This is a genomic window from Pseudomonas sp. MS19, assembly GCF_013277615.1.
Classification (GTDB): Bacteria; Pseudomonadota; Gammaproteobacteria; order Pseudomonadales; family Pseudomonadaceae; genus Aquipseudomonas; species Aquipseudomonas marincola.
Genome location: NZ_VBTO01000011.1, coordinates 1 through 56,960 on the forward strand (window position 1 = coordinate 1; position 56,960 = coordinate 56,960).

Consider the following 56,960-nt stretch of genomic DNA (forward strand, 5'->3'; position numbering starts at 1 on the left):
TCGCCGACGTATCGTCGATTGCGCCGAAAGATTGAGTGCGCTGGCTACCCATTCCACTGGGATGTTTTGAGTGAAGGTACTTAGGTCGGAGAAGTTGAAAAGATCGCCGAGGTCGAGCAATTGCTGCTGAATGGGCATAAAAAATCCGATACCAGAAAACTGGTATCGGATTTTCTTTAAACCCCGACCTAGATACAAATGCTTAAGTGAACAGCATTACGGCATTGGGCCGGGCTTTCGCGGTGTCGCTGACGGCGCAGGGGTGAGCTGCGCCGAATACAAAGCAGTGACTCAGGCTTACTGAACTTCTACCGCCAGGCTGTCGGCGATTTTCTTGTTCCAGATGGCCGGGCCGGTGATGTGCACCGACTCACCCGAAGTATCGACCGCCACAGTAACCGGCATGTCTTTAACTTCGAACTCGTAGATGGCTTCCATACCCATTTCTTCAAATGCCAGGACTTTCGACTTCTTGATGGCCTGAGCCACCAGATACGCCGCGCCGCCGACTGCCATGAGGTAAACCGCTTTGTGGTCCTTGATCGCTTCGATAGCAATCGGGCCGCGCTCGGATTTACCAATCATGCCCAGCAGGCCGGTTTGCTCAAGGATCTGACGGGTGAACTTGTCCATCCGCGTTGCGGTAGTCGGGCCAGCCGGGCCAACCACTTCGTCGCCTACCGGATCAACCGGGCCGACGTAGTAAATGAAGCGACCTTTAAGGTCGACCGGCAGTTGCTCGCCTTTGTTGAGCATTTCGACCATGCGCTTGTGCGCCGCATCGCGGCCAGTGAGCATCTTGCCGTTGAGCAGAATGGTCTCGCCCGGCTTCCAGCTCTGTACGTCTTCCGGGGTCAGGGTGTCGAGGTCAACACGGCGTGCGCTTGGGCCCGCTTCCCAGACGATTTCCGGGTAGGCGTCCAGCGACGGCGCTTCCAGTTCGGCCGGGCCGCTGCCGTCGAGCACGAAGTGAGCGTGACGGGTGGCTGCGCAGTTGGGGATCATGCACACCGGCAAGGACGCTGCGTGCGTCGGGTAATCCATGATTTTGACGTCGAGAACGGTGGTGAGACCGCCCAGACCTTGAGCGCCGATGCCCAGTTGGTTGACCTTCTCGAACAGCTCAAGACGCAGCTCTTCGATGCGGTTCTGCGGGCCGCGAGCCTTGAGTTCGTGGATGTCGATGGACTCCATCAACACTTCCTTGGCCATGACGGCGGCTTTCTCGGCCGTACCGCCGATACCAATGCCGAGCATGCCCGGCGGACACCAGCCTGCGCCCATGGTCGGAACTGTTTTCAGCACCCAGTCGACGATCGAGTCGGACGGGTTGAGCATGGCCATCTTCGACTTGTTCTCAGAGCCGCCGCCTTTGGCTGCGACATCAACTTCAACTTTGTCGCCAGGGACGATCGAGAAGTGGATCACTGCCGGGGTGTTGTCGCGGGTGTTTTTACGTGCGCCAGCCGGGTCGGCGAGGATCGATGCACGCAGCACGTTCTCTGGCAGGTTGTAGGCGCGGCGAACACCTTCGTTGATCATGTCTTCAACGCCCATAGTGGCGTCGTCCCAACGAACATTCATGCCCACGCGGACAAACACGGTGACGATCCCGGTGTCCTGACAGATCGGGCGGTGCCCTGTGGCACACATGCGCGAGTTGATCAGAATCTGCGCCATCGAATCACGGGCCGCCGGGGATTCTTCGCGCAGGTATGCTTCATGCATAGCCTGAATGAAGTCTGTCGGATGGTAATAGGAGATGAACTGCAGTGCGTCGGCAACGCTCTGAATCAGGTCGTCTTGCTTGATCACGGTCATGCTTGGCGCTCCTTTGATTGGGCAGGAACTTATGGACGCGCCGGAAGAAGTCGACGCATTAGGCGTAAAAAAAGGGGAGGCATTATAGCGCGTGCGATTGATGGCTAACAGCTAACTAATTATTTGACTACGCTTGGCTGACAACATAGTCAAGATCAGGCTACAGTAGCGGCGATTTGCCACTAGTGCATGGAATTCTAATAATGAGTGACTTGGAAGCACCGTCAAAGTCATTGCAGAGGCTGTTGCTGCGGCGATTCAGCATGGCGGCTGCAACCTATTGTCTGGTAGCTTTCTTGTGCACTGTGGCGCACCTCTCCGATCTGGTGACCGCCTCTCTTCCGGCCTTATTGATTCTGTTAGGTTGCGTGCTGGCCGGGCAGCTTGTGTTTTTCTGGCTGTTTATCAGCGAGCGCAATCAGTATTTTGATGACCCCAGTCTGACCGAAGCGCAGGTTCTTTTCGGGATCACCTGCCAGCATGCACTGCTGGCAATTTCTGCTGAAGAGCGTGGCACTTTCTTGGTGTTCTACGCACTGATTTTGCTCTTCGGTGTGTTCCAGTTGCGCTCAGCGGTGTTCTGGCGTTGCACGCTCTATGCGCTGTTCGGTTTTATTGCTCTGAATCTGTATCAGGCCTACAACTTCACCCTTGGCAGTGTCAGTCAGGCCATCCTGCAAGTTGCCACACTGGCTGTGGTCTTGCTCTGGCTGGGTTTGTTTGCCAGCTACCTGCAGTCCATGCGTCAGCGTATGCGCCAGCGCCGGGTTGCGTTGCAGGCGCATCAGGACACATTGCGCGGCATGATGCGCCAGCTTGAAGATCTGGTTGCAACCGATGAACTCACCGGGTTGTGTAACCGGCGCAACTTTATCCGGCTGGCGACGCGTGAATTGAAGTTCCTGCGTCACGGCCGCCAGCATGGCCTGGCGTTGATTGACCTCGATTACTTCAAACGCATCAACGACGCCCATGGGCACGCCGCTGGCGACCGGGTTCTGCAAACATTTGCCGGCGTCGCGCAGTCGTGTTTGCGTGAAGGCGACATCATTGCCCGTTACGGTGGCGAGGAATTTGTTTTACTGTTGCCTAATACCGACGCAGATCAGTTCACCGCTTGTTGTGAGCGCCTGCGTGAAGCCTTCAGTAACGCCGAACCCGTAGGTGTGAAAATCAATAATCTGAGCCTTTCGGTTGGCATGACGTTGCTAACCGCACACGACGATCTGGATGACGCCCTGCATCGCGCTGATCAGGCGCTGTACCAAGCCAAGCGCGATGGCCGCAATCGCTGCTCGGCGGCTTGGGAAGATGCAGATGCCTGACCTTCGGGTGGGCGACCAACTGCTGACTGTGGCGCCCGCAACCAATCTGCTTGATGCCTTGCTCAGTGCCGATATTCGCGTGCCTTACAGTTGCCGGGCCGGCAGTTGTCATACCTGTATGGTGCACTGCGTGAGCGGCGAGTTGGCCGATGCCAAGCCTGATGCACTGGATGCCCAGCGCCGACAGCAAGGCTGGCGTCTGGCTTGCCAATGCCAGGTGCAGGGCGATGTGCAGATTGAATTGTTCAACCCGCTCAACGATGCGCGCCCGGCCACGGTGCACAGCTGCGACTGGTTGAGCAGTCGCGTCTTGCGCTTGCGCTTAACTCCTGCGCGACCTTTCAGTTATGAGCCCGGCCAGCATCTGCTGCTGTGGATAAATCAGCAAATTGCCCGGCCGTATTCGCTGGCCAGTTTGCCGGATGAAGATCCGTGGCTGGAGTTTCACATCGATTGTCCGGAGCAGGGCGCTTTCACCTCGCGTGCCCGTCAATTACAGCCGGGCGACAGTGTGGCTTTGGGTGAGCTGCGCGGTGGAGCCTTGCATTACGACCCGGACTGGCAAGCCAAGCCGCTGTGGTTGTTGGCATCCGGCACCGGCTTGGCGCCGCTTTTTGGCGTGTTGCGCGAAGCCTTGCGGCAAAACCATCAGGCAGAAATACGCGTGTTGCATCTCGCCTCAGCCGGGCAGCACTACTTGGCCGAGTCGTTAAAAACATTGGCCAACGCCCATCCGCAGTTGCACGTGAGCTGCGTGACGGCGGCCGAGTTGCCAGCGGCTTTGGCCGGTCTACGGCTTGTTTCCCGGCAAACTCAGGCTTTACTCTGCGGTCATCCTGAGCAGGTTGAGAGCTTCGCCCGGCGCTTGTATCTGGCCGGCGTACCCCGCAACCAGGTGTTCACCGATTTATTTGTGCCTCACGCGCGCTGAAAGCCATTTTCGGGGCGAGGCATGCATCGCCCTTGAACAATAACAGCGAGATGTGAGTGATGAATGATCATGTGCAGGTGGAGCGTAACGCCGGGTTGGTTACCTTGCGCCTCAACCGCCCCGAAAAGAAAAACTCCCTGACCAACGCCATGTATGGCCAGCTCGCCGAAGCCCTGCGCAGCGCCGATGCCGACAGTTCAGTGCGCGCGGTATTGATTACCGGCGGCGATGACTGTTTCACCAGCGGCAATGACGTTGCCGACTTCCTGCAAAACCCGCCGCGGGACATGAGCAGTAACGTGTTCCATTTCATGCTCGCACTCTTTGAGTTCAGCAAGCCGGTTGTCGCCGCTGTATGCGGGCCTGCTGTGGGCATTGGCACAACCCTGCTGTTGCATTGCGATCTGGTGTATACCCAGCGCAACGCGCTGCTGCGCATGCCCTTCGTCAATCTCGGCCTGTGCCCCGAGTTCGGCTCGAGCCTGATCCTGCCGCAGATGTTGGGCCATGCAAAAGCTGCAGAGTTGCTGTTGCTGGGTGAAAGCTTCAGTGGCGAGCAGGCCGCGCAGTGGGGCATTGCCAATCAGGCGTTGGAAGACAGTCAGGCGACTCATGCCAAGGCGTTGGAAATGGCCATGCGCTTTGTCCAGCTACCGCCATCGGCACTGGCGGACAGCAAGCGATTGATGCGTTCACCGGATCGGCAGAAATTGCGCGAGGTGATCGAAGAAGAAGGGGCGTTGTTCTGCAAGCGCCTGCACTCGCCGGAAGCGCGTGAGGCAATGACAGCATTCATGCAGCGCAGACAGCCTGATTTCTCTCAATTCAGCTAATCAGGCGTTTTTCGGGTAAAGCCTGCTCACTTGCAGGGCCGGGTGGCGCCTGCAAGTGAACACGGTCTGGCTTACACCAGTGGATCACCGACATGCAAAATTTTCATGCCGTTGGTGCCGCCAATCGTGTGGTAGCTGTCGCCCTTGGTCAGGATGACCCAGTCGCCAGCTTGCACCACGCCGCGTTGCAGCAACTCGTCCACTGCCGCCTGGCTAACCAGCTCCGGCGACAAAGCGGCTGCATCAAACGGTACGGTGTAGACACCACGGAACAAGGCCGCACGAGCCTGAGTTTCGCGATGCGGCGAGAAGGCGAAAATCGGCACCGATGAGCGAATGCGCGACATGATCAGCGGCGTGTAGCCACTTTCAGTCAGGGCAATAATCGCTTTGACGCCCGGGAAATGATTCGCGGTGTACATGGCCGCCAGCGCAATGCTCTCGTCACAGCGAGTGAACGTCTCGCCCATGCGGTGGCTCGACTTCTTGCTGGTCGGGTGCTTCTCGGCACCGATGCAAATCCGCGCCATCGCCTGAACCGCTTCGAGCGGGTAGGCGCCGGCCGCACTTTCGGCCGAAAGCATCACAGCGTCGGTGTAGTCGAGTACCGCGTTGGCAACGTCCGACACTTCGGCGCGGGTTGGCATCGGGTTTTGGATCATCGACTCCATCATCTGCGTTGCAGTGATGACCGCCTTGTTGTGCGTGCGGGCGTGCTGGATGATCTTCTTCTGAATGCCCACCAGTTCGGCGTCGCCGATTTCAACACCGAGGTCGCCACGGGCAACCATCACCGCGTCACTGGCGCGAATCAGGCCGTCCAGTGTGGCGTCGTCGGCGACCGCTTCGGCGCGTTCGATTTTCGCCACCAGCCAGGCAGTACCGCCGGACTCGTCACGCAGTTGGCGGGCGTATTCCATATCTGCTGCATCACGCGGGAACGACACCGCGAGATAGTCCAGTTCCATCTCGGCCGCCAGCTTGATATCGGCTTTGTCTTTGTCGGTCAGTGCTGGCGCTGTCAGGCCACCGCCACGGCGGTTGATGCCTTTGTGGTCGGAGAGCGGGCCGCCGACAGTCACTTCGCAGTTGAGCGCATCGGCTGTGGCGCTGATCACGCGCATGACGACGCGGCCGTCATCGAGCAGCAACTCGTCGCCGACGCCGCAATCCTTGACCAGATCCGGGTAATCGATGCCCACGATCTGCTGGTTGCCATCAGTCAGCGGATGGCTGGTTGAGAAGGTGAAGTGATCACCGATTGCCAGTTCGATGCGCTTGTTGCTGAACTTGGCGATACGAATTTTCGGGCCCTGCAAGTCACCCAGCAGCGCAACGTGACGGCCGTGTTTGGCGGCAATTTCACGTACCAGCTTGGCGCGAGCCTTGTGCTCGTCCGGGGTGCCGTGGGAGAAGTTCAAGCGGGCAACATCGAGGCCGGCCATGATCAGTTGTTCGAGCATCTCCGGTGAGTTACTCGCTGGGCCAAGGGTGGCGACGATTTTGGTGCGACGTACGGTCATGCTCAGGCTCCTGATATACAACTGGTGGCGAGGCTACTACGGCAAAACGCTGTAGTCATTGTTCATCTGCACTACCTTAGCGCTGTCGGCTTGTATTTGTGCAAGTGGCCGCCGTGCGGCGCGTGCCAAAGCATGAATGACGCTTTTGCTCTAGCGTAAAAGCAATGCGTGATGCGCGTATTGACGGTGAAGAATTTTAACTGGCGGCCGATAGCATCAGCATGTGCACTCAACGGTTCAGGCTTGCCTGAGTATTGAGGCGGAATTATCGAGGAGAGTTGTAATGCGTGCATTGATCATCATGCTGGTGCTGGCGGGTGTATCCGGCTGCACCCGCTGGTCATTGGACCATCATATAGACAGCGCTTACCGCGCCTATGATCGCGGCAATTGCGAGACTGCCTTGCTGGAGTTGTCCAAGGCCGAGCGCACCAGCCGATCGCGGCGCTATCTGCAGCCGGAAATATCGCTGTTGCGCGGCCAGTGCCTCGAGCGCCAGCGATTATTTGTGGATGCGGCGCAAACCTATCATTTCATCATCAGCACCTATCCAACCAGCGAATACGCCTTTCGTGCGCGTGCGCGTCTGGAAACCTTGCGCCAGCTTGGCCATGTGCCCACCGAGAAGCCACTTCTGGGTTCGCGCTAGGCCGCAGCCTGGGCTTACTGCTTAACCGCTGAGCAACTGGCGTCTTGGCCATTCAGGGGTATGCTTGTGTGCTTATCCATGGAGAAGTTTGATGCGGCTATTGCTGTGTGTACTGCTGTTGCCAGGACTGGCCAGCGCCGAGATCTACCGCTGGACCGACGCGTCCGGGCAGGTGCATTTCGAGCAGCGGCCAAATGGTGCTGGCGCGCAGCGAGTCGAGGTTAAGCCGCAAGTGGTCGAGCGTGATCAAGCCACACGTGAGCGTCAGGCCCGCACCGAGCGATTTTACGATGCCCGCCGCGATGAGCAGGCCCAAGCCGCTGCTGCCACTGCAGAGCGCCGGGCCAAGACCGAGCAGACCTGCACTAAACTCCGCAAGCAGTTGGAGCAGATGCCCGAAGGTTATCGTTACTATCGGCCAGACGCTGATGGCGAGCGCAGTTATTATTCAGATCAGGAAATGGATGCGGCGCGGCAGCAATTGCGCAGTGAAATCGGCAAAAATTGCAGCTAGGTCTGCAAATGCCGGCGCAGGCAGTTATACTCAGATTTCAATATAGCGATGTGCCACTATGCCTAATCAACGTCATATCAGTCGGCTGCAGCTACCTTCCTATCTCAAGGTCTACAACCGCAATACCGATAAGCCGATGGGCTTCATTGGCAATGTGTCGCTCGATGGCATGATGCTGATCAGCGAGCTGCCGCTGCTGGTGGGGGCGCGTTTCGAAATGCGTTTGAAAATTCCCGGCCAGCCTGCGCAGCGCTTTATCGACATCACCGCCACCTGCCAATGGTGCCGTGAAGATGTCACGCCCGGCAGCTTCGACTCGGGCTTCGCTCTGGTGGCGCCGCCCGCCGAATATGTCGAGATGATCTGCGCATTGCGTCGCTACTTCAGCTTCCGGCACACCGCCACCTCGGTCTGAGGTCGTAGCGCGGGCATAAAAAAAAACCGCCCGTAGGCGGTTTTTCTAATCACAACAGCCTCAGGCCATTGCGGGCTCGCTGAGTTGCAGCAGCGCGTCGGAGCGCTCCTGTACCTGACGATAGACTTCAGCGTCCTTGGCCAGCACGTCGCCCATAGCCGGGAAGATCTCGGCCAGCTTGCTCGTCCACTCGGCAGACTGAGCGCGCTCAGGGAAGCAGCGACGGATCAGGTCGAGCATGATCGAAACAGTCACCGAAGCACCAGGCGATGCGCCCAGCAGTGCAGCAATAGAGCCGTCGTGCGCTGCAACCAGCTCAGTACCGAACTGCAGAATGCCGCCACGCTTCGGATCTTTCTTGATGATCTGCACACGCTGACCGGCCATTTCCAGGCGCCAGTCTTTCGGGTCCAGTTCCGGGTAGAAGCCACGCAGGGTTTGCAGGCGCTTCTCTTCGGACTGCATCACTTCCTTGATCAGGTAGCGGGTCAGGTCGAAGTTATCGCGCGCAACGGCCAGCATCGGGCCGATGTTGTTCGGACGAACCGACAACGGCAGGTCCATCAAGGAGCCGTGACGCAGGAACTTGGTGGAGAAACCGGCGTACGGTCCGAACAGCAAGGATTTCTTGCCATCGACGACGCGTGTGTCCAGGTGCGGAACCGACATCGGCGGCGAGCCCACTTCAGCCTGGCTATAAACCTTGGCCTGGTGCTGCTTGACGATTTCCGGGTTGTCGCAACGCAGCCACTGGCCGCTCACCGGGAAGCCGCCGAAGCCTTTGCCTTCCTCAATGCCGGACATTTGCAGCAACGGCAGAGCACCACCGCCCGCGCCGAGGAATACAAACTTGGCCTGAATCTGGCGGCTGTTGCCGTTGGTTGGGTTCTTCACCGTCACGCGCCAGCCCTGAGCGTTACGCTCCAGACCGACCACTTTCTGGTTGCACTTGACGCTGGCGTCCGGCTGATTGTTCAGGTGCTGGAGCAGCTTCTGAGTCAGGGCGCCAAAGTTTACGTCGGTACCGGCCATGACGCGGGTGGCTGCAATGCGCTCGTTGGGATCGCGCCCCGGCATCATCAGCGGCATCCACTCAGCCATGGTGGCGCGGTCTTCGGTGTACTCCATTTCGCTGAATGCGTGGTGCGCAGTCAGTGCGTTGAAGCGGTTCTTGAGGAACGCGACGCCATCTTCACCGCGCACAAAGCTCAGGTGCGGAACGGCATTGATGAAGTCCTTGGGTGAGCCGAATGCGCCTTTCTCGACCAGATAGGCCCAGAACTGCTTCGATTCTTCGAACTGCGTGTTGATGCTTACCGACTTCTTGATGTCGATAGAGCCGTCTGCGCCTTCAGGGGTGTAGTTCAGCTCGCACAGGCCTGCGTGGCCGGTACCTGCGTTATTCCACGGGAAGGAGCTTTCGATCGCTCCGGATGTCATCAACTCGACGATTTCCAGTTTGATTGCTGGATCGAGTTCTTTCAGCAGCACGGCTAACGTCGCGCTCATGATGCCGGCCCCAACCAGCAACACGTCTACTGAATCGTAATTATTCTGCGCCATTATCGCTTCTCCAAAATCAGCACCCAATTGACAGCCAGTGGCCATGCGTGAATCAACGCTGCAAAGCGTTCATCAGCGGTCGCTGAACTCTCCTGACGACACCGGTGAAGTGATAACCGTGCGCAAACCCGCCGCAAAGTTGTTCATTTTTTCGCCACACTCTTGTGAAGTTGTTAAAACCGTTTTTTTTCATGCTCTTTTGGAGACATGAACCTCAAAAGTTCGTAAGCCGGCCTCGACCTACACTGCAGATGCCGCCATTGCTGGGTTGTGGCACACGGGCAGGGTGGTCTTCGTGCAAAAGGCTTTACGAAGTGGGCGACTCTCTGGGGCAAGGCTGAAAAGCAAGGCCCGATCAGGAGGCGTCCTTATAATCGGGGCGCGATTATAAGACGAAAGCAGCAAAATTGATCGCCCGACGTGACTTTTATTCGGCCAATGGTCAGTCAACCAACACTTAGTCTGCGCGAGCATGAGCGACGACTGGTCACTCTTAGCTATTTTGAGAGCCGGTAAGCCAGATAGTTCGGTTTGTAAGCGCCCGCGCGGAAAAGGCTCTAGCGTGGTGCTTTCAGCGAGCTGTTGTGGCGCTTTAGTGTCACAGGCGATATTTGCCCGCAGGTTTTTTCCGCGATTGTGGCTATTGGCAGGGCAATTCATCGGGCCATTCGGGAAAATAGTCCCGCGACTAAAGTAGCAACGGCGCATGCTGCCAATAGCCTGATTGAACCAGCGCTGCTGCACATATGTCTCACTAGCAGTGCTGTTAGCGCGTCTGCGCGCTGGGTATACTTGCCGCACTTTTTGCGTTCTACGTCATTGGAGAGATGAGCATGTTGCCTCGCTTGCTGTTTGGCCTGATTACGGTTGCCAGCCTTACGCTGGTTGGTTGTGCCCACAGCCCTCAACAAATCACCCCTCAACCTAAACTGACTTCATCACTGACCGCCGTTGGCCATGGCCAGCCTGTCGTGGTGAAAATTGCCGATGGTCGCTCATCGCCAGTGCTCGGTACGCGCGGCGGGCTGTACCCGGAAACCAGCGCCATCAGCGTGAACCGCGAAGCGCTGGTGCCGCGCATGCAGGCCGAAGCAGAAGCCGCTGTGCGCCTGTTGGGCTTTACCCCTACCAGCAATGCGGTTAATGCCCCGCAGTTGACGCTGACTCTGACCGACCTCAAATATCAGTCGCCAAAAGATGAGCTGTATGTGACCGAAGCCAATATCAGCGCAACCATTCGCGCCGATGTGCAGAACAGCAACCGCCGCTTCAGCGGTCGTTACGGCGCGTCGCTGAATCAACGATTCGGCATGTCGCCCAACCAAGATACCAACACCCAGTTGGTCAGCGATGTGTTGAGCGACGCCATGACGCGCGCGTTCAAGGACCCGGCGATTGGGCAGTTGCTCAACCAGTAATGCTCCGTGATTGCGCTCGATGAGCGCAGCACACTTGAGAATGCCAGGCAGCGGTTTGGTCTGGCATTTTTTATGGGCGTCTGTTTTTGCGGTTTCAATGTCACCTTGCCTTGGGCTTTATAAATCGCTGTCTATACTCAGTGTGTAAAGGATGCCCGTGAATGGTTTTTAGGGAGCGATTGCGCTGACCGCGCGCGTACAAAAAATGCCTGCAAAGCTCTGCATTAGCGCCGTTAGCGTCCTATCTTTAGATAATCCCAATTCCCGCTTTTCGCCCTTAAATCTCAATAATTCATGCGCATGGGATAACTGCGCAAATGCAAACTATTGATCAAATATTGAAGGCTGACGATGAGTACTCAAGAACAGGTTGTAGCATTAGAAAAAGCCATGGCGCAGCAGGTACTGGGGCAGCAACAAACCATCAGGCACCTTCTTTTGGGCGTGCTCGCCAACGGCCACGTTTTGTTGGAAAGTTTGCCCGGGCTTGCCAAAACGCGGACCGTTAAAGCGCTGGCGCAGAACCTGGAAGCCAAGATGAGCCGCATCCAGTTCACGCCCGACCTGTTGCCATCAGACATCACCGGCGGGGAGATCCTCCAGCAGGTCGATGGCCAAAACCAAATCAAGTTTCAGCCCGGTCCGTTGTTTGGCAATGTCATTCTGGCGGATGAAATTAACCGTGCGCCGGCTAAGGTTCAGGCGGCGCTGCTTGAGGCAATGGAAGAGCGGCAGATAACCGTTGCTGGGCAGTCGTATCCGATGCCGCCGTTGTTTGTCGTAATGGCCACGCAGAACCCCATCGAGCAAGAGGGAACGTATCCGCTGCCTGAGGCGCAGATGGACCGTTTTTTGATGAAGTTGCTGATCGACTATCCAAGCACCGAAGACGAAACTCAGGTGCTGCGTTTATTGCGTGTTGAGGAGCAGGCCCTGCAAGACGGTAACAGCGCAGGTGCCCCCGTCGGTTTGTCGCAGTCGATTATCTTTACCGCGAGGCAAGAGGTTAGCCGGGTTCAGGTCAGTGAGTTGATCGACCGTTATATCATCGACCTGATTGATGCCACACGAAACCCGCAAGCATACGATGACGACTTGGCACGCTGGATCAAGATCGGGGTAAGCCCGCGTGGCGCAATTGGCCTGGATCGGGTTGCACGGGCTCACGCCTGGCTGTCTGGCAATGAATTTGTCACCCCAGATGATGTGCGTGCAGTGGTGCATCCAGTGCTGCGTCATCGCTTGCAGTTGTCGTATGACGCCGTAGCTGACGGCTTAAGTGCAGACCACGTGCTAGACCGGCTCTTGGATAAAGTGGCTATTGCAGCCTGAGGGACGAGAAGCCATGGCGTCTTCCAGTGCTGAAACCGATAACTTTATTTATGCCTCCCTGCCGCAATTAATGGCGCTTGAGCACCGTGCTGTGGGCCTGAGCTTTTTTGCCAGACAACCGCTCTCGAGCATTCTGTCCGGAAGCCATGCATCGCGCATAAGAGGACGTGGGCTCAGTTTTGACGAGCTCAGACGTTACGCACCAGGTGATGATCTGCGCCATCTCGATTGGCGTTCCTCGCTGCGCTTTGGTAAGCCCTTTGTGCGTTCGTTCACTGAGGAGCGTGACCGGCCGACACTGATCGTGGCAGATCAACGCATGAGCATGTTCTTTGGCTCACAGCGCAGTTTGAAGTCGGTAACCGCAGCAGAGCTGGCCGCCATTTGCGCCTGGATTGCGTTCAAGGCGGGCGATCGGGTAGGAGGCTTGGTGATCGGCGATGAGCGCATCGACTATATCCGTCCGCTGCGCAGCAGGGCGCGGGTAGAAGCCTTGTTTGCAAGCATTGTTCGGCAGAACCGTGCGCTCTCGGCAACGGCTGTCGAGAAAGACGCACAGGGGCAGTTGGACTTGGGGTTACGCCAGTGTCTGGAACTGGCCGGGCATGACAACCTGATTTGCGTGATCAGTGATTTTGCCGGCGCGAGCGGGCAGACCCTGAAAATGCTCCGCGAACTCAAGGCGCACAATGATGTGATCGCCCTGCAGGTTTATGACCCTCTGGCAATGCAACTGCCCAGTAAAGGCCGGATTGTTGTCACTCAGGGTGAATTGCAGGTTGAGTTGCAGATCGACCGCAAGCAGGTGCAAAAGCCTTTGGGCGAGTTTTTATCCGGCCGCATGCGCGAAGTCGCGCACTTGTTGAACAGCAGTCAGGTGCCGTTGATGATGCTCAGCACCCATGAGGATAGCCTCGTTCAGTTGCGCAGAGAGCTGGGGCGACTGGTCGAGGTGATGAGATGACAGCCGCTACCACACCCACAGTCAGCCAGCTTAAAGAGTTGCCGTTGGCGCAGCCGCCGTTCAGTTACTTTCCGCAAACCTGGGGGTGGGTGGCCTTGCTCATCATTGTGCTGCTGGCCTTGATTGTCTGGGGCTGGCTGCGCTGGCGGCAATGGAAGCGTGATCGCTACCGGCGCGAGGCATTGGCGCAGTTGAGCCAAATTGAACTCGCGTTGACCCAGGAACATCGGCGTTTGCAAGCGTTGCGGCAAGTTCCGGTGCTGCTCAAACGTGTGGCCTTGTCGATCCCCGGCTCTCCGGCGGTTGCAAGCCTGGGGGGCGATCAGTGGCAGGCGTTTTTGCAACGCAGCAGCACGACGACCGTTCCCAGTGACTTCAGTCATCAACTGGGGCTCTTGGCATACGGTACAGGCGAGCAGGTGTTGGCGTTGGCTGGCGAGGAAACTGACGCCTTGCTTACCCGTTGTCGGCAATGGATTGAGGATCACCATGTGGCAGCTTGATTATCCGTGGGCACTGGCATTGCTGCCGCTTCCGTGGCTGATGTATCGCTTTGCGCGAGAGTATAAAGAGACGCGCAGCGCACTGCGTGTGCCGTTTTTTACCGGGGTAAGCCAGGCGGTTGGCCAGCAGCCCAAGGTGTCGGGTCAGCCGGGTGGGCGCTGGCAAATGCTCCTTAATCTGCTGGTCTGGGCTTTGGTTTTGCTGGCGTGCGCCCGGCCGCAATGGGTTGAGCCGCCGCTCGAGCATAAACAGCCCGTGCGCGACCTGATGCTGGCGATCGATATTTCGCAATCAATGGACACCCGTGACTACACCGATGCCAACGGCAACAAGGTCGACCGGCTGAGTGCGGTCAAGGATGTGGTGCGTGGGTTTATCGAACAGCGCAAGGATGATCGCATTGGCTTGATCGTGTTTGGCACCGGTGCCTATCCGCAAGCACCGCTGACCCTCGATCACGCTAGTCTGGGCTTGCTACTGGATGAAGTTGGCAGTGGCATGGCCGGTCCGAATACGGCGTTGGGGGATGCGATTGGCTTGACCATCAAACTGTTGGATAAAGCCAAAGAGCAGGAGAAAGTGCTGATCCTGCTCACCGACGGGAACGACACCGGCAGTGCAATTACCCCAGGCCATGCAGCGCAAATGGCGGCCGATAAGCACATCGTCGTGCACACCATCGGCATTGGCGACCCCGCGGCTACAGGCGATGCCAAGGTCGATCTGGACGTGCTAAGAGATATAGCTAACGTGACCCAAGGGCGTTTCTTTCGCGCCGATGACCGCGCGGCGCTCAAGCAGGTGTATGAGACGCTGGATAAAATTACCCCGCATGAGGTGAAAACGCTCAGCCATCAGCCCAGGCGCGACTTGTTCTGGTGGCCGCTGGCAGCGGCTGTATTGTTGTTGCTGATCGGCCAGGGTCTGGCCGCGCTGAGCGCAACATTTCGCTCTTCAGCCGGTTCCGCTGCGCAACAGGACACTTGATATGGATATCGACCTGCAGGCTTTTCACTTTTTGCGCCCGCTGTGGCTATTACTGATTTTGCCGGGCTTGGGCTTGCCTGTTCTGTGGTCCCGACGGCACGACATCGGCCGGCAGTTACAGAACGTCATTGCTCCCCATTTGTTGGCTGTGCTGGTAGTTTCGCCAGACGAGCGTCGGCGTCTGCGGGCCGTGCATTTGGTTGCAGGTATCGTGTGTGCAGGCGCAATCGCCGCGAGTGGGCCAACCTGGGAGCAGGATCGCCCGGGGTTTCTCGATGACCGAGCGCCGCTTATCCTCGCAGTCGATCTTTCTCCGTCAATGGATGCCAGCGATATTGCACCGACGCGATTAGCCGCTGTTCAGGCCAAGCTGGATGACTTGGTTAAGCGCCGGGCAGGTTCGCGCACGGCGCTGATAGCCTATGCCGGCAGCGCCCATCTGGTGCTGCCCGCCACCGAAGATCCGGATTTGCTGACGACGTTCGTGCAGGCGCTATCTACCTCGTTAATTCAAAAGCCCGGACATGACGTGCTGGGAGTTATTGATGAGGCCAGGCGTCTGCTGGATGCCGAGAAAACGCCCGCAACCCTGGTTCTGATAACCGACGGCGCTGACCCTGAGTTGAATCCGCAACTCAAAGATCACCTGCAGGGGCTGGATCTGCAAGTAGTGGTGCTTGCTGTTGGTACTGAAGCAGGCGGAGCCGTGCGTGACGGCGAAGGGCAAATACTCAGCGACAGCAGTGGCCGGCCGGTGGTTGCTGATCTTGACCCTGCGGCGTTGAAAGCACTGGCCGATGCTGCCGATGCTCCGTTGGGCAGCCTGAGCTTGAATGACGATGATCTCGACTGGATTGAGCTGCATGCTCAGCGCCACTTTCAGGCGGTGATGGACAAAGATCAGCAGGCGCACTGGAAGGATGCCGGATATTGGCTGAGCTGGCCCGTCTTGTTGCTGGTGTTATTAACTGTGCGTCGTGGTTGGCGTGTGCACTGGCTTGCCGGGCTGTTGCTGGCAGTTGGCCTAAGCATGCCGGTGTCTTTGGTAAAAGCGGCTGGGCTGACTGATGCTTTTTTCACGCCCGACCAGCAAGGGCGTTGGGCTTATGAGCATCAGCGTTACCCACAGGCAGCCGAGCATTTTGCCGACCCTTACTGGAAGGGTGTCGCGGCGTATCAGGCGGCTGATTATGACCTTGCTCTCGTCAGTCTGGCGCCTGTCGATACCGCCTTCGGATTGTTCTATCTGGGCAACTCATACGTCAAATTACGGCGTTTCCCCGAAGCCATAAATGCCTTTGAGCAAGCGCTTGAACGGCAACCGGATTTTCCTGAGGCCCGCGATAATCTGGCGTTAGCAAAAGCTTTGCAAAAGGATTATGAGGCGCAGCAGGAGGCCTCACCGCCAAGCTTAAAGCCCGATGAAATCAAGTTTGACAAGAAAAGCGACAACGGCAAAGAGGCCGAGCAGCCGATGGCGAAAGCCGAGTCTGATGAGCTCTGGTTGAACAACCTGACCACATCTCCCAACAAGTTCCTCGAGCAAAAATTCCTTCTCCAGGATGTCGCACGGGAGCAGAACAAGGAGGGTCAGCCATGAGGTTCTTGTTGATCCTGAGTCTGCTGCTTGTCGGTCGTGCAATGGCTGACGAGCCCAAACTGGTTATCGAGACCCGGCTATCACCAAACACTCAAGTATTGGTTGGCGGGGTCATCAAGCTGGAGGTCGACTTGATGGTCGACACCTGGTTCTCCAAGCCTGCGCAACTGCCTAAGCTGGAGCTGCCGGGTGCGACTGTTTCTGAGCCATCCAGTGACCCTACGCACCTTAATCAAACGATTGATGGCACGCCGTTCTTTGGCATTCGCTACAGCTACCGAATCAGCCCGCAGCGAGCGCAGCGTTTCGATATACCCGCGTTGAGTATTGAGGTCTTGCCGGGGCAAGGCAGCAGTGCGCAAACGGTGCAATCCGAGGCTGTGAGTTTCACCGCAACGCAGCCCGCAGGTGTGGCGCAGGGTGCTCATGCTCTGGTCGCGCAAAAACTGACGCTGACGCAGCGAATCGTGCGCTCGCGTGAGCCACTGCAGACAGGCGACAGCATCACCCGGCAGCTGAGCATTCGTGCAGAAGGTGGCGAAGCAATGCTGATCCCCGCACCGCAGTTCAGCGAGGTTGCAGGCCTCAAGCTATACCTGAACGCGCCACGGGTCAGTGCGCTGAGCAGTGGACGAGGGGATGTCAGCGGAGGCCAGCGTGACGACGCCGCGACCTATACCGCGACCGAGGGTGGCGATTACACGTTGCCGGCCATCAAACTTAAGTGGTGGGATCAGACCGGGCAGGAGCAGGTTGCTTCAGTGCCGGCGGTCACGTTTGAGGTCGCCGCAGGTTCCGCTTACCAGCAGCCGTTCTCGGTCAGCGAAGACCTGCGTCGGCTGGGGCGTCAGACAAAAGTACACATTACCCAACACTGGTTGTTTTTCAGCCTGTTGGTGCTGATGTTCGGGCTGTTGGGGTATTTCGGGCGGCCGTATTTGCAGCGGGCTCTGACTGCGCTGAAACAGCGGCGCACGCGTCGGCAGCAAGTCTGGCTGGAGTCGCCTGATTACGCATGGCGAGAATTGAAAGCGCAGCTCGAAAATGACTCGCCGCGTCTTGATGCCTTGTACCGTTGGATCAGGCTGACGACTGGCCACGATGAACTCAATAGTCTGAACGAGCAGCTACCGGCACCGTTAGCCAATGAGTTGGATGCTTGGATAAAGGCGCGTTACAGCGCCTCAAGCCATACCCCGGCGGACAACAAGAAGCTATTGGAAATATTGCAACAGGTTCGCAACGTGCTCAAACAACAATCGCCAGACACCGCCCCGGCGGGCGGGTTACTGCCGCTAAATCCAACAGGATGAGCCAGAGTTGGCCGCTGCGTTGATCAGAACAGGCATCTGTACTCAGCGTTATTAAGCGGTCTTCCCTCCCCGTTGGGGGCTTGTGCATGGTCTAAATCGTACGACAAGCCTGGCCGCTGTCATAAAACTTCAGGGTGATGCCAGTAAGCTAACGCCGCTGGCTGAGGTAGGACGAGTTGATAGCGATTTACGGCGGGCATGCCGGCGATATCGAGCGGGTTGAGGCCCGTGATAGCCAGATTGGTAAACACGTTTCGCCCGTCAGAACAGGGCATTAAATTTTCCGGGTTATTACATGGCGAAGGCTTGCAGGCGTGTCTACACTTTCGACTCTACTGACCATCGTTTAAACCCCTAATTGGTGTAGCGCCTGATGCTCGTGCGCAGTGAGCATTGGCTGTAGAAATCTATGTGAGTACTTTTCAATGGAAGGAGTTAGGTATGAATAAGCCCAGAAAGTGGCTGCCCGGGATCGCATTTGCAGTCGCAACCGTTATCGGTGCGCCAGCGGTGGTCGCGGCAGAAAAGCCCAATATCTTGGTTATCTTTGGTGATGATGTCGGTATCACCAACATCAGTAGCTACGGCGAAGGCGTTGTCGGTTATGAGACGCCGCACATCGATAGCATTGCCAAGGCGGGCATGAAGTTCACCGATTACTATGCGGAGAACAGCTGCACAGCCGGGCGCTCTACCTTTATTACAGGCCAAACCATCTTCCGCACCGGCCTATCCAAGGTCGGTTTGCCGGGCGTGGCAGTTGGTTTGCAAGCGCGTGATGTGACCATCGCCCAAGCGCTCAAAGCGCAGGGCTACGAGACGGGTCAGTTCGGTAAAAACCACTTGGGTGACCGTGACGAATACCTGCCCACCAACCATGGTTTTGATGAGTTCTACGGCAACCTTTACCACCTCAATGCCGAAGAAGAGCCGGAGCGCGAGCTGTGGCCAAAGGATGACGCGGATTTCGTCAAGAATGCATCTCCGCGCGGTGTAATCAAATCCTCTGCTGACGGTAAAATTGAAGACACTGGTGCGCTGACTAGCAAGCGCATGGAAACCATTGACGACGATACTACCCAGGCCGCGATCGACTTCATCTCGAAACAAGCCAAAGCAGACAAGCCGTTTTTCGTGTGGATGAACACCACTCGCATGCACTTGTTCACGCACGTGCGTGACTCAATGAAAGGCCAGAGCGGTATGCCTGGCAATGAATACGCAGACGGCATGATTGAGCACGACGAAGACGTCGGGATGCTGCTCAAGACGCTTGATGACTTGAAGATCAGCGACAACACCATCGTGGTTTACACCACGGACAACGGGCCAAACCAGTTCTCCTGGCCTGACGCCGCAACCACGCCTTATCGCAACGAGAAAAACTCCAACTGGGAAGGTGCTTATCGGGTACCAGCTATGATCCGCTGGCCGGGTCACATCAAGCCAGGTACAGTTTCTCGCGAAATGTTCTCGGGTCTTGACTGGTTCCCAACCTTGTTGGCTGCCGCTGGCGACACTGATATCAAAGAGCGCTTGCTCAAAGGTACTGACCTGAATGGTAAAAACTTCAAGGTTCACCTTGATGGTTTCAACCAGCTTGATTACCTGACCGGTAAAGCCGACAAAGGTGCTCGCGACGAGTTCTACTACTTCAACGACGACACCGATCTGGTGGCCATGCGTTTTGGCAACTGGAAAGTGGTCTTCTGTGAGCAGCGTGAACCCGGTGGCATGAAAGTCTGGAGCGAACCTTTCGTGTGCCTGCGTCTGCCTAAGATCTTCAACCTGCGGATGGACCCGTATGAGCGTGCAGATATCGTATCTGACCAGTACTACGACTTCCTGACCAAGAACCTTTTCATCACCGAGCAAGCTACTCAGCGTTCGGCGAAGTTCTTGCAGACCTTTGTCGATTATCCGCCAAGCCAGCTGCCTGCCAGCTTCAGCATCGACCAGATCCGGGAGAACGTAGACAAACAGATCAAAGCAAAAATGGAAGAGGCGGCTGCCGCCAAAACCAACTGATCTGAGCCTGTGCCCTGGGATTTGGGGGTCTCCATAACCTGCAACAGGGAAACCTGTTGCAGGTTTTTCTCTGTCTGATAAGGCTGTTCAGATGTCCTCAACCGCAAGCTCCTCTCGTGATCAGGCCTCTGATCCGGTTGCTGAAAGTGTTCTTGGAACCCAGGCTTTTTCGATACGGCTCGCCGCCGCACTGCTATTTATTTCAGGCGGATCGGCGCTGGTCTATCAGGTGCTTTGGGTCAAACAACTGTCGCTGGTGGTCGGTGTCGAGGTTTACGCCGTTACCACGGCTATCAGTGCATTCTTTGCCGGGCTTGCATTAGGCGGGCTGGTTTATGGTGGTTTGGCTGATCGTTCAAAACGCCCGCTCAGGCTGTATGCCGCACTTGAGTTGGCTGTGGCTGTGTTCGGGATTGGCGCGACGCTTGCGTTGGCCAATTCGGCGGGCCTTTATGCCCGACTTGAGAGCAGCGTAGGGTTGCTCGCCTGGCTGCTGCCGTTTGCGTTGGTGGGCATTCCCGCCTTCTTCATGGGCGGAACGTTACCGGTATTGATGCGCGCGCTGTCCCCTCAGGACGGTCGATTTGGCGAGGCGGGTGGGCGGCTGTATGCGGCCAACACCGCTGGCGCCATTACTGGCACCTTGTTGGCTGCATTCGTATTGATCGCGCAATTTGGGGTCATTGGCAGTGCCGTCGTTGCCGGGGCACTGAATCTAATCGGCGCAGTGGTGGCTTTACGGCTGCGTCAAAGCGTCAGATCGCTGCCCGAGTCGAACCTCGCAGAGCGCCCAGCGCTCACTGCGCAGGCACGCCTGGCGATTGGCTTGTACTGCGTTGCGGGTGGCGTTGCGCTGGGTTATGAAATTGTCTGGACGCAATCCATTGTGCCGTTTATGAGCACCCGCGCCTTTGCGTTTGCGGTGGTGCTCGCAACTTACTTGCTGGGGCTGGCAATAGGCAGTGCGATCTATGCGCGCCGGGCAGACCGCATTCGTGATCCGTGGGGGTTGTTCGGGGTTCTGATTGCGTTGGCGGGGTTGCTGGCACTGCTGCAGATTGCAGGCCTTGGTCGCTGGCTGATAATTGTACAAACCCAGGTTGAGTTCTATGTGCTGCATTTGACCGGTAACGAGCTAGCCGGGATGTGCGCTCGCTTTGCCATGGCCGCTTTGTGTGTGGTGTTCCTGCCGACCACGATTCTTGGCGCGGCGTTCCCTCTGGCGTTGCGCCTTGCGGTGAATAAGGCGCATGTGGGGCGTGATGTTGGCGTCGTTATCGCACTCAATACGCTCGGCGGGATTGTCGGAGTGATCCTGACCGGGCTGGTGTTAATCCCCGGTATCGGTTTGGTGCGTACCTTGGCCTTTCTGGCTGTGATCGCCTGCGCCATTGCTGGCATCGCCGCATGGCGCGGCACGGGCGTAGGGGCAGGCATGCGCGCGGCAATTGCCTGCATAGCTTTAATCACCGTGGTTGGCGCGGTCATGACCCCGCCGCAGAAATTGGCGGAACTGCTGCCAGGCGCGAGAAGTGGCGAGTTGCTGTACTACCAGGAAGGCCGCGGCAATACCGTGGCGGTGGTGAAGCAGGGGCGCGATGCCCGTCAGTTCAATCGTTTGTATATTCAGGGGGTGTCGAACACTGGTGATGCCATGCCTTCGCTGCGTTATATGCGTATGCAAGCGCTGTTGCCCTTGCTGATTCACAACAACGAACCTCGCTCGGCTCTGGTCATTGGCTTTGGTACGGGGATTACCGCCGGGGCAATGCTGCGTTACGACGGGCTGCAGAAGCCGGTGGTGGCGGAGTTGTTACCGGCAGTACTTGAAGCGGCGCACTTGTTCAAAGGCAATTATGGCGCCGCCTCCGATAGCCGTCTGGATATACGCCTGCGTGATGGCCGTCGTGAATTGCTGAGAAATCCTCAACCCTATGATTTGATCACGCTGGAACCGCCGCCGCCCTCCGCAGCAGGAGTGGTGAATTTATATTCCCGGGATTTTTATGCGCTGGCTGCCAGTCGTCTGCAACCGGGGGGACTGGTGGCGCAGTGGCTGCCATTGCCCACCCAGAATAACGAGGACAGTCAGTCGCTGGTGCGCAGCTTTATTGATGTGTTTCCCCACGCATCGCTCTGGACCACTGAGTTTCACGAGATGCTAATGATTGGCTCGCTCGATGAAATGCACCTCAACGTACCGCAGATTCGCGAGCGTTTCGAGCAACCCAAGGTGCGTGCGTCGCTGCGTGAAGTCGGCATCAACTCACCGGCAGCGCTGCTGGCGACCTGGGTGACAGATCGCGACGGGCTCGCGCGTTATGCCGCTGATGCGCAGCCGGTCACCGATAACCAGCCACTGATTGAATACACCTCTTGGGTGCGCTCAAAAGAGATTGTGCGTGTGCTGCCAACCTTACTCGCGCTGCACACCCCACCTCCGCTGGAGGGCAGTAATGCGGCATTTGCCGCTGAGGTTGATAATCAATGGGGGCGCTTACAGTTGTTTTACTCTGCCGGCCTGAACGCCTACCAGCAAGACCGCCAAGGTTGGTCGCGAAATGTTCGGGACCTGATGCGCACCGATGACGATAACCCCTACTACCGCTGGTTTCTGGGGCTTCGATGAGGGATTAAAGTGCAGCGTCAGTTAGCGGCTCATGGCTGAAAGTCTGGCGTGGCAGGCAACAGCTGCGAGCCAGAGAACGGCGTTGGCAAACTGTCTGCAGGGTGTCGGGGTTTGGGGAACAGACCTCGCCGCAATCGGCAGCCTGCAGTTTTATCACTCACGCATTTTGGGTGGCTTCATTGCATCACCGCAGGCTGCCAGTTGGGCTACATTAAATGCCAGACTCTGTTCGAGAGCCTTTGGATTATGTTGAAAACGTGGCAGTCCTTGCTTGTCACTCTTACTATGACACTGCCGACGTTCGCTCACGCGGATTTAAGCGATAAGTTTATTGACCCTGAAGATGGTCAAGTCGATGCCAGTAACTTTCTGGCTGAAGTACCGCACGGTTTTCTGCCGGTGCCGGGCATCATTACCGAACCCGCAGTAGGCGCTGGGCTGGCCTTGGGGGCGCTGTTCTTTCATGAGTCTGAAGAGCAGCGCAAACAGCGCACTCAAAACAAAGCCTTGCTGCCTGAAAACATCAGCATTGTCGCCGGCATGGGCACCGAGAATGGCACGTGGGCCGGCGCTATTGGGCATCTCGGCTTCTGGTTGGATGACACGCTGCGCTACCGCGGCGTGCTGGCCTACGCATCGCCCAATCTGGAGTTTTACTCACTGCCGCGAACGGGCGACTTGAGTCAGCCGATTGAGCTGAACCTGCGCGGCCCGGTGGTGTTTCAGGATCTCAAATACCGGCTTCCAGACACGCATGTGTTTGTCGGCGGTCGCCAGCTTTACCGTAAAGTGCAAGGCGAACTGGCCAACTCTCCCGATCTGTCGCGCCTGCCATTGGAGGTGCAAGATTACATCGAAAGCAACAGCGTGCGCTCGGCCACCACCTCAGGCCTGGGCCTGGTGCTTGAATACGACAGCCGTGACAACCCGTTCAATCCCCAGCACGGTTATTACTACTCCAGCAACTACACCGTTTTCGACGATGCCATTGGCAGTGATTACGACTATTCCAGCTACCAGCTTTCGGGCCTCAACTATTGGGAGCTGAACGATCAGTGGAACCTTGGGCTGCGCGTGCAGGTAGACGGGGTCAACGCGCGTGGGAGCGACGACCTGCCGCCTTACGTGCCGCCCTTCATCGACCTGCGCGGTGTGCCGAAATCACGCTACCAAGGTACCCGGGTTGGGGTCGCGGAAATCCAGTTGGACTACAAAATCAATCAGCGCTGGAAACTGGGGTTCTTCACCGGAACCGGGCGTGCAGCCGATGATTTCAGCGATTTTTCTGATGCAGAGGAAGTGAATACAGTCGGCGGCGGATTCCGCTACATGATTGCCCGGCGCTACGGCCTGGTCATGGGCGTGGATGTGGCGCGGGGCCCGGAAGATACCGCACTGTACATCCAGACCGGATCAACCTGGTAAGCCTGCTATGCAGCTTTGCTGGAGGCGGGCGACAAGCGCTCGCTTAGCGGTAAATCCCGCTCATGCCGCGTCGTTCATCCTGACACTCGGGTGAGCCCATCTCGAATTCGCGGCAGATAAGCGGGCGCTGCTGGTAAATGCTGCAGCGCATGCTGTTGCGATCAAGGGCTGCGCACCAGCCGTCGTCGAGCCTGAGCATGACCTCACCGCCCCACTCATCGGTGGCGATAAAGCGCTCTGGCACGCCGGTTTCCGTGAGCAACATGACTTCGAGCTGGCAGCAGCAGGCTGCGCAGTTCGAGCAGGCAATTTCGGGCTGCTGGGCATGCGCAATGAGAATGTTTGCGTCTGGCTTGGCATCGGTCATGCCCGCAGTCTACTCCAAGCCTGCGAGCGCCGTGATCGAAAACGCAGAAAACTCAGCGCTGGGTGCGCAAGCGTTGCTCGTACTGGCTGCGGTACAGCGAACTGAAACCGTGCAATATCGGCATGACGCCAGCCCAAATCACAGCCAGCAACAACAGCGTTGGCCATTCGCCGTGGGGCATCCGGATACCCGCCAACTCGACTCCGGCGTAGTACGAAAGCGGCCCGCCAAAGGCGCCGAGCAAACTGGCGCGCCACCACGGTTTGGCGGTCCATGCCAGGCAATGATTAAGCGTGCTGGCAAACAGCGGCCACAACAACGCCCACCACAGCGGGATAACTTTGCTCTCGACCGGCAATTGGAACAGCCCGAGGTTAAGCAGGAATGTGTCCAATGCGCTGCCGGCCAGAAACACGCTGATCAACAGTTTGCCTTCCGCGTGCCAACTGCTGGTCCAGAGCAGATGGATTGCCAGCACCGCTCCGACGATCAATAACCACAGGCTGTTCCCCGCAAGAATGCAGGTGAACCAGCCGAGTTGAAACAGCAGGGCGTTGGCCAGCAATTTAGACATCAAAACGTCCGAGTAAGGGCTGTGGTTGGGCGGCCGGTTTGGCCATGAGCAGTTGCGCGGTGCCGATGGTGCGCTCGATGAAGCCACCCTCGCAATAGCACAGATAAAACTCCCACATGCGGTAGAAGTATTCGTCGTAGCCGAGCTGCTCAAGGTTATGTCGGGCCTGATGCAGGTTATCGTGCCACATCCGCAGGGTTTTCGCGTAATGCAGGCCAAAGTCTTCCATGTGGTGCAGGTTCATGTCGGTGTGTTTACAGATCACATCGAGCATCTTGCTCACCGAGGGCAGGGCGCCGCCTGGAAATATATAGCGCTGGATGAAGTCGACGTTGTTCTTGGCCTGCTCGTAACGCTGGTCGCGAATGGTGATGGCCTGCAGCAGCATCAGCCCGTCATCTTTGAGCAGGCGCGCGCATTGGGCGAAATATTCCGGGAGGAACTTATGGCCGACAGCTTCGATCATTTCGATCGACACCAGCTTGTCATAGCGGCCCTGCAGGTCGCGGTAGTCTTCCAGCAGCAGGGTGATTTTGCTTTGCAGCCGATGGCGGTTAATCCGCTCAGCGGCATAGTCGTATTGTTCCTGCGAAAGGGTTGTGGTGGTGACTTTGCAGCCATAGTGAATGGCCGCATAAATCGCCATGCTGCCCCAGCCCGTGCCGATCTCCAGCAGGTGATCGTCGGGTTTCAGCTCGAGCTTCTGGCAGATCCGCTCAAGCTTGTTCAACTGCGCCTGTTCCAGGGTGTCTTGCGGGGTCAGGAACTGGGCGGCTGAGTACATCATGGTCGGGTCGAGAAATTGCTCGAACATGTCGTTGCCGAGATCGTAATGCGCGGCGATGTTTTTCCGCGAGCCGCTGCGGGTATTGCGATTGACCCAGTGCAGCGCCTTGATAAACGGACGGCTCAAGGTCGCCAGGCCGCCTTCCATTGCGTCCAGCACTTCCAGATTGCTGACAAACACGCGCACCACCGCCGTTAAGTCAGGCGAGGTCCAGTAACCGTGAATGTACGCCTCACCGGCGCCGATCGAGCCATTGCTGGCGACCATGCCCCAGATGGCGTCATTGTGGATGTGAAGCTCGGCGCGCAGGCTCGCCATTGCATCACCAAATACCTGGCGTTGATTGCCATCCACTACTTCAAGGGCGCCATTGCGCAATTGCGCCAGTTGGCGCATGACTGCCATGCGCAGAAAGCTTGCACCGATGCCATTGCCAGTGCGCACGGAGTCTTTGGTCGGAGTCAGGCTAGAGCTTTTCATGGCGTACTTCCTTGGAGTCCTGAAGGGCGACACTGAATTCAGTGCTGGCGCCTTGATGGCTGAAAATGGGCAGGCGTTTGAACAGCAGGCGCAGGGCCTGCCAGTAAATGGCGGCAACGGTTTTGCCGGTCATCCAGGGGAATTGCCACAGATAGCCGTGCAGGCTCTTGCGGCTGAGTTCGGTGCGTTCAAGGCTGAGGCTGGCATCGAAGACCTTGGTCTCGCCCTGCCAGTCGGCCATGAACACGCCGAGGCGGTTGGCCGGCGCGCTGAACGACATGCGGTACTCAAGATCGCGCGGCAAGAACGGTGATACATGAAAGGCCTTGGCCACAGCAAAATGTTGTTGGCCGCTGCCTGTGGCCGGGAGTACGTAGTGATAGCGCTCACGCCAGGGCGTATTGCTCACTTCGCAGAGAATCGCGGCCAGCGTGCCGTCTGCTGCATGGCAGTAGAAGAAACTCACTGGATTAAAGGCCAGGCCCCAACTGCGCGGTTGCGTGAGCAGGCAAATCGGCCCTTGTGGGATTTGCCCGATGGCCTCGCCAACGCGCTGGCGAACGGCATCGATCAGGCACATGCCACTGCGGGTGAAAGCCGGTAAAAAATCCTCTTCACGGATACACAGCGGTGCCCAGCGACTGCTGCCCGCCAGCCGCGAAAGCTTGAGCACCTGCGCTTGCTCATCAAGGTCCAGGTAAATAAAGCCCATACGATATTTAAAGCTGTGGCTTTTCGGGGTGAAGCGCCGGTGGTTGACCCAACCACTGTAAATGGCACTGTTCATTACAGCGCCTCACCGAATTCGCGAGCCACGCGCAAACCGCTGACCACACCGTCTTCATGGAAACCATTGGCCCAGTAAGCGCCGCAGAAGTAGCTATGGGCCTGGCCTTGCAGTGCTTGCCAGCGCGCTTGTGCGGCAATGCCCGCGAGGCTGTATTGCGGATGCGCATAGGTGTAGCGGGCGAGAATTTGCGTCGGGTCGATCAGTGCGGTCTGGTTGAGGCTCACACAGAAGGTGGTCTGGCTCTCGATGCCCTGCAAAATATTCATGTTGTAAGTAACGGCTGCCGATTGCTCGCTCGGCCCGCCTAAGCGGTAGTTCCAGCTGGCCCAGGCCAGTTTTCGGGTGGGCAGCAGGCGCGTGTCGGTGTGCAGCACTACATCGTTGTCGGCGTAGTGCAGGGCGCCGAGTATCTCGCGTTCCAGCGCCAGCGGTTCGGCCAGAAGTTTCAAGGCCTGGTCGCTGTGGCAGGCGAAAATCACCTTGTCGAAGCGCTCGCTACCCGCCGCGCTGTGCACAGTTACGCCCTGTTCATCACGTTCAACATTGTGCACCGGGCAGTTGATGCGGATGTGTTCTTTGAATGAGGCGCAGAGCGGTTCGACGTAGCGGCTCGAACCGCCTTCAATCACATGCCACTGCGGCCGATTGCTCACCGACAACAGGCCATGATTGTTGAAGAACCGGATGAAGAATTGCAGCGGAAAGTTGAGCATGTCCGCCAGTGACATCGACCAGATAGCCGAGCCCATCGGCACGATGTACTGATTAATAAATGCCTGGCCGTAATTGTTAGTGCGCAGGTATTCACCCAGCGTTGTGGTTTCGCTGATGCGCTGATTGTGTTGGTCGTCTGTTGCCTGACGATTGAAACGCAGAATATCGCGGGCCATGCCGAGGAATGTCGGCGAGAACAGATTGCTGCGCTGGGCAAACAGGGTGTTGAGGTTGTTGCCGTTGTACTCCAGACCAGTGTCCGGATCGTTGACCGAAAAGCTCATCTCGGTTGGCTTGTAGCGCACGCCAAGGGTGTCGAGCAGGCGAATGAAGTTGGGGTAGGTCCAGTCATTGAACACGATAAAACCGGTATCAATGGCATGCTGCTCGCCGCCCGCACTCACTTCTACGGTATGGGTATGCCCGCCAATCCAGTCGCTGGCCTCAAATACCGTTACTTGGTGCTTGCGGCTCAGCAGGTAAGCGCTGGTCAGGCCGGAAATACCGCTGCCGATGATGGCGATTTTCATGCCGGATCCTTCGCTGCAGGTTGGTTGCGCGACAAGCTCTTGCCAATCGCCAGACGCAGACGAGCCGGCAGATGGGCCAGAGTGGTAAGGCCGGCGATAAACAGTCCGGGGAAGGCGATTTCCTGCGGCCGCCGCTCCATGCGTTTGGCGATGTGGCGCGCGGCTTTTTCGGCTGGCCAGCGCATCGGCATGGGGAAGTCGTTTTCCTGGGTCAGAGGTGTATCGACAAAGCCCGGGCTGACCAGCGTGACATCGATGTGCTCGTGGGCCAGATCAATGCGCAGGGAATCAATCAGGTAGCGAATCGCGGCTTTTGAAGCGCCATAGGCCCCGGCGCGTGGCAGAGGCAGATAGGTCACTGAGCTGCCGACCGCGAGCAAATGCGGGTATTGGCCAAGACGCAGCAGCGGCAGGGCAGCCTCGATGCAATAGCTGGTGGTGAACAGATTGGAAGTGACCACGCGCTCGACCATCGCGGCTTCAAAGTGCTGGCTGTCGAGGTATTCGCAGGTCCCGGCATTGAGGATTGCCGTATCGAGTACGCCCCAACTCTGCTCGATGCGGCGGCCGATTGCGCGCACCTCTTCAACGTTGCTCAGGTCGCCGGGCACCAGCAGAACCTGCTCCGGATAACGACGCGCCATTGCCACCAGTGGCTCCACGCGACGTGCACTGAGTGCCAGTTTATGGCCCTGCTTGAGCAACTCTTCGGCCAACGCTGCGCCGATACCACTGCTGGCTCCGGTCAGCCAGATACGTCGTGCGTTCATGCCAGTCTCCTTTTGAGCCAGTTGATTACTGCGCCCATCACCGGCAAATGCTCGTAAAGCATGGCGCCGGCATCGAAATAGTCGCGGTGGTAATAGACTTTCTCCCGCCAGCGCAGGTGCGAGCAGCCGGGCACTTCAATCTGTTTGCCTGCGGCCAGCCGTGGGTGGCGAAAGCGCATGGTCCAGCGCAAGTAACCCTGACCCTCAGCGACGTAGTCGCAGCCCTCGAAGATGAATTCGATCTGCTCGACGTTGGCGTACATCTCTCTCATGTAGGCCTTGAAATCACTGAGCCCGTTGATGCTGTGCATGGGATCGGTAAACGCCAGGTCATCGCTGTACATCTCGTCCAGACGGTCGAGGTTGCCTGCATTCAGTGCGTTGAAATCGCGGGCGAATTGTTCGAGGAAATCGCTCATCAGTAGGCCGCCTCCAGGTTAAGTTCGCTGCGCGTTGGCAGATTCTTGAACGCACTGAGGGCGCGCTCGCGGCTCTTGCTCAGATCTACGATTGGCCGCGGGTAGTCGCTGAGACGGAACAGGCCGCCCATGGCATCCGGGTTGTGAATGTCCTTGTTGTTAAGGCCTATCAGTTCCGGCAGCCAACGGCGCAGAAAGCGTCCCTCTGGATCAAAGCGTTGCGACTGGCTGACCGGGTTGAAGATACGGAAGTAGGGCACTGCATCCGTGCCGGTCGAGGCGCTCCATTGCCAGCCGCCATTGTTGGCCGCCAGATCACCATCAATCAGATGGCGCATGAAGAAGCGCTCACCTTCGCGCCAGTCGATCAACAGGTTCTTGGTCAGGAACATCGCCACGACCATGCGCAACCGGTTGTGCATCCAGCCGGTTTCCAGCAGTTGGCGAATCGCCGCATCAATAATCGGTATTCCGGTGCGGCCCTCTTGCCAGGCCGCAAGGTCTTGCGGTGCTTTACGCCAAGGCAGGTATTCGGTTTGCAAGCGGAATGCGCGGTGACGGCACACGCGCGGATAACCCACCAGAATATGCTTGTAGAACTCGCGCCAGAGCAGTTCGTTAATCCAGGTTACGACACCGTTGTTGCCATCGGAAAACTCACCGTGGTTATGCAGCAAGGCCTGCTGTAAACACTGGCGCACCGAGATCACGCCCGCTGCCAGATAGCTGCTCAACTGGCTGGTGCCGGGCACTGCGGGCAGGTCGCGGGCAGTTTGGTAGTCGCGAATGTGCTCATCAGCAAAGCGCTGCATACGCTGTTGCGCAACCTCCTCTCCGGCGGGCCAGAGCGCTTGTAAGGTCGTACTCGGCGATGCAAATCCGTCGACCGATTGCGGGACTTCATCGGCTTTGATCGACAATTCGGCCTGCGCCTTCGGGGTGTCGACAATGGCTGGAACGGCGCGCTGCAAGTGCTGATAGCAGACCTTGCGAAATTGGCTGAATACCTGAAAGTACTGGCCAGCCTGGGTCAGGATGCTGCCGGGTTGAAACAGCAGTTGGTCGAAGTGGCTGCTCCAGCGCACGCCGTGATTGTCCAACTCAGCGGCAACGGCGTTATCTCGCTGCGTCTCGTTGATGCCGTATTCCTCATTGACGTGCACGGCCGAAACAGACAGCTGCTCGCACAATTGGGCAATGACCTGCGGCGCCTGCTCCCAGAGGTCGGCGTTACGCACCAGCAGGGGCACATTGAGTTCTGCCAGTGCAGCGCTCAGCTCGGCAAGGTTGCGCAGCCAGAAGTCGACCTTGCACGGCGCGTCATCGTGGCGCGCCCATTGTGCAGGGCTCAGGAGAAACACGGCCACGGTAGGGCCTGCGTCCATGGCGGCGGCAAGTGCGCTGTTGTCGCTGACTCGCAGGTCTGTGCGAAACCACATTAATTGATTCATTGAGCGTCCTGTCAGCTATTCAGCAAATCGAGATCGGATAAGGCGTGTACGCTCGCCAGCGGGTCGCGGGCGATCAGCAACTGGCTGTTATCTGCCGCCAGTTGCTCCAGCAATTGCTGATGAATTTCTACGGTCGCGCCGGTAATCAGGCAGGGGCAATCACAGCTGCCAATCAACTTCGGCAATTGCTGGCTGTTCAGGCTCTGGCTGGAATGCAGGAGCAGAGCGCGCGGCTGGACGTGTTCAGCAATCAGTGCCAGTTCGGCCGCCGGAATTGGCCAGTCGTATACTTCTACCGGGCATTCGGCGCTGCTCACCAGCCAGGCGCTGAGCCAAAGCTCCGGCGCCATCGGCAGGTCGGACAAGTTGATCATCAACACCGGTGCCGAGTTGTGCTGGCGGTTGTTGTGATACACCCGCGCGCCCAGTTTGCTGCGCAGCCACGAGTAGAAAAACACTTGCTCGACCTGGCTGCCGAACTGACCCTGCCAGCGTAATTGCAGGGCATCGAGTAACGGTTTGAGCAGTTGCGTATACAGCGTGTGCGGCGGATAGACAGCCAGCTCACGATTCAAACATTCATCGAGGCTGCGCTCGTTGAGGCTGTAGATTGCGCTCTGCATGTGCAGGCATTTTTGCTGCCACTGCGAATCAGCTTCCTGCACCTGAGCGTTGTTGCCGCGCAGCAGCCCCTTGACCTGGCTGACCGCAACGCCGCGATTGAGCCACGTCAGGATCGCCTGAATGCGCTCGACATGATTCTGGTGATAGAGGCGATGACCCTTGGGCGTGCGGTGCGGCACGATCAGGCCATAACGGCGCTCCCACGCGCGCAGGGTAACCGCGTTGACGCCGGTAATGCGCGCGACTTCGCGAATCGGCAAATAGCCTTCGGCGATGGCGCTCTGGTAGTCATCGCCAGCATTTTGCCCAGGCTCCGCCTGATCCGGCGGCAACGCGTGTTGCTCGCTCATATGGCGTTCCGCAGGCTGAGGTTTTCGGGATGCGGCTGCAGATAAACCTGCTGCGCAATATAACGATCAGGGTGTTGGCGCAGGTGATGCTTGAGCAGTGTCAGCGGCACCACCAGCGGCACGATGCCCTGACGGTATTGGCCGATAAGTTGCTGCATTTCCTGCTTTTCCTCACTGCTCAGCGACTGTTTCAGGTAGCCGCTGAGATGCTGCAACACGTTGCTGTGCGTGCGACGTGTTGCACAGGTTTTCAAGGCGCGCATCAGCTCGCTGAAATAATGTTCGGCCAACGGCTTGAGTTCCTGCTTGGCCATGTTGCCGAGCAAACGCCCAAGTGCTTTGTATTGCAGAGGGTTGGTTGCCATCAGCAGGTACTTGTAGCGCGAGTGAAACTCAATGAGGCGATGACGGCTCAGGCCGTCTTTGCACAGTTGTTGCCACTGCGCATAGGCAAAAACGCGGGTCAGGAAGTTTTCTCGCAAGACCGGATCGTTCAGGCGGCCATCTTCTTCAACCGGCAGGTTGGGGTGGCGCTTGCAGAACTCGCGGGCAAATATGCCCTGGCCTTTGGGTTCGCTCGGGCGGCCGTTGTCCTGATACACCTTGACCCGGTTGACCCCGCATGAAGGCGACTGCTGCATGAAGATATAGCCGCTGATATCGGTGAGTTCGCCTGCCATGCGCGAGCCGTAATCGGCCAGCTTCGCGGTCACGTCGAACTCGCGATCAACCGTGCCGACGGCACGTGGCGCATCGGGATCACCGACCAGACGGATGGGCTCGCGAGGGATGCCCAGGCCGATGGCCACTTCCGGGCAGATGCCGATGAAGTCGAAATACTCAGTCAGGGTGCGGCTGCACAGCCGCGATTCCTTGTGCCCGCCGTTGTAGCGGACTTCGGAGCCGAGCAGGCAGGCGCTGATGCCTATTTTGGGTTTACGGACTGAAGTGTTTTGGCTGTTCATGGCAGGCCCTGTGATAAATACTTGTACGAAAATTATTCTCCGTACAACTTTTTCTATCATAGGATCAGAATTGTACAAGTCAAATTATTTGTATAGATATTGCATCGATATTTTTCAGAATGTGTCGCAAGGCGGGCAGAGGCAGTGCTCAGCAGAGTTGTACAGGCGGGGATTTGTGGCGGGGAGTTAGCGCCAGCCGGTAAGCCATTGGTCTGCGTTGCGCAGGGCTTGCCAGTCGAGGCGTTGCGAGCGTTTGCTGTAAACCGCTTCAAGTTCTACTGCAATCACCTCGTCGTTTTCATTGAGGTGTAATTGGGTCACCAGAAAGTGTTTTTCGCGATTGCGCGGTTGTGCTGCCGTCCATTTCGACAGCAGCAACTTGCGCGGGTTGAGTCGGTGCAGGGGCGCGGTCACTGTTGCAGGTTTTCCAGCAGACGCCGTGCCGCTTCCTGGCCGCTGAGCCAGGCACCTTCCACCCGGCCAGACAAACACCAGTCGCCGCAGGCATAAATGCCCAGATCGGAATCCACCAGCACGCCAATCGAGTGCGCACCGGCTGGGCGCGCATAGAGCCAGCGATGAGCCAGGCTGAATGAAGGCGGCGGTACTGAGCAGCCAATCATCTCGGCGAACGCACCATGCAGTTGTTCGATGACCTGCTCTTTGGGCATGTCCAAATGTTGTTTGCTCCAGGCGCTGCTGGCATGCAGCACCCAGGTGTCCATCACATCCTCACGCCCCGGTTTGCTGCGGTTGCGGGCAACCCAGTCGAGTGCATCGTCTTGTACAAAGCAGCCCTGCACATTGCTATCAAGGGCGTTTTCAAAGGCCAGGGCAACAGCCCACGTTGGCTCCATTGCAACACTTGCAGCAGCGCTGGCCAGTTTCGGTGCTGCCGCGAGCAGGGTCGATGCCTGGGGGGCGGGAGTGGCGATAATCACCTGGCAAAATGGCCCGTAGTTTGTGCCTTCGCTGTCTTGCAGGCTCCAGTGTTCTTCGCCGCGAATGACCTCGGTAATCCGGCAGGAGAAGTGCACCGGCAAATCACCCAGCATGCCGCGCGTAATTGAACTCATGCGCGGGCTGCCTACCCATCGTATTTGCTCGTCTGGGGACGGGCTCAACTCGCCATGTTTGTAATTGTAAAGGCTGGGCGTCCATTCACTGACCCAGCCACGCGCCTGCCATTGCTGCACGGCCTCAACAAAGCGGCGGTCACGTGCGGTGAAATATTGCGCGCCCAAATCCAGTGAGCCTGCATCGCTGCGCTTGCTGGACATGCGCCCGCCACTGCCACGGCTCTTGTCGAATAGTTGTACCGCGTAGCCGGCACTCTGCAAGCTTTGCGCTGCGGAGAGCCCGGCGATACCGGCACCGATAATGGCGATGGGAGCTGAAGCGGTCATGGTTAGCCTCGTAAGTCTGGCGCAGTGTGCAAATTATACTAGAGCTGTACAAAATATTCTTAATGTATAAGAGTATAGGCCGTGGTTACTTGCATGCCTGTGCTTAGGATTAGCTATCTTGATAGTAACGGATGCTGATTTGTGTGTACCAATAGACTAGCTCAAGCATCCCGTGGTTCACCAAATCCTGATGTGTAAAGAGGGTGATGTCATGCATATTTTGCTCACCGGCGGTACTGGCCTGATAGGTCGGGGCTTGTGTCATTTATGGGCTGGGCAAGGACACCAGCTGACTGTGCTGAGCCGCACGCCCGAACGCGTAGCAGAGCTTTGCGGGGCCAAGGTGCGTGGCATTGCGGCGTTGGCTGAGGTGTCTGACGAGCCACTCGATGCGGTGATTAATCTGGCTGGCGAGCCGATTGCCGATAAGCCCTGGAGTAGTGAGCGCAAGACGCTGCTCTGGTCGAGCCGGATTGGTTTAACCGAAGAGTTGGTGGCCTGGCTGGGCCAGCGCGCACAGAAACCTGCGGTGTTGGTCTCGGGCTCGGCCGTGGGTTGGTATGGTGATGGCGGTGAGCGCGAGTTGGCTGAGGATGTGCCGCAGGTAACCAATGATTTCGCCGCGCAATTGTGCAACGCCTGGGAGGAAGCCGCCATGCGTGCTGAAGCGCAGGGGATTCGCGTTGTGTTGGTGCGAACCGGTCTGGTTTTGGCAAACAAACAGGGCTTTCTCAAGCGCCTGATCCCGCTCTACAAAATGTGTATGGGCGGCAATGTCGGCAGCGGTCGGCAATGGATGCCCTGGGTGCATCTGGCGGATGAAATCGGCGCCATAGATTTTCTTATGCATCACCAAAGCGCCAGCGGCCCTTATAATGTCTGCTCGCCGCATCCTGTTCGTAACCGTGAGTTTACTTATGAGCTGGCGCACGCTCTGAGTCGCTTTGCTGTGTTACCTGTACCCAGCATCGTTTTGCGCATGGCGCTCGGCGAGATGTCCGGTTTACTGCTCGCTGGTCAGCGTTGTGTTCCGCAGCGTTTGCTCGACGCCGGTTACAAGTTTCGTTTCACTCGATTGGATGTGGCGCTCGCGGATCTGTTGAGTACCCACTGAATTAGGATTTTGCATGACCGATCACGCTCTGCTGCTGGTTAACTTGGGCTCTCCTGCCTCGACTGATGTTGCTGACGTGCGCAGCTACCTCAATCAATTTCTCATGGACCCATATGTAATCGATCTGCCGTGGCCGGTGCGCCGGCTGCTGGTGTCGCTGATATTGATCAAACGCCCGGAACAATCCGCCCACGCGTACGCCTCGATCTGGTGGGAGCAGGGCTCGCCGCTGGTGGTGCTCAGCCAACGCCTGGCCGAAGCCATGCGCAGTGAATGGCAGCACGGGCCGGTGGAGCTGGCCATGCGTTACGGTCAGCCCTCGATCGAGTCCAGCCTCAAGCGCCTTGCCGCAAAGGGCGTCACCCAAGTGACATTGGCGCCGTTGTATCCGCAGTTTGCGGACAGCACCACCACCACGGTGATCGAGGAAGTGAAGCGGGTAATGCGTGACAACGCCATGAACATGCGCTTGTCGATTGTCGCGCCGTTTTACGATCAGCCCGAGTACATCGATGCATTGGTCGCCAGCGCCGCGCCGCATTTGCAGCAGGAATATGACCACTTGCTGCTGAGCTTTCATGGCTTGCCCGAGCGTCACTTGCGCAAGCTCGACCCCACTGGCCATTGCCTTAAAGGGGCGGACTGCTGCCAGACCGCGTCGGATGAAGTGGTTGCCCGTTGCTACCGCGCACAGTGCATTCGCAGCGCCGAGGCGTTTGCCCGGAAAATGGGGCTGGCCGATGGCACATGGTCGGTCTCGTTCCAGTCACGACTGGGGCGTGCAAAATGGATCGAACCTTACACCGAGCCACACTTGCAGGCGCTTGCTGCGCAAGGGGTAAAAAAGGTGCTGGTCATGTGTCCGGCGTTTGTCGCCGACTGCATCGAAACCCTGGAAGAGATTGGTGATCGCGCCAACGAGGTGTTCATCGAAGCAGGCGGTGAATCGCTGCAACTGGTGCCGTGCCTGAATGATCATCCCGAGTGGGTTAAAGCGCTGGGTGCGTTGTGTGCCCGCGCACCGCAGCAACTTTAACCCTGGCAGAAGCGCAGCGCGGTTAATGCGGGTTGAGTGGCCTTAACGCTGGCTTGTGCGCACGTTCAGTGCGCTTGTTGGCCGCCCGACGCAGATTCGGCAGGGCGTCCAGCAAATCCTCCACCGCCTGCGGGTTGGTAGTTTGCTGAGCATAGCGTTGCTCGATAAACCGGCTCAGCCGCTTGGCCAATGATGGCGGCAACAACTGCATGAACTGGCGCAGGCTCTTACGTTGGGTGCGGCGCTGCAGCCACAGGTAAAAAGCCCCCAGTTGCGGTTGCGGCTGTTTCAGCTGCGGGCCCACCTGACGCCAGGCAAATAGCGCAGAGGCTCGCCATTGTTGCTTGATTCGCGCGCGCTGAGCCTGATAAACACGGCGGCCGCGCCAGATTAACGGACGCGCGTAGTACGCCACCACAGTCAGCAATACCGCGCCCAATAGCAAGCTCAACCAATATTGCGAGAGATGTATACGGGTGCTCTGGCCCAGTTGCTCAAGGTCCTGCTCAACCGAGAACGGAGTTTTTAGCGGCGCTCTGGCGGCGGCCTTGAACTCGACAGCGTCAATGCTGGTTTCGCGCAGGGTGTTGGCGCTGCTGTCCCACCATTTGAGCTTAAGTGGCGGCAGACTGAAATCGCCTTCACGTTCGACCACATAGACTTGCCGATCAACGCGCTGGCCGCCGGTTTTGTGGCCGCGACCATCTTCAAGATCGGTCACTTCAGGCTCACGTTTATACAGGCGCAGGCCATCGACTGCAGGTGCTTCAAGCGTTGGCAAATTTAGCGCCAGAGAGTCTTGGGCCTTGAGGTGCAGCTCGCGGGTAATGCTGTCGCCTACCTTCAGCGGTTGCGCGGAATAATGGATTGATTGCTGCCAGTCGAGTGCGCTGGCCACCAACGGCACTTCATCTGCGGCGAAGCTCGGAGGCTGCGCGGCGCTGAAGGATATGGGCTGTGTGCTGGCGCTAAGCGGGGCACTAGCCTGGCCGACGCTGGCCTCGATGGTTAACGCCGGTATGGAAAAATTGCCGGCTTGGTGCGGGGTAATCAGGTAGCTGTAGCTCGCGCCAAACAGGGTCTTGCCGGCCTGTTTGCGGCTGATGTTCTGGGCCCGGCCGTTGCTCGGGATTACGCTTGCGCCCGACAGTTTCAGCTCTGGCAAATCCGGCGCGGCAGTCAGCCAGGTTTCGACCAGCACATCAATTTGCAGCCTCACGGTGCTGCCAACCACAATGTTTTGGTCCGGAACCAGCCGTGCGGTTACCTGTAATTCGGGTTCGCTGGCGTGGGCGGAAAATGACAGCGCGAGCAAGCTGAGCAGTAGCAGCCAGGATTTCATTGTGCGGTACCTGCGGCAGTTCTGGCTGCATTTTGCATGGAGAATTTTTGCTTGAGGAATTTCGCCGGTGAGGTGCTGAGGTTCTGTAGCCACAACTCATCGCTGATCGCCTTGCCGGCTTTCAATTCGGTTTCCTTGCCGCGATCACTCGTATTGTCGAACTTCAACTCGTCAGCTTTATCGCCAGGCAGGTTCTCGGCGTCTTCAAAGCTCTTCTCTTGCAGGGCCAGGGTCAGTTTCAGGTTGGCCTTGGCTTCGGCAAAGTCCGGCTGCAATGCCAAGGCGCGTTTGTAGGCCTCAATTGCCGGGGCAAACTGAAACAGGCGCACTTGGCTATTGCCCAGATAGAACTGGCCCCGAGCGGTATCCAGGGTGCTGAACGTGCTCACGGCCAGCTTGTAATCAGACGCCTGATAGGCGGCGATGCCTTTCCAATATGGATCTTTGAAGTGCGCGGCAGCGGCCGGCAGATGGCCATGCTCAAAGGCCCAGCGGCCTTGCTGGTCGGGCGTTAAAAAGGCGTCCGCGAAGCCACCCGCTTGCGCCGGTGCCGGTTGCGCCAAGCCAACGCCGAGTACGATTGCCGCGCTCCAACTGATACTCCAGCCACGCCGAATGCACAGCAGTGCGATCAGCAACAGCGGCCACACCAACCAGTATCCGGCGTCTTTCCAGCGTGTTTCGTTGGCATCGCCGCTGGCAGCCTTGAAGTGCTTCTGCGCATGCAACTCAATCCAGTCGAGGTCGTCATCATTCAGGGTCAGGCTGCCGAGCGGTGCATCCAGCGCGTGCGCCAATTGCTCCAGGCCTGGGCGATCAAAATTGGACGCCTCAGAGCCCACCGCCAGTATCAACACTTGCAACAGGCTGCCCTTGAGTTGCTGTTGCAGCGCATCAAGCTGCGAGGTGTCGGCGCCATCGCTGATAATCACCAGGCTGCCGGGGGCTTTTTCGGCGGCAAGAATCCGTTTGGCCTGCTCGACCACTTGCAGCAGATTCTTGCCGGGCATCTCCAGCAGCGAACTGCTCAGGGGCTCAATGAAGCTGTTCAACAGCGCCGGGTCATCGGTGGCCGGCAACACAATGTGTGCGCTGCCCGCATAGGCGATCAGTGCGGTGTGCGCGTTGCCACGGCGTTCGACCAGATCATGCAGTTTGTTCTTGGCCGCTTCCAGGCGACTCGGCGGCACGTCGCGGCTGTCCATCGAGGGCGACAGATCAAGCGCCAGAATCAGCGGCGCGTGGTTATCGACAAAATCTGGGCGGTCTTCCTGCCAGGTCGGCCCCGCAGCGGCAATGGCGCCAATAATCAAGATCGCGGCGCACAGATGCACGGGTCGCAGGCGATGATTGTCCTGCGGTGTCAGCAGCAGATAGTCGAGCAGGTGCGGCGCGATCTTGCCGTTCAACCGGCGCTGCATACTCTGGCCGTTGCGCCAGATAATCGGCAACAACAACCCGGGCACCAACAGCAAAAGCCAGAGTGGGCGGATGAAGTGCAGGGCAGACAAGTCAATGTCCATCAGCTTTCCTTGCTGTGCGGATGCATGCGTGGCAAACGTGCAGCGGCAATTGCCAGTAGATGGTAAAGGCACAGCAGCAACAGCGCCGCGCCGAGTGGTAGCCAGAACCAGTCACGTTTGGGCTGATGGCTGAGGGTTTTGACATCATGCGGCGTCATGGCATCGAGTGTGGCGTACACCTGTTCCAGCGCCGAGCTGTCATCGGCGCGAAAGAAGCGGCCGTTGCTGGTGCGGGCAATGCGTTTCAGCGCAGTGAGATCCACCTTGTCTTCGCCGCTGGCTTTGGGGTCGCCAATGGCGATGGTGTGTATGACGATGTCATGGTTCTTCGCCATGATGGCGGCATGCTGCGGTTCGATAGCGCTGCTGGTGTCATTGCCATCAGTGAGCAGGATCAGGACTTTTTCGCGCTCTTTAGCGGCGTCAAGCAACTTGATACTCAGGCCGATGGCATCGCCAATCGCGGTGTTGGGCCCGGCCATGCCAATGGCGGTTTCGTCGAGCAGAATATCCAGGCTTGAGTGATCGAGGGTCATCGGCGCCTGAGCAAAGGCACCGCTGCCGAACACGATCAAGCCGATCCGGTCATTCTGGCGTTTGTCGATAAAGCCTTTGACTACCGCTTTGACCGCGCTCAGGCGGTCGATAAGCTGGCCGTTTTCATCGCGGTAGTCGCGCGTTTCCATGGACTGCGAAATATCGATGGCGAGCATCATGTCGCGCACCGGTTGCTGACGCACGATGGGTTTCTCGACTTCCACAGGCCGTGCTGCAGCCAGTAAAAGCAGCGCCCAGATCAACAGATTAAGCAGCAATTGCCAGCGATCATGTCGATTGTTCTGGGCGTCTGGCGTGGCGCCAATGGCTTGCAGCATGGCCTTGAAAAAAGGCACGCGCACGGCACTGCGGGCTTCGCGATAAGCGGGCAACAGGCGATAAACCAGCCAGGGTAATGGCAGCAACACCAGCAGCCAGAGGTATTCAAACTGCCACATGGTGCGTCTCCAGCCAGTGGCGACTGGTCGCGAGCAGTTGCTGCGCGTCCAGTTGCTCAAGCCTCGCCGCTGGGGCGTAGCTCAGTAATGCCAGTTGCGTGGCAAAGTTCTCGGGCAGCGGTTGGGCGCTGGTCTTGGCCAGAAATGCCTGCCAGCGCGCCCCGCTCAATTCTGCCACCGGAGGGTTTGTGGGCATCGACAGGGCCGTGCGTTTGAGCAATTCGGGGAGTTCACGCAGCGCCGCGACTGCCTGAGTCGGATCGCTGCTTTGCGCCTGCTGATTGAGTTGCTGCCACTGTTGCAGCGCCTCACGGCGATAGCGATTACGCCGCCAGCGTTGCACGCGTCTCCAGGCGTAAATCAGCGCCACCGCACCGATCAGCGCAAGCAGTGCCAGCCAACCCCAGGTTTGCGGCATGTAGCTGATCGGTTCCGGCAGCGGCAACTCGATGAGCTGGCTGATCAAGGGTGAGTCGTTACTCATCGGTGCACCTCATGCAGGCGCCCGAGTTCGCGGCGTAATTGGCTTAAGGCATCTTCAGCGGTGCTGATCATCAGCAGTGGCACCTGGCTGCGCCTTAACAGCTTGGCGACATCGCGCAGGCGGCCGGTGAGAAACTCGCCGAGTGGCTGGCGAATGTGCTTTTTATCAATCGCCAACTCGACCTGCAGCTCACCCTGAGTGACCCGTATGCGTCCGCTGTCGGGCAAGGCCAGCGCCGTTGGGTCATAAACCTGCATGGCAATGACATCGTTGTGACTGGAGAGCTGGCGCAGCAGTTGCAATGTGCGCGGGGTGGCGCCGGCAAAGTCGCTGACGATGCACAGGGTGTGGTCGTGACTGGCCAGATTAAGGCAGCGCTGCAACACCGTGTCGAGTTGTGTGTCGTGCTCGACCTCGGCAATGCCCGCATTCAGCGCCTGATTATGCTGGCAGATACTCGCGCAGAGTGCCTGCACGCGGGCGCGACTGCGCAGGGGCGCGAAGCTTTCAATCTGCTGGTCGTCAAATACCAGGCCGCCGACCCGGTCACCACTGTGAAATGCGATCCAGGCGGCGAGGGCGGCCAGTTCCGCCGCTGTTGCCGATTTAAAACTTCGGCTTGAGCCAAAGAACATGTTGATGCGCTGGTCGACCACCACCAGCATCGGCCGGTCGCGTTCTTCGCTGAATGAACGCACAAAGGGTTTGCCGGTGCGCAGCGAGGCGCGCCAGTCGAGGTGGCGCAGGTCGTCGCCTGGCTGATAACGACGCAGTTCATCAAAATTCAGCCCGCGACCGCGCATGCGCGATGCGTGGTTGCCAGCGAGGATGCTTGCGCGTGGTTGCCGGGCGGCAAAACTCAGGCCGCGTGCAGGCGTTTGCAGCGCCATTAATTGGCTGAGCGACACGTAGACGAAGCCATCGGTTTTATCGGCGGGCGCAGTCATGGGCAATCCTGATTATCGGCGGCGGTGCTCATGCCGGAACGGCGACGACATCGAGCATACGCTGCACCACCTGATCGGCGCTGACCCCGTCGGCCACTGCGTCGTAGCTCAGTTGCAGGCGATGACGCAGAACCGGCAGCATGATTGCGCGCACATCATCCGGGGAGACAAAGTCCTGGCCTTCGAGCCAGGCATGCGCCCGTGCTACCCGGTCCAGACTGATCGCGCCACGGGGGCTGGCGCCGATGGCAATCCAGCGGGCCAGGTCGGCGTCGTAATCGGCGGCAGAGCGGCTGGCGTTCACCAGGTCAATCAGATAGCGGTCAATGCTCTCGGCGACATGGATCTCACTGATCTCAAGGCGGGCTTTGAACACCAGCGCCGGATCCAGCCGCTGCACCGCCGGGCGATCGCCCTTGAGGCCCTGCTTTTCTTCGGCGCGAAGCAGACGCAGCACCTCACTTTCATTTTCTGCCGAGGGATAATCCAGTTGCACCTTCATCAGGAAGCGGTCCATTTGCGCTTCAGGCAGCGCATAGGTGCCTTCCTGTTCGATCGGGTTCTGCGTCGCCAGCACCATGAACAACTCCGGCATGGCGTGACTTTCACCCGCCACGGTGATCTGGCGTTCTTCCATGGCCTCCAGCAACGCCGCCTGGACCTTGGCGGGTGCGCGGTTGATCTCGTCGGCGAGGATGATATTGCCGAACAGCGGGCCCGGCTCGAAACGGATCTGGTTTTGCCCGTCTTTGCTGTGCAGGACCTCGCCGCCGGTAATGTCCGATGGCAGCAAGTCGGGGGTGAACTGGATGCGGCTCATGCGCGTGTCGAGGTGTTCGGCCAACGCTTTCACCGTGCGTGTCTTGGCCAGACCCGGCAGGCTTTCGAGCAGTACATGGCCGTTGGCCAACAGCCCCAGCAATACTTGACGCACTACATCATCCTGACCGAGTACCGACTCGCCAATACGGCGTTGCAAGTCCAGAAATTCGTTGCGAATGCTCATAAATCTCCCTTTTCGTACAACGCGTGCAGGTATTCAGGTGAATACCTGCGCGGTGAATTTCAACTCAGCCCTGATTCACCTCAAGACAGAATGTGTAGTCGGCCAGCGCCTGTTTAACCGTGGCAGCGGATTCGGCAGCGGTCGACACAATCACGCATTGGCCGAGCTTCTTGTCGACCCGTACGGCCACTTTGAATGGTGTTTGCAGCAGGGCATTCAACTCATCAGTGACCATCTGTTCAATCAGTTGATTGCGCAGTTGCGGCTTGAAGATTTTGCCGACGGCGGTCAATGGCATGGCCTCAACCAAGTGAATCTCTTTGGGCACGGCCGCTTTCTCGTGAATGCTTGCCTGGGCGTGGCGCATCAGCTCGTCATGGCTGACGCCAGCGCCTTTTTGCAATTGCAGGAAAATAACCGGCACCTCGCCAACCCGCTTGTCCGGCTTGCCGATCGCCACGGCTTCGGCAACTTCTGGATGCTGGTAGAACGCTTCCTCGATCATTTGCGGGTCAATGTTGTGGCCGCCGCGAATAATCAAGTCTTTGCTGCGGCCGGTCAGCCACAGATAACCGTCTTCGTCGAGGCGTCCGAGATCGCCGGTGTTGAACCAGCCTTCGGCAATCCACTGGCCCTCGTTCTGCTGCGCCTGCTTGTAGCCACTGAAAACATTGGGTCCGGAGATGGCTACGCAGCCCGGCTCATTGACCGCGCAATCACGCAGCCACTTGCCCTGTGCATCGACTTCTACAATGCGAATTTTCAGATAGGGCAGGGGTAAACCGACTGAGCCTACCCGGCGTTCGCCGTGTTTAGGGTTGACCGTGCTGCCGCAGGTGCCTTCGGTTTGGCCGTAGGCTTCGAGCAGAACGATACCGGTTTTACGCTCGAACTTACGCATCAATTCAGTTGCCAGCGGCGCTGCGCCGCAGAGGGCGACATCAAGCGATGACAAATCATGGCCCTCGCTTGGCTTGTCGAGCAGGCCACTGAGAATGGTCGGCACACAACTGAAAAACGAGACGCGATAGCGCTCGACCAATGCCCAGAAATTGTCCATCAGCGCCGGTGTGCGGTAGCCCGCAGGCGTTGCCAGAATCACCTCGGCGCCGACCAGCCACGGTGCCAGGCCGGTGACGAACACACCGTTGACGTGAAACAACGGAAGGCCGCAGAGGCACTTACTGTGCGCGTCCAGATTAACCACGCTGGCCATCTGATAGCAGCACACCAGCTCGTTGCGGTGGGTGTGTGGCGCCAGTTTGGGCGTGCCAGTGGTGCCGCCGGTATGAAAGTACGAGGCGATGTCGTCCGGGGCGAATTGGCGACCACTGATAAGCCGGTCTGCGGGTTGCGCCTTGATCGTTGCGTCGAAGTCGAGCACCTCGTCGCTTAGGTGTTGCGAGCCGTCTGCGTTGGGGGCGAGGTTGACGGTGAGAATATGGCTGAGGCAGGGCGCCAGTTGCTTGATGGCCTGAGCTTTTTGCCACAAGTCGCTGCCTTGCATTGGCGCCAGCGTGATCAGTACTTTTGACTGCGCTTCATTAATGATGGCGGCAATATGCTCGACTTCGAGCAGCGGGTTGATCGGGTTGAAAATCCCGGCCGCTTCCGCGCCCCAGATGGCCAGGTGAGTTTGCGGCAGGTTGGGCAGCAGCATCGAAACCACGCTGTGCTTGTCTACGCCCAGCCGATGCAAGGCGTTGGCAGTCTGGGTGACGCCAGCGAAGAGTTGGCGGAAGCTCAGATTGATCGATTGTTCATCAAGCGTCGCTTTCGGCAGAAAGCGCAATGCGACCTTGTCGCCGTAAGTGGCGGCCGCATTTTGCAGTAGTTCGTAGGTGCTGTTGGGCAGCGCCAAGTCGGTTTCGGCAGTCTGTTCCAGTGCGTGAATGTCCGCGATGGTTGAGATATGCAAATCGGGGAGAGGAAAAACACCCATGTACACAATCCTTGGCAAGCGCAGCCGAGATTCCGGCCATTTGGTGAATTCCGGCACTGCGTAGCAGCGCCGGCGAAAGCCCTATTTAAGGCTTAAGGCCTGATCTTCAGCAATCGCTTTAGCCAGATTTATATCCATTGTTCGGCGAAACAGTCCAGAAGCCTTGCGTGCGACAGCGCGCAGAATTTTTGCCCGAAACCCCGGGGTGATCATGAATTCACGCGAGCGGAGGCCTTTCATGATGCCGCTCACGGCTTCATCAACCGTAAGAACGCCGGCGATTTCATTGAGCCGTTTGGTGACATTGCTGCCGTGTTCACGCTCATAGGTCAGCAGCGGCGTGGAGATTTCGCCTGGGCAGATAACCGAGACATCAATTCCTTTGAGTTTCTGCTCAAGGCGCAACACTTCAGCTAAGCCAACTACGCCGTGTTTCGAGGCTACATATGCCGCTTGCGTGTAAGTGCCAACAATCCCGGCTAATGAGGCGACCAGCACCAGATGGCTGCCGCTGTGCATATGACGCAGTGCGCTGGCGGCAAAGTTGCGACTGCCCAGCAGGTTGATCCGCACCACCTGTTCGAACGTCTCGTAAGGCATTTCAGTGAACACGCCAGTGCGCAGAATACCGGCCGAATTGAGGGCGAGATCGGCGGCGCCCAACGTCTGGGCGGCTTCATCCATAGCTGCATCAACCGCTTGGGGATCGGTAATATCCACCACGTACACTTCGACTTTTTGGCTGGCCCTGCATTGTTTACGCAGTTGTCGCAACACTTCGTCGTCGAACTTGAGATCGAATAGCGCCACGCTGCAACCTTCCTCAAGTAGCTCGTTGGCGATGTTCAAACCGATGCCGCTTCCACCGCCGGATATATAGGCCACCTTGGGGGTTCCGAACGTCCAGTTACGCATATATTTTCCTTTCTTGTTATGGGCGAATAACGCTTGGCAGCCTCTGGTTTAAACGCTTTATGCGTGTTGGCCGAGGTGCTCGCGTATTGCAAACCAGTGCATTTGTGCCTGCGGCTCATAGGTTAGATCCGCCGTATTGATGTGGGCTTTGCAAACTGCGCCTAAAACTTGACCTTTCACGAAATGCGAATCCCCCCGCGTACGCGCTGAGGTCACTATTGACGCGGCCTGCAGAAACTTCGTTAGTCAGGTATGCATTCACCACCACTGGTCTAATTCCGGTGCGTTTGCGGCAAATGTTGCAATATTTAAGTAACCAGCCCGAGGGCCTCAAGGCTCCCTCGGCTTGGCTTGCGCTCGTTACATCATTAATGAGGTGCGTATTCATGAACCTGAACAAGAAAGTATTGGCTCTATCAGCCTGCGCATTGCTGGTGGGCGCGGCAGCCATTGCCCCGTTAAGCATGACTGGTTACTCAACTGCCTATGCAAAGGAGGGCGGTAGCGGCGGTGGAGGCGGCGGAAGCGGTGGTGGAGGTCACGGAGGAAGTGGCAGTGGAGGCGGCGGAAGTGGTGGCGGAGGCCACGGAGGAAGTGGCAGTGGAGGCGGCGGAAGCGGTGGCGGAGGCCACGGAGGGAGTGGCAGTGGAGGCGGCGGAAGTGGTGGCGGAGGTCATGGAGGAAACGACAGTGGCCATGATGGTGGTGGTCATCATTCCGGGCATGAGGCCGGTGATGACCATGGCAATCACTCTGAAGCCGGAGATGACCACGGCAACCACAGCGAGGCCGGTGACGATCACGGCATGCATGTAGGCGACGATCGCGGCATGCACGTTGGTGACGACCGTGGTATGCACGCCGCAGGAGAAGTCGGCGATGACCGTGGACTACATGCGGCCGGTGAGCCAGGCGATGATCGCGGAGGCAATCGTTAATTGCCCGCACATAAGATAACAGGCCTCATTCGCAGGTTTATGCGATGAATCCAGCCCCGAGAGTGCGCAGCGGATATCTGCGCAAACCGGGGTTTTAATTAGCTGCTTCAAGTTGTTGCCGCAGGGCCGGGGATAGCGGTTAGGTTATTACTCGGTCTGGCCTCTGGCAGATGATCGACCTGCGCAGAAACCACTTCTATCGTCTGATATCGTAATCACCTGTGAATATGGCATCTTTGCAGTATTGCCCGTCTTTATTGCCCTGTAGCTGATTCGTATTACGCAGAATGTCCTTTATTTATAATAAATGATGCCTTTTTAATGATGTCATCGTACGACTGCTGCGATATGCTTAACCCCACAATTAATGTTGAGAATATAAGCCGTTATGGATACTCAGACTCCGCCGCCGCGTACTCGTCGCAAGCATCGCAGTCTTGCGCAAGAGCTGGTTGCCGAACTCTCCGAGCAGATTCGTGAGGGTCTGATCAAGCGTGGCGACAAGTTGCCTACCGAGTCGGCGATCATGGAGGCTCAGGGCGTGAGTCGCACAGTTGTGCGCGAAGCCTTGTCACGCCTGCAGGCGGCCGGTCTGGTTGAAACCCGCCACGGTATCGGCACTTTCGTGCTCGACACCCCCAGCCCCAGCGGTTTCCGCATTGATCCGGCGACTATCGTCACCTTGCGTGAAGTGCTGGCGGTGCTTGAGTTTCGTATCAGCCTTGAGGTCGAGTCAGCCGGTCTTGCTGCGCAGCGCCGCAGTGACGAGCAGCTCAAAGGAATGCGCGAAGCGCTCGATGCGCTGGAAGATGCCACCTCACAGACCGGTGACGCTGTCGCTTCGGACTTCAAGTTTCATTTACTGATATCTGAGGCCACCGGTAATCGCTACTTCACCGATATCATGATGCACTTGGGCACCAGTATTATTCCGCGTACCCGCGTCAATTCGGCGAGCATTGCCCATGATGATCAGGCGCATTACATGGCGCGTCTGGGTCGTGAGCATGAGCAGATTTATGAGTCGATTGCCCGTCAGGACCCGGAAGCAGCACGCGCCGCCATGCGTTTGCACCTCACCAACAGCCGCGAACGTCTGCGTCAGGCCCACGAAGCGGCCGAAGCCGAAGCCCTGAACGCCTGATTTCTCCATACGCAAAGCCAGCAGACAGCGCGTGAGCATTTGCCGTCGCAGATGCTCACGCGCATGAGCGGCTATTGTTCGGCGGCAAATACTTTGCCCGGGTTCATTAGCCCGGTTGGGTCCAGCGTGCGTTTGATCGCACGCATCAGTTCGATTTCCAGCGGGTCCTTGAAACGCACCGCCGCAGCTGGCTTTGACTGCCCCAGGCCATGCTCGGCGCTGATGCTGCCGTTAAACTCGCCGGTCTTCTGATAAATGATATCCATGATCGCCAGCTCGTTGGCCTTGAATGCAACATCGTCGGCGCCCACCGGTTTGCTGATGTTGTAGTGCAGATTGCCGTCGCCAATGTGCCCGTACGAGACGATTCGCACGCCCGGGAACTTGGCTTGCAGGGCTTTATCCGTACGCTCGATAAACGCGGGTATCTGGCTCACCGGGACGCTGATGTCATGTTTGAGGCTCGGCCCTTCATGGTTCTGCGCCTCTGAAATGCCCTCGCGCAGGCCCCATAATGCGGCGGCTTGGCTGTCATTGCTGGCGATCACCGCATCGACCACCAAGCCTTGTTCAAATGCGTGACTGAGGCAGGTTTCAAGTAGCTCGGTGAGAGGCGCATCGCTGATCGTGTCGCGTAACTCGATCAGCGCATACCACGGTTGCTCGCTGGTCAGCGGGTCACGACAACCGGAGACATGGCTCAAGACAAACTCCAGGCTTTGCCGCGACATCATCTCGAAGCCGGTCAGGCGATCGGCGCAGACTCCGCGAATATGGCTGATTAGTTCGATCGCCGCTTCTGGAGAGGGCAGGGCAACCCAGGCAGTGGCCATGCTGTGGGTGGCGGGGAACAGCTTGAGTACAGCTGCGGTGATGATGCCGAGCGTGCCTTCCGAGCCGATAAACAGGTGCTTGAGGTCGTAGCCGGTGTTGTCTTTGCGAAGGCCGCGCAGGCCATTCCAGATTCGCCCGTCAGGCAGCACAACCTCTATGCCCAGGGTCAGTTCGCGCATATTGCCGTAACGCAGAACAGCGGTTCCGCCCGCATTGGTCGCGAGGTTGCCGCCCACTGTGCAACTGCCCTCGGCACCCAGCGACAACGGGAACAGACGCCCAGCTTCGCTGGCGGCTTGTTGCAACTGCTGCAGAATGACTCCGGCCTCGACCGTGATGGTCGCGTTGGCCGGGTCGATCTCGCGGATGCGCGTCATACGGGTGAGCGACAGCACCACTTGCTGGCCGGTTGCATCGGGGATCGAGCCGCCGCATAAACCGGTGTTCCCACCCTGCGGTACGAGTGCGACGTTTGCCTCATGGCACAGGCGCACCACCGCCGCGACCTCTTCGGTATTGGCCGGGCGGACGATCAATGCCGCATTGCCTGTGTAGGCGTTGCGCCAGTCGACCAGATAACTGTGCATGCGCTCGGGGTCTTGCACCAGTCCGGCGCTGCCGACGATGCTTTCGATACGGCGAATAAATTCGGGGCTTGTAGCGAGGCTCATCGCGGTCTCCTGTGCTGCCGGTTGCGCTTGGTACTGGCCGCCTGCAACCGGCAGGTGTGGGCGCTACGGGCGATTGCCCGCAGTGAATTCCTGTGCGGTCCAGCGTGCGCTCTGTTCACTCAGCGACAAGCCAAGGCCTGGCCGGGTTGGCACGAGCATGCGGCCATCACGGGTTTCCATGCGTTCGTTAAACAGCGGCTCAAGCCATTCGAAATGCTCGACCCAGGGCTCGCGGCTGTAGGTGGCCGCTAGGTGGATATGCAGTTCCATGGCGAAGTGCGGCGCAATCATCAGGCCGTTGTGTTCGGCCAGAGCCTGGACTTTCAGATAAGGCGTGATGCCGCCAATACGCGGCGCATCCGGCATCAGATAGTCGGCGCCACCCTGTTTGATGAACTCCCAGTGTTCGGCAACGCTGGTGAGCATTTCGCCAGTGGCGATTGGTGTGTCGAACTGCTGCGCGAGCATGGCGTGGCCTTGGGCGTCGTAGCAGTCGAGCGGCTCTTCAATCCAGATCAGGTTGTACTGTTCCAGTTGGCGGCACATGCGCTGGGCGGTTGGCCGGTCCCATTGCTGGTTGGCGTCGACCATCAACGGGAAGGCGTCGCCCAGGTGTTTGCGGATGCTGCTGACGCGGTGCAGATCCAGCGCCTGATCGGGCTGGCCGACTTTAAGCTTGATGCCGCCAATGCCTTTTTCGCGTGAGATATCGGTGTTGATCATTAACTGCTCGAGCGGGGTGTGCAGGAAGCCGCCCGAGGTGTTGTAGCACTGCACAGAATCGCGATGGGCACCGAGCAGGCGAGCCAGTGACAGGTTGGCGCGCTTGGCTTTGAGGTCCCAGAGGGCCACGTCGAAAGCGCCGATGGCTTGAGTTGCCAGGCCGCTGCGACCGACCGAAGCGCCCGCCCAGCACAGCTTGTCCCATAACTTGGCGATGTCGCTGGGGTTTTCTCCGATCAGTACCGGAGCGAGTTCCTTGGCATGGGCAAACTGGCCGGGGCCGCCTGCGCGTTTTGAATAGCTGAAGCCAAGGCCACGATGACCGTCTTTGGTTTCGATTTCGACCACCAGAATGGCGATCTCGGTCATCGGCTTCTGCCGGCCTGTGAGAACTTTGGCGTCACTGATGGGATTGGCGAGCGGCACAAATACCGAAGCGACGCGAACCCAGGCAATTTGATCATCATCACCAGACGTGTTGTTTTTCAGGTCTTGCATGCTGATTCTCCCGTGGATGTAGCGTTTTTAAGGGCAGCGTTGCCCGTGCTGTAACAACGTTGGGGCGTTGTCACAGCAGGGTTGGGGTGCAAATTGAAGAACTGCGCAGAGGTTGAGCGCTTAGCTGCTCATAAGCTGAGCAACGCCGTCTTTTTTGCCGCGCAGTGCAGTAACCAAATGCCAGGACACTGACAGCGCCGCGAGTGCCAGGAAGGCTGCGGAAATCGGGTTGCTGAGGAAGCCCATGAAGTTGCCGTCAGACAACATCAGGCCACGGCGCAAGTTGGTTTCGGCCATCGGTCCGAGGATGAAACCAATAATGAACGGGGCAATTGGCAGGCCGCCTTTGACGAATCCGTAGCCAAGCAAACCAAACAGCATCATCGCCCAGACATCGAAGACCCGGCTATTGAGGCCGAACGCACCGACCACGCAGAGCACCAGAATAATCGGCAGCAAGATGTGCTTGGGGATCGACAACAGCTTGATAAAGATGCGCAAGCCGAAGAATTCGAGAAACAACATCAACACCGAGGCCAGAAGCAGCGCCGCGAAAATGGTGTAGACCAAATCGCCCTGTGTAAGGAACAGCAACGGACCTGGCTGAATACCATGGATCATGAAACCGCCCAGCAGAATCGCCGTGGTGGTGTCACCCGGAATGCCCAGAGTCAGCAGCGGAATCATCGCGCCACCGATACCGGCATTGTTCGCCGTTTCACTGGCAACCACGCCTTCTGGTGCGCCTTTACCGAACATCTCCGGGGTTTTTGAACGTTTCTTGGCGGCGATGTACGAGACGATGTTCGAGGTGCCGGCGCCAATACCCGGCAAAATGCCGATGCCAACACCGATCAGGGCTGAACGCGTGGCGTTAGGGATCTGGAAGATGAATTCCTTGATCGAGAAACCGAAACCCTTGATGCCTTTCATGCTGATGTTCTGCGGCTTGGCGCGATCAGCCGAGCGGCCTTTTTCAGCAAACTTGAGCACCTCGGCCACGGCGAACATGCCGATCATCACCGTGAGCATGGCAAAGCCGCCGTTCAGGCTCGGGTGATCAAAGGTAAAGCGTCGTACGGCCTCAACCGGGGCGATGCCGACGGTTGAGAAAGCAAAGCCCAGCGCGCCTGCAAACAAGCCTTTTACCAGGGAGCCGGTGGACAGCGTGGCGATCAGCGTGAGCGAGAAAACGGCAATCGCGAAGTATTCGTGCGGGCCAAAACTCAGGGCAATATCGGCCAGCATTGGGGCAATGAACATCAGTGCACCAATACTGAAAATAGTCCCCAGAAACGAGAACACCACGCCAAGTCCCAGGGCTTTAACGCCCAGGCCCTGGCGCATCATTGGCGCGCCGTCGAAGGTGGTCGCAATCGATGAGGGCGTTCCCGGAATATTGAGCAATATCGCCGATATGAGTCCGCCAGAGGTTGCCCCGATAAACAGTGCAACCAACAGCGACAAGCCGGCAGCCGGGCCCATGGTATAGGTCAGCGGCAAGCACAAGGCGATGGCCATGGTGGCCGAAAGGCCGGGCACTGCACCGAAGACGATGCCGACGGCGACGCCCAGGGTGATCAGCACGAATATATAGGGCGAGAATACGGCGCCGAAGCCTTGTTGCAGGAGTTCAATCATCGCCGTCTCCTAGAAATTCAGTAAGCCTGCGGGCAGCAACAGATCGAAGCTCTCGCGGAACAGGAAGTAAATCGACGCACTCGACACCAGCGCGATACCGGCATACAGCAGGTGATTGGCTTTCTGATCGAGAGGGGTCAATACGAGGAACTGCACATACAGGTACAGGGCGGTCATGATCGGGAAACCAACGGTTTCCAGCAGGGCCACGTAGATGATGACCAAGGCGAAGCTTTTAATAACGGTGAGGTAATCAATCGACTCTTTTTCAACCGCTGCACCTGCGGTTGGCTTAGGCAGTTTTTTCCAGGCCAGCAGTTGCAGAACGCCCAGCAGACACAAAACGGCTGACAGGATGTAAGGCACGAAGGCTGAATCGACGAAGCCTCTTCTCGGCAATTGCAGGGTCATGAACAAGTAGCCCAGGCCGGCGCCGAGCATCGCCAGACCAATCAGCAACTCGTTTCTTTTGCAGGTATCCATGGTGGATCCTCTTTAATCGTCAGGACAGAGCAGCCGGGCGCTCACCATTCGGGCGCACCCGGCGTGTTGCGGGATTACTTGGTTTGACGCAGCTCATCCTTGAATTGCATGTACGTGTCGCGGCTCTTGCTCAGGATTGCCTTGGCTTCTTCGGTGCCGTAGTAGCTGACCGGTTGCTTGAAGGATTTTTTCAGTTCTTCGGCGTATTCCGGTTGCTCGGTGATCTGCTTCATCACGTCCGCCATTTTGGCGACGATTGCCGGGTCTGTGCCTTTCGGGAAGGCCACCACGTAAGGCTTGTCGATCACCAGATCAACACCCTGTTCCTTGAAGGTCTTGATGTCGCCGAGCAGGGCGTTGCGCTCTTCGTTTGGCTGGCCCAGTGCGCTCATCTTGCCGCTGGTCACGTAGTCTTGAACCGAGCCGTAGCTGATGGCGCCCAGATCGATACGCTTGCCGAGCAGGGCAACGATTTTTTCCGATACGGTACCGCTGTCGACCAGCTTCAGATCGGTGCCCGAAAGTTTCTCGAACATCAGACCTTGCAGGTGGGAAAAGCTGCCCATCTCTGTGCCGTAGGTGATGGTGTTGGGCTCAGCTTTGGCTTTAGTGATCAGCTGATCGAGGGTGTCGATACCCGAGCTTTTGCCCGATACAAACACCGCGCCTTTATCGACGCCGGCGATGCAGGAGATATCGAATGCGTCGTAGCTGTCTTCGCTCAAACCTGCCACTTCGTTAACAATCAGCTGGCCGGTGTGGGTGAACAGGATGGTGTTGCCGTCTGCGGCTGCACCTTTAACCTGTTCGGCTGCCAGCGTGCCACCACCGCCGGCGACGTTGGTCACGACCATCGACTTGCCGGTGACCTTGGTGAAGTACTTGGCCATCATCCGGGCGTTGAAATCGGTGTCACCGCCAGCATTGGCGATTACCACAACCTGCACTGGGCGAGTCGGCCAGTTTGCTGCATCAGCCGCAACAGCTGCGCCAGCAGTGAGCGAAAGAAAGGAGGCGATAAGGGAGGCGCACAGTGTTTTTTTCATTGTCATTCTCCAGAACTACAGCTTGGTTTTTTGTGTTTATTAGGTGTTTTCTTGCTCGTGCTAAATGTCACCGTGGAGCAGTGTTGCGTGAGCCTGATTCACAGGGCTGGCTCGCGGCCCAGGCTCGGTTTTTTCGGGTCGTACTGCCAGCCAGGCACCAGATAGCGCATGGCCATGGCGTCATCGCGGGCGCCGCTGGCGACTTGCTGATACAGCTCGTGCGCCTGCATGATCCGGTCGATATCGGGCTCGATACCGAGGCCGGGTTTCTGCGGAACACGCACTTCGCCGCCGACAATCTGCAGCGGCTCACGCGTCAGACGTTCCTGGCCTTCCTGCCATATCCAGTGGGTGTCGATTGCGCTGATACGGCCAGGTGCTGCGGCAGCGGCGTGGGTGAACATGGCCAGTGAAACATCGAAGTGATTGTTCGAATGTGAGCCCCAGGTCAGGCCGAATTCTTCGCACATCTGCGCGAGCCGAACCGAGCCTTGCAAGGTCCAGAAGTGCGGATCTGCCAGTGGAATGTCCACCGCCTCGAGGCGCAGCGAATGGCCCATCTGGCGCCAGTCTGTAGCGACCATGTTGGTTGCCGTCGGGATGCCGGTGGCACGCTTGAACTCAGCCATGATCTCGCGGCCGGAAAAACCATTTTCAGGCCCGCATGGGTCTTCGGCATACGCCAGAATATGGTTCTGGCCCTGACAAACCTCTATCGCCTCAGCCAATGACCAGGCGCCGTTCGGGTCGAGTGTTACGCGTGAGTCAGGGAAGCGCGCCTTGATTGCCGCTACAGCTTGCATCTCTTGCGCGCCACGCATCACGCCGCCTTTGAGCTTGAAGTCTTTAAAGCCATAGCGTGCGTGTGCGGCGCTGGCCAAATCGGCAATTGCCTGCGGTGTCAGAGCTTCCTGATGACGCAGGTGATACCAGCTGTGCTGGCTGTCATCGCCGCTCAGATAAGGTAAGTCGGTGCGGTTGCGATCACCGATGTAAAACAGATAGGCCAGCATCGGCACCGAATCACGCTGCTGACCGCTGCCGAGCAATTCGGCTACCGGCACACCAAGGTGCTGGCCGAGCAGGTCGAGCAGGGCGGCTTCTGCTGCTGTGATGACGTTGTCGAGGCGCAGATTGATTTCGTGCGGCTGCTTGAGCACAGCGGCTTCGGACTCAGACGTTACCTGATGCTGAGTGGTCTGCGGGCCGCTGCCGTCGCGTCCGGCAATACTGCGGCGCAGGCTGTTGAGAATGAAGTTGTAGCGTGCCACCGGCTGGCCAATAACCAGCGAGCGGCAGCGCTCCAGTGCCTGACGAATGCCCTCACCGCCAGGTACTTCACCGATGCCGGTACGCCCGTCGTTGTCGGTCAGCAGTACCAGATTACGGGTGAAATATGGGGCATGGGCGCCGCAGAGATTGAGCAGCATGCTGTCGTGTCCCGCTACAGGGATCACTTGCATGGTTCTGACGATAGGGCTTTTGCAATCACGCATGGCTGCCACTCCCCGCATGGAAAGGGAGGGCGCGGTTGCTAATCTGTGGCAGTTGATTGGCTGTAGCAAATGGGGCAGTGGCATCAGCTGAGAGGCTGGTGCGGGTCAACTTTACGCCGCACCGGATGCAGAGGTGCGGATGGGCCTGTGATGAAAATGGCATAGCAGGGCCTGTAATTCGATTGTTGTTCTTAGTGTTATACGTTGTCGTATGACTTGGCTCGATTATCAACATCTCGAAACCCGCTTGTCAACGATGCGATGTCATCGCAAGCAGGTATTTCATCGCCTGTAGCGTAAAGAGTGGATTGCTGTGGTTGTGAGTTTGGCTGAGGTTAAGTGGCTTAAGGCCGTCTATTTCATGCTTTTTAAGCAATATTTCGCAGACGTTCGTGTGCTGTAGCTATGCACGTTGCCGGCTACATATCAATTTACAAGACGACAGGTATGGTTTTATTTATAGTTGTACGATAACGTATGACTACAGCATGAGCTGAACTACTCCCATCACAACTCGCTTTTCAGGGTGTTCGAATAATGAATCCACAAGAACTGAAGTCCATCCTCTCTTCCGGTCTGTTGTCTTTCCCGGTGACCGACTTTGACGCTGCCGGCAATTTCCGTGCTGACACTTATGCGCGTCGTCTTGAGTGGCTGTCGCCATACGGCGCGTCTGCATTGTTTGCTGCAGGCGGCACCGGCGAGTTTTTCTCGCTGGCCCCTGATGAATACTCTGCTGTTATCAAGACAGCTGTTGATACCTGCGACGGCGGTGTGCCGATTCTGGCCGGTGTCGGCGGCCCGACCCGTCTGGCGATTCAGTACGCTCAGGAAGCCGAGCGTCTGGGTGCCAAAGGTTTGCTGCTGCTGCCGCACTACCTGACCGAAGCCAGTCAGGAAGGCGTTGCCGCTCACGTTGAAGCGGTGTGTAAGTCAGTGAAAATCGGCGTGGTGGTTTACAACCGCAACGTTTGCCGCCTGACTGCGCCGCTGCTGGAGCAGTTGGCTGAGCGTTGCCCGAACCTGATCGGTTACAAGGATGGCCTGGGTGATATCGAGTTGATGGTGTCGATCCGCCGTCGTCTCGGCGATCGCTTCACCTATCTGGGCGGCCTGCCGACTGCCGAAGTTTACGCCGCTGCTTATAAGGCATTGGGCGTACCTGTGTATTCGTCTGCAGTGTTCAACTTCATCCCGAAAACCGCGATGGATTTCTATCACGCAATCGCCCGTGAAGATCACGCCACCGTTGGCAAGATCATTGATGACTTCTTCCTGCCGTATCTGGATATCCGCAACCGCCGTGCAGGCTACGCGGTGAGCATCGTTAAGGCCGGCGCCAAAATCGCAGGCTTCGATGCTGGCCCGGTTCGCGCTCCGCTGACGGATCTGCTGCCTGAGGAATACGAGCAGCTGGCTGCTCTGATCGATGCCCAAGGCGCTCAGTAACACCCGTTGAGTTGCTTGTAATACCGCTGGGCTGTTCTGGCCCAGCGTCTTCAAGGCCGCCAAGGTCTGTCTTGCTGGTGCGATTTGATTCGCTGCGCGCTGTTTATCTCATCCAGGGTTTTGACGGGGCAGGGCTATCCGCTGTTGGTTGCGGGCGGCTTGCACTGCGACGCATGTCTTTGCGGCGTATACCTGAGCGACTCGCTTGGGTATCGCTCAGTGAATTTCGGGCATAAAAAAACCCGCCTCTAGGGCGGGTAAAGTGCTACGTGGAGGAGGTCACGCGAGGTGTTACAGAATCGGCAGCGGGTAGTTGAAGATCAGGCGGTTTTCATCGAACTCGCTGGTGCTGAAGTCACGACGAATCGTGCTGTTGCGCCATTTCATCGACAGGTTCTTGAATGCGCCGCTTTGGACGACGTAGGCCAGCTCGGTTTCGCGGCCCCACTCTTTGCCGTCATCAACTGCGCCGCTCTTGATATTGTCGCCGCTGATATAGCGGTTCATCAGGGTCATGCCGGGAATGCCGAGGCCTGCGAAGTTGAAGTCATAACGGACCTGCCAGGAGCGTTCCTCGGCGTTGTCGTAGCTTGAGTTGTAGCTATCGTTCGCCAGGGTGCCGCCGCTGGTGCCGTTCACGCGCATCCACTTGTCACCGCTGACTCGCTGCAGGCCGAGGTAGAAGGTGTGCGAACCGCTCTTGGCCGAGAACAGGCCGGAGCTGGTTTTGTT

At 58.0% G+C, this 56,960-nt stretch carries 52 protein-coding genes (1 of these 52 running past the window's edge); 22 read left to right on the forward strand and 30 right to left on the reverse strand.

What is annotated here, in order from left to right:
* Positions 1–297 precede the first annotated feature (297 nt).
* On the reverse strand, positions 298–1,821 hold the full coding sequence (locus FEZ62_RS11975) for a fumarate hydratase (RefSeq protein ID WP_069897794.1): 1,524 nt from the start codon (positions 1,819–1,821) through the stop codon (positions 298–300).
* A 203-nt stretch (positions 1,822–2,024) separates the two neighbouring features.
* Here FEZ62_RS11975 and FEZ62_RS11980 point away from each other — a divergent pair, with 203 nt between their 5' ends.
* From FEZ62_RS11980 to FEZ62_RS11990, 3 genes are read left to right on the forward strand one after another with little or no spacing between them, the layout of a single operon-like run.
* On the forward strand, positions 2,025–3,146 hold the full coding sequence (locus FEZ62_RS11980; protein WP_172927784.1) for a GGDEF domain-containing protein: 1,122 nt from the start codon (positions 2,025–2,027) through the stop codon (positions 3,144–3,146).
* Entirely contained in the window at positions 3,139–4,077 is a 939-nt protein-coding gene (locus FEZ62_RS11985; protein WP_172927785.1) for an iron-sulfur-binding ferredoxin reductase, read from the forward strand. Before FEZ62_RS11980 ends, FEZ62_RS11985 begins: the two co-directional genes overlap by 8 nt.
* 59 nt (positions 4,078–4,136) lie before the next feature.
* On the forward strand, positions 4,137–4,910 hold the full coding sequence (locus tag FEZ62_RS11990; RefSeq protein WP_172927786.1) for an enoyl-CoA hydratase: 774 nt from the start codon (positions 4,137–4,139) through the stop codon (positions 4,908–4,910).
* Between the two features lie 71 nt (positions 4,911–4,981).
* Here the strand turns inward: FEZ62_RS11990 and pyk are convergent, their stop codons facing one another.
* Positions 4,982–6,433, reverse strand: coding sequence for a pyruvate kinase (gene pyk / locus FEZ62_RS11995; protein WP_069897790.1), 1,452 nt, complete (start codon positions 6,431–6,433; stop codon positions 4,982–4,984).
* 283 nt (positions 6,434–6,716) lie between these two features.
* Between pyk and FEZ62_RS12000 the strand changes: the two genes are divergently transcribed.
* The 3 genes from FEZ62_RS12000 to FEZ62_RS12010 all read left to right on the forward strand — a co-directional run bounded on the left by FEZ62_RS12000 (position 6,717) and on the right by FEZ62_RS12010 (position 8,011).
* Positions 6,717–7,082 (forward strand): hypothetical protein, encoded by a 366-nt coding sequence (locus FEZ62_RS12000; protein WP_069897789.1) that lies wholly within the window; start codon positions 6,717–6,719, stop codon positions 7,080–7,082.
* 88 nt (positions 7,083–7,170) lie between these two features.
* A complete protein-coding gene (locus FEZ62_RS12005; RefSeq protein WP_090512918.1) occupies positions 7,171–7,596 on the forward strand; it encodes a DUF4124 domain-containing protein in 426 nt (141 codons plus the stop codon).
* 58 nt (positions 7,597–7,654) lie between these two features.
* The gene (locus FEZ62_RS12010) at positions 7,655–8,011 is read left to right on the forward strand and encodes a PilZ domain-containing protein (protein WP_069897787.1); all 357 of its coding nucleotides are present in this window, start codon (positions 7,655–7,657) and stop codon (positions 8,009–8,011) included.
* A gap of 60 nt (positions 8,012–8,071) precedes the next feature.
* On the opposite strand, the gene mqo is transcribed toward FEZ62_RS12010, so the two are convergent.
* Positions 8,072–9,574: a malate dehydrogenase (quinone) gene (gene mqo, locus FEZ62_RS12015; protein ID WP_090512915.1), complete on the reverse strand. Its 1,503-nt coding sequence runs from the start codon at positions 9,572–9,574 to the stop codon at positions 8,072–8,074.
* Between the two features lie 833 nt (positions 9,575–10,407).
* Here mqo and FEZ62_RS12020 point away from each other — a divergent pair.
* The 10 genes from FEZ62_RS12020 to FEZ62_RS12065 all read left to right on the forward strand — a co-directional run bounded on the left by FEZ62_RS12020 (position 10,408) and on the right by FEZ62_RS12065 (position 23,774).
* Positions 10,408–10,992, forward strand: a complete 585-nt coding sequence (locus tag FEZ62_RS12020; protein ID WP_069897785.1) for a YajG family lipoprotein — start codon at positions 10,408–10,410, stop codon at positions 10,990–10,992.
* Between the two features lie 351 nt (positions 10,993–11,343).
* Positions 11,344–12,324 (forward strand): MoxR family ATPase, encoded by a 981-nt coding sequence (locus tag FEZ62_RS12025; RefSeq protein ID WP_172927787.1) that lies wholly within the window; start codon positions 11,344–11,346, stop codon positions 12,322–12,324.
* 13 nt (positions 12,325–12,337) lie between these two features.
* Positions 12,338–13,288, forward strand: coding sequence for a DUF58 domain-containing protein (locus FEZ62_RS12030; protein ID WP_172927788.1), 951 nt, complete (start codon positions 12,338–12,340; stop codon positions 13,286–13,288).
* A complete protein-coding gene (locus FEZ62_RS12035; protein WP_172927789.1) occupies positions 13,285–13,791 on the forward strand; it encodes a DUF4381 domain-containing protein in 507 nt (168 codons plus the stop codon). The genes FEZ62_RS12030 and FEZ62_RS12035 overlap by 4 nt, the downstream gene beginning before the upstream one ends.
* Positions 13,778–14,779, forward strand: coding sequence for a VWA domain-containing protein (locus FEZ62_RS12040; protein ID WP_172927790.1), 1,002 nt, complete (start codon positions 13,778–13,780; stop codon positions 14,777–14,779). Before FEZ62_RS12035 ends, FEZ62_RS12040 begins: the two co-directional genes overlap by 14 nt.
* A gap of 1 nt (position 14,780) precedes the next feature.
* Positions 14,781–16,379, forward strand: coding sequence for a VWA domain-containing protein (locus tag FEZ62_RS12045; protein ID WP_172927791.1), 1,599 nt, complete (start codon positions 14,781–14,783; stop codon positions 16,377–16,379).
* A complete protein-coding gene (locus tag FEZ62_RS12050; protein WP_172927792.1) occupies positions 16,376–17,692 on the forward strand; it encodes a BatD family protein in 1,317 nt (438 codons plus the stop codon). The genes FEZ62_RS12045 and FEZ62_RS12050 overlap by 4 nt, the downstream gene beginning before the upstream one ends.
* A 441-nt stretch (positions 17,693–18,133) precedes the next feature.
* On the forward strand, positions 18,134–19,720 hold the full coding sequence (locus FEZ62_RS12055; protein ID WP_172927793.1) for an arylsulfatase: 1,587 nt from the start codon (positions 18,134–18,136) through the stop codon (positions 19,718–19,720).
* Between the two features lie 91 nt (positions 19,721–19,811).
* Positions 19,812–22,349, forward strand: coding sequence for a fused MFS/spermidine synthase (locus FEZ62_RS12060; RefSeq protein ID WP_172927794.1), 2,538 nt, complete (start codon positions 19,812–19,814; stop codon positions 22,347–22,349).
* A gap of 285 nt (positions 22,350–22,634) precedes the next feature.
* The gene (locus tag FEZ62_RS12065) at positions 22,635–23,774 is read left to right on the forward strand and encodes a BamA/TamA family outer membrane protein (protein ID WP_201970343.1); all 1,140 of its coding nucleotides are present in this window, start codon (positions 22,635–22,637) and stop codon (positions 23,772–23,774) included.
* A 43-nt stretch (positions 23,775–23,817) separates the two neighbouring features.
* Here FEZ62_RS12065 and FEZ62_RS12070 read toward each other — a convergent pair whose 3' ends face one another.
* The 12 genes from FEZ62_RS12070 to FEZ62_RS12125 all read right to left on the reverse strand — a co-directional run bounded on the left by FEZ62_RS12070 (position 23,818) and on the right by FEZ62_RS12125 (position 34,001).
* Positions 23,818–24,141: a YkgJ family cysteine cluster protein gene (locus FEZ62_RS12070; RefSeq protein ID WP_172927796.1), complete on the reverse strand. Its 324-nt coding sequence runs from the start codon at positions 24,139–24,141 to the stop codon at positions 23,818–23,820.
* Positions 24,142–24,193: 52 nt separating this feature from the next.
* A complete protein-coding gene (locus tag FEZ62_RS12075) occupies positions 24,194–24,715 on the reverse strand; it encodes a DUF2878 domain-containing protein (protein ID WP_172927797.1) in 522 nt (173 codons plus the stop codon).
* The gene (locus tag FEZ62_RS12080; protein WP_172927798.1) at positions 24,708–25,982 is read right to left on the reverse strand and encodes a cyclopropane-fatty-acyl-phospholipid synthase family protein; all 1,275 of its coding nucleotides are present in this window, start codon (positions 25,980–25,982) and stop codon (positions 24,708–24,710) included. Before FEZ62_RS12080 ends, FEZ62_RS12075 begins: the two co-directional genes overlap by 8 nt.
* On the reverse strand, positions 25,969–26,769 hold the full coding sequence (locus FEZ62_RS12085; protein WP_172927799.1) for a DUF1365 domain-containing protein: 801 nt from the start codon (positions 26,767–26,769) through the stop codon (positions 25,969–25,971). Before FEZ62_RS12085 ends, FEZ62_RS12080 begins: the two co-directional genes overlap by 14 nt.
* Positions 26,769–28,016, reverse strand: a complete 1,248-nt coding sequence (locus FEZ62_RS12090) for an FAD-dependent oxidoreductase (RefSeq protein WP_172927800.1) — start codon at positions 28,014–28,016, stop codon at positions 26,769–26,771. The genes FEZ62_RS12085 and FEZ62_RS12090 overlap by 1 nt, the downstream gene beginning before the upstream one ends.
* Positions 28,013–28,786 (reverse strand): SDR family NAD(P)-dependent oxidoreductase, encoded by a 774-nt coding sequence (locus FEZ62_RS12095; protein ID WP_090512899.1) that lies wholly within the window; start codon positions 28,784–28,786, stop codon positions 28,013–28,015. Before FEZ62_RS12095 ends, FEZ62_RS12090 begins: the two co-directional genes overlap by 4 nt.
* On the reverse strand, positions 28,783–29,205 hold the full coding sequence (locus FEZ62_RS12100) for a nuclear transport factor 2 family protein (RefSeq protein ID WP_172927801.1): 423 nt from the start codon (positions 29,203–29,205) through the stop codon (positions 28,783–28,785). The genes FEZ62_RS12095 and FEZ62_RS12100 overlap by 4 nt, the downstream gene beginning before the upstream one ends.
* On the reverse strand, positions 29,205–30,656 hold the full coding sequence (gene phrB, locus FEZ62_RS12105) for a deoxyribodipyrimidine photo-lyase (RefSeq protein WP_172927802.1): 1,452 nt from the start codon (positions 30,654–30,656) through the stop codon (positions 29,205–29,207). The genes FEZ62_RS12100 and phrB overlap by 1 nt, the downstream gene beginning before the upstream one ends.
* Before the next feature lie 11 nt (positions 30,657–30,667).
* Positions 30,668–31,630 carry a MerR family transcriptional regulator gene (locus FEZ62_RS12110; protein WP_069897776.1) on the reverse strand — a complete coding sequence of 321 codons (963 nt, stop codon included), beginning with the start codon at positions 31,628–31,630 and terminating at the stop codon, positions 30,668–30,670.
* On the reverse strand, positions 31,627–32,595 hold the full coding sequence (locus FEZ62_RS12115; RefSeq protein ID WP_090512888.1) for a DUF523 and DUF1722 domain-containing protein: 969 nt from the start codon (positions 32,593–32,595) through the stop codon (positions 31,627–31,629). The genes FEZ62_RS12110 and FEZ62_RS12115 overlap by 4 nt, the downstream gene beginning before the upstream one ends.
* A gap of 186 nt (positions 32,596–32,781) precedes the next feature.
* Entirely contained in the window at positions 32,782–32,997 is a 216-nt protein-coding gene (locus FEZ62_RS12120; RefSeq protein WP_172927875.1) for a TIGR02450 family Trp-rich protein, read from the reverse strand.
* 8 nt (positions 32,998–33,005) lie between these two features.
* On the reverse strand, positions 33,006–34,001 hold the full coding sequence (locus FEZ62_RS12125; protein WP_172927803.1) for an FAD-dependent oxidoreductase: 996 nt from the start codon (positions 33,999–34,001) through the stop codon (positions 33,006–33,008).
* A gap of 211 nt (positions 34,002–34,212) precedes the next feature.
* Here FEZ62_RS12125 and FEZ62_RS12130 point away from each other — a divergent pair, with 211 nt between their 5' ends.
* Complete coding sequence (locus FEZ62_RS12130; protein ID WP_150548583.1) at positions 34,213–35,115, forward strand: TIGR01777 family oxidoreductase; 903 nt, start codon at positions 34,213–34,215, stop codon at positions 35,113–35,115.
* A 13-nt stretch (positions 35,116–35,128) separates the two neighbouring features.
* Positions 35,129–36,151 (forward strand): ferrochelatase, encoded by a 1,023-nt coding sequence (gene hemH / locus FEZ62_RS12135; protein ID WP_172927804.1) that lies wholly within the window; start codon positions 35,129–35,131, stop codon positions 36,149–36,151.
* Between the two features lie 22 nt (positions 36,152–36,173).
* On the opposite strand, the gene FEZ62_RS12140 is transcribed toward hemH, so the two are convergent.
* From FEZ62_RS12140 to FEZ62_RS12175, 8 genes are all read right to left on the reverse strand, one after another.
* A complete protein-coding gene (locus tag FEZ62_RS12140) occupies positions 36,174–37,493 on the reverse strand; it encodes a BatD family protein (protein ID WP_172927805.1) in 1,320 nt (439 codons plus the stop codon).
* Complete coding sequence (locus tag FEZ62_RS12145; RefSeq protein ID WP_172927806.1) at positions 37,490–39,016, reverse strand: VWA domain-containing protein; 1,527 nt, start codon at positions 39,014–39,016, stop codon at positions 37,490–37,492. Before FEZ62_RS12145 ends, FEZ62_RS12140 begins: the two co-directional genes overlap by 4 nt.
* Positions 39,016–40,011, reverse strand: a complete 996-nt coding sequence (locus FEZ62_RS12150; RefSeq protein WP_090512875.1) for a VWA domain-containing protein — start codon at positions 40,009–40,011, stop codon at positions 39,016–39,018. The genes FEZ62_RS12145 and FEZ62_RS12150 overlap by 1 nt, the downstream gene beginning before the upstream one ends.
* Positions 39,998–40,495, reverse strand: a complete 498-nt coding sequence (locus FEZ62_RS12155; RefSeq protein WP_172927807.1) for a DUF4381 domain-containing protein — start codon at positions 40,493–40,495, stop codon at positions 39,998–40,000. The genes FEZ62_RS12150 and FEZ62_RS12155 overlap by 14 nt, the downstream gene beginning before the upstream one ends.
* Positions 40,492–41,442: a DUF58 domain-containing protein gene (locus tag FEZ62_RS12160; RefSeq protein ID WP_172927808.1), complete on the reverse strand. Its 951-nt coding sequence runs from the start codon at positions 41,440–41,442 to the stop codon at positions 40,492–40,494. Before FEZ62_RS12160 ends, FEZ62_RS12155 begins: the two co-directional genes overlap by 4 nt.
* A gap of 28 nt (positions 41,443–41,470) precedes the next feature.
* Entirely contained in the window at positions 41,471–42,448 is a 978-nt protein-coding gene (locus tag FEZ62_RS12165; protein WP_150548589.1) for a MoxR family ATPase, read from the reverse strand.
* 64 nt (positions 42,449–42,512) lie between these two features.
* A complete protein-coding gene (locus FEZ62_RS12170; protein ID WP_172927809.1) occupies positions 42,513–44,390 on the reverse strand; it encodes an acyl-CoA synthetase in 1,878 nt (625 codons plus the stop codon).
* 81 nt (positions 44,391–44,471) lie between these two features.
* Complete coding sequence (locus FEZ62_RS12175; RefSeq protein WP_172927810.1) at positions 44,472–45,305, reverse strand: SDR family NAD(P)-dependent oxidoreductase; 834 nt, start codon at positions 45,303–45,305, stop codon at positions 44,472–44,474.
* A gap of 510 nt (positions 45,306–45,815) precedes the next feature.
* On the opposite strand from FEZ62_RS12175, the gene FEZ62_RS20925 reads away from it, so the two are divergent.
* The 3 genes from FEZ62_RS20925 to FEZ62_RS12185 all read left to right on the forward strand — a co-directional run bounded on the left by FEZ62_RS20925 (position 45,816) and on the right by FEZ62_RS12185 (position 47,387).
* A complete protein-coding gene (locus FEZ62_RS20925) occupies positions 45,816–46,121 on the forward strand; it encodes a hypothetical protein (RefSeq protein WP_178115933.1) in 306 nt (101 codons plus the stop codon).
* Positions 46,112–46,243 carry a hypothetical protein gene (locus FEZ62_RS20930; protein WP_345940443.1) on the forward strand — a complete coding sequence of 44 codons (132 nt, stop codon included), beginning with the start codon at positions 46,112–46,114 and terminating at the stop codon, positions 46,241–46,243. Before FEZ62_RS20925 ends, FEZ62_RS20930 begins: the two co-directional genes overlap by 10 nt.
* A gap of 388 nt (positions 46,244–46,631) precedes the next feature.
* Entirely contained in the window at positions 46,632–47,387 is a 756-nt protein-coding gene (locus FEZ62_RS12185; protein ID WP_090512856.1) for a FadR/GntR family transcriptional regulator, read from the forward strand.
* A 71-nt stretch (positions 47,388–47,458) separates the two neighbouring features.
* Here the strand turns inward: FEZ62_RS12185 and FEZ62_RS12190 are convergent, their stop codons facing one another.
* The 6 genes from FEZ62_RS12190 to FEZ62_RS12215 form a co-directional block, all read right to left on the reverse strand.
* Positions 47,459–48,892, reverse strand: a complete 1,434-nt coding sequence (locus FEZ62_RS12190; RefSeq protein WP_172927811.1) for an FAD-binding oxidoreductase — start codon at positions 48,890–48,892, stop codon at positions 47,459–47,461.
* A 63-nt stretch (positions 48,893–48,955) separates the two neighbouring features.
* Positions 48,956–50,113, reverse strand: coding sequence for a mandelate racemase/muconate lactonizing enzyme family protein (locus FEZ62_RS12195; RefSeq protein WP_150548593.1), 1,158 nt, complete (start codon positions 50,111–50,113; stop codon positions 48,956–48,958).
* A 120-nt stretch (positions 50,114–50,233) separates the two neighbouring features.
* Positions 50,234–51,754, reverse strand: a complete 1,521-nt coding sequence (locus FEZ62_RS12200; protein WP_069900416.1) for a tripartite tricarboxylate transporter permease — start codon at positions 51,752–51,754, stop codon at positions 50,234–50,236.
* A gap of 9 nt (positions 51,755–51,763) precedes the next feature.
* Complete coding sequence (locus FEZ62_RS12205; RefSeq protein WP_150548594.1) at positions 51,764–52,237, reverse strand: tripartite tricarboxylate transporter TctB family protein; 474 nt, start codon at positions 52,235–52,237, stop codon at positions 51,764–51,766.
* A 74-nt stretch (positions 52,238–52,311) separates the two neighbouring features.
* Positions 52,312–53,283, reverse strand: a complete 972-nt coding sequence (locus FEZ62_RS12210; RefSeq protein ID WP_069900414.1) for a tripartite tricarboxylate transporter substrate binding protein — start codon at positions 53,281–53,283, stop codon at positions 52,312–52,314.
* A gap of 98 nt (positions 53,284–53,381) precedes the next feature.
* Positions 53,382–54,779 carry an enolase C-terminal domain-like protein gene (locus FEZ62_RS12215; RefSeq protein WP_242454948.1) on the reverse strand — a complete coding sequence of 466 codons (1,398 nt, stop codon included), beginning with the start codon at positions 54,777–54,779 and terminating at the stop codon, positions 53,382–53,384.
* A gap of 537 nt (positions 54,780–55,316) precedes the next feature.
* On the opposite strand from FEZ62_RS12215, the gene kdgD reads away from it, so the two are divergent.
* Positions 55,317–56,228: a 5-dehydro-4-deoxyglucarate dehydratase gene (gene kdgD / locus FEZ62_RS12220; protein ID WP_172927812.1), complete on the forward strand. Its 912-nt coding sequence runs from the start codon at positions 55,317–55,319 to the stop codon at positions 56,226–56,228.
* A gap of 291 nt (positions 56,229–56,519) precedes the next feature.
* Here kdgD and FEZ62_RS12225 read toward each other — a convergent pair whose 3' ends face one another.
* Positions 56,520–56,960 carry the final stretch of an OprD family porin gene (locus tag FEZ62_RS12225; RefSeq protein ID WP_090512837.1) on the reverse strand. 798 nt of this gene lie beyond the right edge of the window, so 441 of the gene's 1,239 nt are visible here — the last part of the coding sequence; the start codon falls outside the window, past its right edge — the gene reads right to left on this strand; it ends in the stop codon at positions 56,520–56,522.

Bases quoted from the DNA above. Each gene is read 5' to 3' on its own strand.
- FEZ62_RS11975 (WP_069897794.1), bottom strand. From the start codon at position 1,821: ATGACCGTGATCAAGCAAGACGACCTGATTCAGAGCGTTGCCGACGCA.
- FEZ62_RS11980 (WP_172927784.1), top strand. From the start codon at position 2,025: ATGAGTGACTTGGAAGCACCGTCAAAGTCATTGCAGAGGCTGTTGCTG.
- FEZ62_RS11985 (WP_172927785.1), top strand. From the start codon at position 3,139: ATGCCTGACCTTCGGGTGGGCGACCAACTGCTGACTGTGGCGCCCGCA.
- FEZ62_RS11990 (WP_172927786.1), top strand. From the start codon at position 4,137: ATGAATGATCATGTGCAGGTGGAGCGTAACGCCGGGTTGGTTACCTTG.
- pyk (WP_069897790.1), bottom strand. From the start codon at position 6,433: ATGACCGTACGTCGCACCAAAATCGTCGCCACCCTTGGCCCAGCGAGT.
- FEZ62_RS12000 (WP_069897789.1), top strand. From the start codon at position 6,717: ATGCGTGCATTGATCATCATGCTGGTGCTGGCGGGTGTATCCGGCTGC.
- FEZ62_RS12010 (WP_069897787.1), top strand. From the start codon at position 7,655: ATGCCTAATCAACGTCATATCAGTCGGCTGCAGCTACCTTCCTATCTC.
- mqo (WP_090512915.1), bottom strand. From the start codon at position 9,574: ATGGCGCAGAATAATTACGATTCAGTAGACGTGTTGCTGGTTGGGGCC.
- FEZ62_RS12020 (WP_069897785.1), top strand. From the start codon at position 10,408: ATGTTGCCTCGCTTGCTGTTTGGCCTGATTACGGTTGCCAGCCTTACG.
- FEZ62_RS12025 (WP_172927787.1), top strand. From the start codon at position 11,344: ATGAGTACTCAAGAACAGGTTGTAGCATTAGAAAAAGCCATGGCGCAG.
- FEZ62_RS12030 (WP_172927788.1), top strand. From the start codon at position 12,338: ATGGCGTCTTCCAGTGCTGAAACCGATAACTTTATTTATGCCTCCCTG.
- FEZ62_RS12035 (WP_172927789.1), top strand. From the start codon at position 13,285: ATGACAGCCGCTACCACACCCACAGTCAGCCAGCTTAAAGAGTTGCCG.
- FEZ62_RS12040 (WP_172927790.1), top strand. From the start codon at position 13,778: ATGTGGCAGCTTGATTATCCGTGGGCACTGGCATTGCTGCCGCTTCCG.
- FEZ62_RS12045 (WP_172927791.1), top strand. From the start codon at position 14,781: ATGGATATCGACCTGCAGGCTTTTCACTTTTTGCGCCCGCTGTGGCTA.
- FEZ62_RS12050 (WP_172927792.1), top strand. From the start codon at position 16,376: ATGAGGTTCTTGTTGATCCTGAGTCTGCTGCTTGTCGGTCGTGCAATG.
- FEZ62_RS12055 (WP_172927793.1), top strand. From the start codon at position 18,134: ATGAATAAGCCCAGAAAGTGGCTGCCCGGGATCGCATTTGCAGTCGCA.
- FEZ62_RS12060 (WP_172927794.1), top strand. From the start codon at position 19,812: ATGTCCTCAACCGCAAGCTCCTCTCGTGATCAGGCCTCTGATCCGGTT.
- FEZ62_RS12065 (WP_201970343.1), top strand. From the start codon at position 22,635: ATGACACTGCCGACGTTCGCTCACGCGGATTTAAGCGATAAGTTTATT.
- FEZ62_RS12070 (WP_172927796.1), bottom strand. From the start codon at position 24,141: ATGACCGATGCCAAGCCAGACGCAAACATTCTCATTGCGCATGCCCAG.
- FEZ62_RS12075 (WP_172927797.1), bottom strand. From the start codon at position 24,715: ATGTCTAAATTGCTGGCCAACGCCCTGCTGTTTCAACTCGGCTGGTTC.
- FEZ62_RS12080 (WP_172927798.1), bottom strand. From the start codon at position 25,982: ATGAAAAGCTCTAGCCTGACTCCGACCAAAGACTCCGTGCGCACTGGC.
- FEZ62_RS12085 (WP_172927799.1), bottom strand. From the start codon at position 26,769: ATGAACAGTGCCATTTACAGTGGTTGGGTCAACCACCGGCGCTTCACC.
- FEZ62_RS12090 (WP_172927800.1), bottom strand. From the start codon at position 28,016: ATGAAAATCGCCATCATCGGCAGCGGTATTTCCGGCCTGACCAGCGCT.
- FEZ62_RS12095 (WP_090512899.1), bottom strand. From the start codon at position 28,786: ATGAACGCACGACGTATCTGGCTGACCGGAGCCAGCAGTGGTATCGGC.
- FEZ62_RS12100 (WP_172927801.1), bottom strand. From the start codon at position 29,205: ATGAGCGATTTCCTCGAACAATTCGCCCGCGATTTCAACGCACTGAAT.
- phrB (WP_172927802.1), bottom strand. From the start codon at position 30,656: ATGAATCAATTAATGTGGTTTCGCACAGACCTGCGAGTCAGCGACAAC.
- FEZ62_RS12110 (WP_069897776.1), bottom strand. From the start codon at position 31,630: ATGAGCGAGCAACACGCGTTGCCGCCGGATCAGGCGGAGCCTGGGCAA.
- FEZ62_RS12115 (WP_090512888.1), bottom strand. From the start codon at position 32,595: ATGAACAGCCAAAACACTTCAGTCCGTAAACCCAAAATAGGCATCAGC.
- FEZ62_RS12125 (WP_172927803.1), bottom strand. From the start codon at position 34,001: ATGACCGCTTCAGCTCCCATCGCCATTATCGGTGCCGGTATCGCCGGG.
- FEZ62_RS12130 (WP_150548583.1), top strand. From the start codon at position 34,213: ATGCATATTTTGCTCACCGGCGGTACTGGCCTGATAGGTCGGGGCTTG.
- hemH (WP_172927804.1), top strand. From the start codon at position 35,129: ATGACCGATCACGCTCTGCTGCTGGTTAACTTGGGCTCTCCTGCCTCG.
- FEZ62_RS12140 (WP_172927805.1), bottom strand. From the start codon at position 37,493: ATGAAATCCTGGCTGCTACTGCTCAGCTTGCTCGCGCTGTCATTTTCC.
- FEZ62_RS12145 (WP_172927806.1), bottom strand. From the start codon at position 39,016: ATGGACATTGACTTGTCTGCCCTGCACTTCATCCGCCCACTCTGGCTT.
- FEZ62_RS12150 (WP_090512875.1), bottom strand. From the start codon at position 40,011: ATGTGGCAGTTTGAATACCTCTGGCTGCTGGTGTTGCTGCCATTACCC.
- FEZ62_RS12155 (WP_172927807.1), bottom strand. From the start codon at position 40,495: ATGAGTAACGACTCACCCTTGATCAGCCAGCTCATCGAGTTGCCGCTG.
- FEZ62_RS12160 (WP_172927808.1), bottom strand. From the start codon at position 41,442: ATGACTGCGCCCGCCGATAAAACCGATGGCTTCGTCTACGTGTCGCTC.
- FEZ62_RS12165 (WP_150548589.1), bottom strand. From the start codon at position 42,448: ATGAGCATTCGCAACGAATTTCTGGACTTGCAACGCCGTATTGGCGAG.
- FEZ62_RS12170 (WP_172927809.1), bottom strand. From the start codon at position 44,390: ATGGGTGTTTTTCCTCTCCCCGATTTGCATATCTCAACCATCGCGGAC.
- FEZ62_RS12175 (WP_172927810.1), bottom strand. From the start codon at position 45,305: ATGCGTAACTGGACGTTCGGAACCCCCAAGGTGGCCTATATATCCGGC.
- FEZ62_RS20930 (WP_345940443.1), top strand. From the start codon at position 46,112: ATGCATGTAGGCGACGATCGCGGCATGCACGTTGGTGACGACCGTGGT.
- FEZ62_RS12185 (WP_090512856.1), top strand. From the start codon at position 46,632: ATGGATACTCAGACTCCGCCGCCGCGTACTCGTCGCAAGCATCGCAGT.
- FEZ62_RS12190 (WP_172927811.1), bottom strand. From the start codon at position 48,892: ATGAGCCTCGCTACAAGCCCCGAATTTATTCGCCGTATCGAAAGCATC.
- FEZ62_RS12195 (WP_150548593.1), bottom strand. From the start codon at position 50,113: ATGCAAGACCTGAAAAACAACACGTCTGGTGATGATGATCAAATTGCC.
- FEZ62_RS12200 (WP_069900416.1), bottom strand. From the start codon at position 51,754: ATGATTGAACTCCTGCAACAAGGCTTCGGCGCCGTATTCTCGCCCTAT.
- FEZ62_RS12205 (WP_150548594.1), bottom strand. From the start codon at position 52,237: ATGGATACCTGCAAAAGAAACGAGTTGCTGATTGGTCTGGCGATGCTC.
- FEZ62_RS12210 (WP_069900414.1), bottom strand. From the start codon at position 53,283: ATGAAAAAAACACTGTGCGCCTCCCTTATCGCCTCCTTTCTTTCGCTC.
- FEZ62_RS12215 (WP_242454948.1), bottom strand. From the start codon at position 54,779: ATGCGTGATTGCAAAAGCCCTATCGTCAGAACCATGCAAGTGATCCCT.
- kdgD (WP_172927812.1), top strand. From the start codon at position 55,317: ATGAATCCACAAGAACTGAAGTCCATCCTCTCTTCCGGTCTGTTGTCT.